At 62.1% G+C, this 56,937-nt stretch carries 52 protein-coding genes and 1 tRNA gene (2 of these 53 cut by a window edge); 24 read left to right on the plus strand and 29 right to left on the minus strand.

Translation table 11 applies throughout. The annotated features are described in order from the left end of the window. The 3 genes from GST84_01135 to GST84_01145 all read right to left on the minus strand — a co-directional run. Positions 1 to 403, minus strand: the 5' portion of a protein-coding gene (locus tag GST84_01135; GenBank protein ID XGB11035.1) for a CBS domain-containing protein. 35 nt of this gene lie to the left of the window's left edge; only the first 403 of its 438 coding nucleotides appear in the window; the start codon lies at positions 401 to 403; the stop codon falls past the left edge of the window. 168 nt (positions 404 to 571) lie between these two features. Next, on the minus strand, positions 572 to 2,302 hold the full coding sequence (locus GST84_01140) for a dipeptidase (GenBank protein ID XGB11036.1): 1,731 nt from the start codon (positions 2,300 to 2,302) through the stop codon (positions 572 to 574). Between the two features lie 162 nt (positions 2,303 to 2,464). Next, positions 2,465 to 2,541, minus strand: a tRNA-Arg gene (locus GST84_01145). Positions 2,542 to 2,571: 30 nt separating this feature from the next. Here GST84_01145 and GST84_01150 point away from each other — a divergent pair. From GST84_01150 to GST84_01165, 4 genes are all read left to right on the plus strand, one after another. Next, positions 2,572 to 2,841: an arylsulfotransferase gene (locus tag GST84_01150; GenBank protein ID XGB15690.1), complete on the plus strand. Its 270-nt coding sequence runs from the start codon at positions 2,572 to 2,574 to the stop codon at positions 2,839 to 2,841. Between the two features lie 167 nt (positions 2,842 to 3,008). Next, positions 3,009 to 4,451, plus strand: a complete 1,443-nt coding sequence (gabD, locus tag GST84_01155) for an NADP-dependent succinate-semialdehyde dehydrogenase (protein XGB11037.1) — start codon at positions 3,009 to 3,011, stop codon at positions 4,449 to 4,451. A 182-nt stretch (positions 4,452 to 4,633) separates the two neighbouring features. Further along, positions 4,634 to 5,911 carry a 5-aminovalerate aminotransferase DavT gene (locus GST84_01160; GenBank protein ID XGB11038.1) on the plus strand — a complete coding sequence of 426 codons (1,278 nt, stop codon included), beginning with the start codon at positions 4,634 to 4,636 and terminating at the stop codon, positions 5,909 to 5,911. A 138-nt stretch (positions 5,912 to 6,049) separates the two neighbouring features. Then, complete coding sequence (locus GST84_01165; GenBank protein XGB11039.1) at positions 6,050 to 7,309, plus strand: HDOD domain-containing protein; 1,260 nt, start codon at positions 6,050 to 6,052, stop codon at positions 7,307 to 7,309. Between the two features lie 102 nt (positions 7,310 to 7,411). On the opposite strand, the gene GST84_01170 is transcribed toward GST84_01165, so the two are convergent. Continuing rightward, complete coding sequence (locus tag GST84_01170) at positions 7,412 to 8,440, minus strand: diguanylate cyclase (GenBank protein ID XGB11040.1); 1,029 nt, start codon at positions 8,438 to 8,440, stop codon at positions 7,412 to 7,414. 99 nt (positions 8,441 to 8,539) lie between these two features. After that, positions 8,540 to 9,724 (minus strand): acyl-CoA desaturase, encoded by a 1,185-nt coding sequence (locus GST84_01175; protein ID XGB11041.1) that lies wholly within the window; start codon positions 9,722 to 9,724, stop codon positions 8,540 to 8,542. Positions 9,725 to 9,870: 146 nt separating this feature from the next. Between GST84_01175 and GST84_01180 the strand changes: the two genes are divergently transcribed. Next, complete coding sequence (locus GST84_01180; protein ID XGB11042.1) at positions 9,871 to 11,766, plus strand: EAL domain-containing protein; 1,896 nt, start codon at positions 9,871 to 9,873, stop codon at positions 11,764 to 11,766. A gap of 284 nt (positions 11,767 to 12,050) precedes the next feature. Here GST84_01180 and metI read toward each other — a convergent pair whose 3' ends face one another. The 9 genes from metI to tcyJ form a co-directional block, all read right to left on the minus strand. Continuing rightward, positions 12,051 to 12,701 (minus strand): methionine ABC transporter permease MetI, encoded by a 651-nt coding sequence (gene metI / locus GST84_01185; GenBank protein ID XGB11043.1) that lies wholly within the window; start codon positions 12,699 to 12,701, stop codon positions 12,051 to 12,053. Continuing rightward, complete coding sequence (locus tag GST84_01190) at positions 12,691 to 13,800, minus strand: ATP-binding cassette domain-containing protein (GenBank protein ID XGB11044.1); 1,110 nt, start codon at positions 13,798 to 13,800, stop codon at positions 12,691 to 12,693. The genes metI and GST84_01190 overlap by 11 nt, the downstream gene beginning before the upstream one ends. 1 nt (position 13,801) lies before the next feature. Next, on the minus strand, positions 13,802 to 14,602 hold the full coding sequence (locus GST84_01195; GenBank protein ID XGB11045.1) for a MetQ/NlpA family ABC transporter substrate-binding protein: 801 nt from the start codon (positions 14,600 to 14,602) through the stop codon (positions 13,802 to 13,804). Beyond that, a complete protein-coding gene (locus GST84_01200) occupies positions 14,595 to 15,980 on the minus strand; it encodes an NtaA/DmoA family FMN-dependent monooxygenase (GenBank protein ID XGB11046.1) in 1,386 nt (461 codons plus the stop codon). The genes GST84_01195 and GST84_01200 overlap by 8 nt, the downstream gene beginning before the upstream one ends. Beyond that, positions 15,980 to 17,161, minus strand: coding sequence for an SfnB family sulfur acquisition oxidoreductase (locus GST84_01205; protein ID XGB11047.1), 1,182 nt, complete (start codon positions 17,159 to 17,161; stop codon positions 15,980 to 15,982). Before GST84_01205 ends, GST84_01200 begins: the two co-directional genes overlap by 1 nt. Positions 17,162 to 17,302: 141 nt before the next feature. Further along, positions 17,303 to 18,544, minus strand: coding sequence for an SfnB family sulfur acquisition oxidoreductase (locus tag GST84_01210; GenBank protein ID XGB11048.1), 1,242 nt, complete (start codon positions 18,542 to 18,544; stop codon positions 17,303 to 17,305). 317 nt (positions 18,545 to 18,861) lie between these two features. After that, positions 18,862 to 19,620: an L-cystine ABC transporter ATP-binding protein YecC gene (yecC, locus tag GST84_01215; protein XGB11049.1), complete on the minus strand. Its 759-nt coding sequence runs from the start codon at positions 19,618 to 19,620 to the stop codon at positions 18,862 to 18,864. Positions 19,621 to 19,622: 2 nt separating this feature from the next. Beyond that, the gene (tcyL, locus tag GST84_01220; GenBank protein ID XGB11050.1) at positions 19,623 to 20,291 is read right to left on the minus strand and encodes a cystine ABC transporter permease; all 669 of its coding nucleotides are present in this window, start codon (positions 20,289 to 20,291) and stop codon (positions 19,623 to 19,625) included. After that, complete coding sequence (tcyJ, locus tag GST84_01225; GenBank protein ID XGB11051.1) at positions 20,288 to 21,082, minus strand: cystine ABC transporter substrate-binding protein; 795 nt, start codon at positions 21,080 to 21,082, stop codon at positions 20,288 to 20,290. Before tcyJ ends, tcyL begins: the two co-directional genes overlap by 4 nt. 307 nt (positions 21,083 to 21,389) lie before the next feature. Between tcyJ and GST84_01230 the strand changes: the two genes are divergently transcribed. The 10 genes from GST84_01230 (at position 21,390) to GST84_01275 (ending at position 32,148) form a co-directional block, all read left to right on the plus strand. Then, positions 21,390 to 22,322, plus strand: a complete 933-nt coding sequence (locus tag GST84_01230) for a serine acetyltransferase (protein XGB11052.1) — start codon at positions 21,390 to 21,392, stop codon at positions 22,320 to 22,322. 271 nt (positions 22,323 to 22,593) lie between these two features. Beyond that, complete coding sequence (locus GST84_01235) at positions 22,594 to 24,597, plus strand: BCCT family transporter (GenBank protein ID XGB11053.1); 2,004 nt, start codon at positions 22,594 to 22,596, stop codon at positions 24,595 to 24,597. 484 nt (positions 24,598 to 25,081) lie between these two features. Then, entirely contained in the window at positions 25,082 to 26,413 is a 1,332-nt protein-coding gene (locus GST84_01240; GenBank protein ID XGB11054.1) for an outer membrane porin, OprD family, read from the plus strand. Between the two features lie 165 nt (positions 26,414 to 26,578). Next, positions 26,579 to 27,217: a peroxiredoxin gene (locus GST84_01245; protein XGB11055.1), complete on the plus strand. Its 639-nt coding sequence runs from the start codon at positions 26,579 to 26,581 to the stop codon at positions 27,215 to 27,217. 219 nt (positions 27,218 to 27,436) lie between these two features. After that, positions 27,437 to 28,030, plus strand: coding sequence for an NADPH-dependent FMN reductase (gene ssuE / locus GST84_01250; GenBank protein XGB11056.1), 594 nt, complete (start codon positions 27,437 to 27,439; stop codon positions 28,028 to 28,030). 84 nt (positions 28,031 to 28,114) lie between these two features. Next, a complete protein-coding gene (locus GST84_01255; protein ID XGB11057.1) occupies positions 28,115 to 29,080 on the plus strand; it encodes an aliphatic sulfonate ABC transporter substrate-binding protein in 966 nt (321 codons plus the stop codon). A 59-nt stretch (positions 29,081 to 29,139) separates the two neighbouring features. Further along, a complete protein-coding gene (gene ssuD, locus GST84_01260; protein ID XGB11058.1) occupies positions 29,140 to 30,288 on the plus strand; it encodes an FMNH2-dependent alkanesulfonate monooxygenase in 1,149 nt (382 codons plus the stop codon). Between the two features lie 10 nt (positions 30,289 to 30,298). Continuing rightward, on the plus strand, positions 30,299 to 31,096 hold the full coding sequence (ssuC, locus tag GST84_01265; protein XGB11059.1) for an aliphatic sulfonate ABC transporter permease SsuC: 798 nt from the start codon (positions 30,299 to 30,301) through the stop codon (positions 31,094 to 31,096). Beyond that, entirely contained in the window at positions 31,093 to 31,905 is an 813-nt protein-coding gene (gene ssuB / locus GST84_01270; protein XGB11060.1) for an aliphatic sulfonates ABC transporter ATP-binding protein, read from the plus strand. The genes ssuC and ssuB overlap by 4 nt, the downstream gene beginning before the upstream one ends. Before the next feature lie 27 nt (positions 31,906 to 31,932). Continuing rightward, entirely contained in the window at positions 31,933 to 32,148 is a 216-nt protein-coding gene (locus tag GST84_01275; protein XGB11061.1) for a transporter, read from the plus strand. Positions 32,149 to 32,289: 141 nt separating this feature from the next. On the opposite strand, the gene GST84_01280 is transcribed toward GST84_01275, so the two are convergent. The 4 genes from GST84_01280 to GST84_01295 form a co-directional block, all read right to left on the minus strand. Further along, on the minus strand, positions 32,290 to 32,922 hold the full coding sequence (locus GST84_01280; GenBank protein XGB11062.1) for a TetR family transcriptional regulator: 633 nt from the start codon (positions 32,920 to 32,922) through the stop codon (positions 32,290 to 32,292). Then, positions 32,922 to 34,514, minus strand: coding sequence for a glutamate--cysteine ligase (locus GST84_01285; protein ID XGB11063.1), 1,593 nt, complete (start codon positions 34,512 to 34,514; stop codon positions 32,922 to 32,924). The genes GST84_01280 and GST84_01285 overlap by 1 nt, the downstream gene beginning before the upstream one ends. Before the next feature lie 138 nt (positions 34,515 to 34,652). Further along, positions 34,653 to 35,036: a hotdog fold thioesterase gene (locus GST84_01290; protein XGB11064.1), complete on the minus strand. Its 384-nt coding sequence runs from the start codon at positions 35,034 to 35,036 to the stop codon at positions 34,653 to 34,655. After that, positions 35,036 to 37,360, minus strand: a complete 2,325-nt coding sequence (locus GST84_01295; GenBank protein ID XGB11065.1) for a S1 RNA-binding domain-containing protein — start codon at positions 37,358 to 37,360, stop codon at positions 35,036 to 35,038. The genes GST84_01290 and GST84_01295 overlap by 1 nt, the downstream gene beginning before the upstream one ends. A 217-nt stretch (positions 37,361 to 37,577) precedes the next feature. Between GST84_01295 and ompR the strand changes: the two genes are divergently transcribed. Continuing rightward, positions 37,578 to 38,318 (plus strand): two-component system response regulator OmpR, encoded by a 741-nt coding sequence (gene ompR, locus GST84_01300; GenBank protein XGB11066.1) that lies wholly within the window; start codon positions 37,578 to 37,580, stop codon positions 38,316 to 38,318. 13 nt (positions 38,319 to 38,331) lie between these two features. Continuing rightward, positions 38,332 to 39,645 carry a HAMP domain-containing protein gene (locus GST84_01305; protein XGB11067.1) on the plus strand — a complete coding sequence of 438 codons (1,314 nt, stop codon included), beginning with the start codon at positions 38,332 to 38,334 and terminating at the stop codon, positions 39,643 to 39,645. A gap of 90 nt (positions 39,646 to 39,735) precedes the next feature. On the opposite strand, the gene rimK is transcribed toward GST84_01305, so the two are convergent. Both rimK and GST84_01315 read right to left on the minus strand, forming a co-directional pair. Next, positions 39,736 to 40,641: a 30S ribosomal protein S6--L-glutamate ligase gene (gene rimK, locus GST84_01310; protein XGB11068.1), complete on the minus strand. Its 906-nt coding sequence runs from the start codon at positions 40,639 to 40,641 to the stop codon at positions 39,736 to 39,738. Continuing rightward, positions 40,638 to 41,120, minus strand: coding sequence for an ATP-dependent zinc protease (locus tag GST84_01315; GenBank protein XGB11069.1), 483 nt, complete (start codon positions 41,118 to 41,120; stop codon positions 40,638 to 40,640). Before GST84_01315 ends, rimK begins: the two co-directional genes overlap by 4 nt. Before the next feature lie 109 nt (positions 41,121 to 41,229). On the opposite strand from GST84_01315, the gene GST84_01320 reads away from it, so the two are divergent. Then, a complete protein-coding gene (locus tag GST84_01320) occupies positions 41,230 to 41,631 on the plus strand; it encodes an RNA-binding protein (protein XGB15691.1) in 402 nt (133 codons plus the stop codon). A 27-nt stretch (positions 41,632 to 41,658) separates the two neighbouring features. On the opposite strand, the gene GST84_01325 is transcribed toward GST84_01320, so the two are convergent. Continuing rightward, a complete protein-coding gene (locus tag GST84_01325; GenBank protein XGB11070.1) occupies positions 41,659 to 42,453 on the minus strand; it encodes a phosphatase PAP2 family protein in 795 nt (264 codons plus the stop codon). A gap of 119 nt (positions 42,454 to 42,572) precedes the next feature. On the opposite strand from GST84_01325, the gene GST84_01330 reads away from it, so the two are divergent. The 3 genes from GST84_01330 (at position 42,573) to GST84_01340 (ending at position 45,788) form a co-directional block, all read left to right on the plus strand. Next, positions 42,573 to 43,472, plus strand: coding sequence for an Hsp33 family molecular chaperone HslO (locus GST84_01330; protein XGB11071.1), 900 nt, complete (start codon positions 42,573 to 42,575; stop codon positions 43,470 to 43,472). Positions 43,473 to 43,651: 179 nt separating this feature from the next. Continuing rightward, the gene (locus GST84_01335; GenBank protein ID XGB11072.1) at positions 43,652 to 45,193 is read left to right on the plus strand and encodes a phosphoenolpyruvate carboxykinase; all 1,542 of its coding nucleotides are present in this window, start codon (positions 43,652 to 43,654) and stop codon (positions 45,191 to 45,193) included. A 154-nt stretch (positions 45,194 to 45,347) separates the two neighbouring features. After that, a complete protein-coding gene (locus tag GST84_01340) occupies positions 45,348 to 45,788 on the plus strand; it encodes an acyl-CoA thioesterase (GenBank protein XGB11073.1) in 441 nt (146 codons plus the stop codon). A 52-nt stretch (positions 45,789 to 45,840) separates the two neighbouring features. Here GST84_01340 and GST84_01345 read toward each other — a convergent pair whose 3' ends face one another. The 3 genes from GST84_01345 to fdhD all read right to left on the minus strand — a co-directional run bounded on the left by GST84_01345 (position 45,841) and on the right by fdhD (position 49,698). Beyond that, a complete protein-coding gene (locus GST84_01345; GenBank protein ID XGB11074.1) occupies positions 45,841 to 46,320 on the minus strand; it encodes a hypothetical protein in 480 nt (159 codons plus the stop codon). A gap of 196 nt (positions 46,321 to 46,516) precedes the next feature. Next, positions 46,517 to 48,862 carry an FdhF/YdeP family oxidoreductase gene (locus GST84_01350; protein XGB11075.1) on the minus strand — a complete coding sequence of 782 codons (2,346 nt, stop codon included), beginning with the start codon at positions 48,860 to 48,862 and terminating at the stop codon, positions 46,517 to 46,519. 5 nt (positions 48,863 to 48,867) lie between these two features. Beyond that, positions 48,868 to 49,698, minus strand: coding sequence for a formate dehydrogenase accessory sulfurtransferase FdhD (fdhD, locus tag GST84_01355; protein ID XGB11076.1), 831 nt, complete (start codon positions 49,696 to 49,698; stop codon positions 48,868 to 48,870). A 175-nt stretch (positions 49,699 to 49,873) separates the two neighbouring features. Here fdhD and lysM point away from each other — a divergent pair, with 175 nt between their 5' ends. Continuing rightward, positions 49,874 to 50,314, plus strand: a complete 441-nt coding sequence (gene lysM, locus GST84_01360; GenBank protein ID XGB11077.1) for a peptidoglycan-binding protein LysM — start codon at positions 49,874 to 49,876, stop codon at positions 50,312 to 50,314. Between the two features lie 98 nt (positions 50,315 to 50,412). On the opposite strand, the gene GST84_01365 is transcribed toward lysM, so the two are convergent. Continuing rightward, entirely contained in the window at positions 50,413 to 51,075 is a 663-nt protein-coding gene (locus GST84_01365; protein XGB11078.1) for a GMP/IMP nucleotidase, read from the minus strand. A 64-nt stretch (positions 51,076 to 51,139) separates the two neighbouring features. On the opposite strand from GST84_01365, the gene nudE reads away from it, so the two are divergent. Both nudE and cysQ read left to right on the plus strand, forming a co-directional pair. Continuing rightward, positions 51,140 to 51,706: an ADP compounds hydrolase NudE gene (gene nudE, locus GST84_01370; protein XGB11079.1), complete on the plus strand. Its 567-nt coding sequence runs from the start codon at positions 51,140 to 51,142 to the stop codon at positions 51,704 to 51,706. After that, positions 51,703 to 52,521, plus strand: a complete 819-nt coding sequence (gene cysQ, locus GST84_01375) for a 3'(2'),5'-bisphosphate nucleotidase CysQ (GenBank protein XGB11080.1) — start codon at positions 51,703 to 51,705, stop codon at positions 52,519 to 52,521. The genes nudE and cysQ overlap by 4 nt, the downstream gene beginning before the upstream one ends. A 160-nt stretch (positions 52,522 to 52,681) precedes the next feature. On the opposite strand, the gene GST84_01380 is transcribed toward cysQ, so the two are convergent. The 4 genes in view from GST84_01380 to rfbC are tightly spaced (at most 42 nt apart) and all read right to left on the minus strand, a layout consistent with a single transcriptional unit that may run on beyond the window. Next, positions 52,682 to 53,137 (minus strand): thioesterase, encoded by a 456-nt coding sequence (locus GST84_01380; protein ID XGB11081.1) that lies wholly within the window; start codon positions 53,135 to 53,137, stop codon positions 52,682 to 52,684. Further along, positions 53,137 to 54,543 (minus strand): response regulator, encoded by a 1,407-nt coding sequence (locus GST84_01385; GenBank protein ID XGB11082.1) that lies wholly within the window; start codon positions 54,541 to 54,543, stop codon positions 53,137 to 53,139. The genes GST84_01380 and GST84_01385 overlap by 1 nt, the downstream gene beginning before the upstream one ends. Next, positions 54,540 to 56,354 carry a GHKL domain-containing protein gene (locus GST84_01390; protein XGB15692.1) on the minus strand — a complete coding sequence of 605 codons (1,815 nt, stop codon included), beginning with the start codon at positions 56,352 to 56,354 and terminating at the stop codon, positions 54,540 to 54,542. Before GST84_01390 ends, GST84_01385 begins: the two co-directional genes overlap by 4 nt. 42 nt (positions 56,355 to 56,396) lie before the next feature. After that, positions 56,397 to 56,937, minus strand: partial view of a dTDP-4-dehydrorhamnose 3,5-epimerase gene (gene rfbC / locus GST84_01395; protein ID XGB11083.1) — the 3' portion only. Its footprint extends 5 nt past the window's final position; the window shows 541 of its 546 coding nt (coding positions 6-546); its start codon lies off the right edge, out of view; it ends in the stop codon at positions 56,397 to 56,399.

Here is a 56,937-nt window from a genome sequence, read left to right on the forward strand (position 1 = left end):
TCAGGCTGGCCTGTTCGGCGATGGTTTCCTTGACCAGGTCACCGATCGAGAGCAGGCCGAGCAATCTGCCGTTGTCGACCACCGGCAGGTGACGCAGGTGGCGGTCGGTCATCAGGTTCATGCAGAAGTCGAGCTTTTGCTTGGGTTCCACGGTGACCACCGGTGCACTCATGATTTCGCGTACCGGGGTGGCGGCGGAAGAGCGGCCCTTGAGGACCAGTTTGCGCGCATAGTCCCGTTCACTGACGATACCCACTACCTGGCTGCCCTCGACTACAGGCAGCGCACCGATGTTTTTCTCCGCCAGCAGTTTCAGGGCGTCGAGCACCGAGTCATCCGGGCCGATGGTGTAGACGGTCTGGTGCTGGGACTTGGTCTTGAGGATTTGTTCGACGGTCTTCATACGGGCCTCTGCGGATAAAAAAGCACTGTCTCGGAGTAACTAAAGCATCCGGTACGGCGCTCTGCACGGCAATGCAGGAAACGGCATGGAGCCGATTGAAAAACGTCATTGCTGTTCGCTTGCAGCGGCCTTTTCGCGGCTAAAGCCGCGAAGAGGCCGTAATGCCCATCAAAGCTTCGGCATCTGCCCGATCCGCGCCACCATCTCGCTCACTATCTGCAGGTCCAACATGAACTGTTCCACGGTCTTGAACTCGTTGTCGTTGTGCCCGGTGTACTTCACGTCTGGCATCGCCAGGCCAAATTGCACACCGTTGGGAAGATCGTGCACCGAAGTCGCGCCGGCCGAGGTACCGAACTCATGCTTCATACCCAGGTTCTCGGTGGCCACGGCGAGCAGAGCCTGGACCCATTCGCCTTCAGGGTTACGGTACATCGGTTCGTCCAGGCTGTAATCGAACGCCACCGAGGTGTTGCTTTCCCGGGTCCATTTGCCCAGTTTCTCTGCCAGTTCGTCCTTGATCGTGGCGATCGGCTTCCCCTTGGGAATGCGCAGGTTTACCGCCAGCTTCAAGCCTTTGTCATCCACTCCGACAAAGGTCAGCGAAGTGGTCAGCGGGCCCATGAACGGGTCCTTGAAGGCCACGCCGAGTTTGTTGCCCAGGTAGTCCAGGCCCCAGTTGTCGGCGGCATAGCGGGCAGCGTCGGTAAAGTGGTTGTGCTTGAGCGACACCTGCTGGCCGAGACCATTGATGAAGTCGAGCATACGCGCCACCGGGTTGATGCCGGATTCCGGCTCCGAAGAGTGTGCGGAAACACCGGTCACGGTGAGCAAGACTTGCTTGCCGTCGGCCTTGGCGTCGATGCTGAAGTCGCTTCCATGCTGCTTCACATATCTGGCGCCGGCTTGCTGCAGGTGCTTGGCCAGCTGTGCCGGGTTGTCAGAAATCAGGGTCGCAACCGAAGTTGTCGGGATCTGGTTGGTCGCCAGGCCACCGGTCAGGTTGACGATCTCGGCACCCTTGCCGCTGGCCGGGCGCTTGTTGAAGCTGGCCATGATCGTGCCGTAGCCTTTCTCGGCAATTACTACCGGGTAGCCGCCGTCGAGGGCCAGGTTGTAGTCGGGCGTAGGGTTGCGCTCGAAGTAATAGGGAATGGCATCACCGCTGGTTTCTTCGGTGGTGTCGATCAGCAGCTTGAACTGCCGGGCGAGCGGCAGGTTTTCGTCCTTGGCCACTTTCAGCGCGTACATCGCCACCACGATGCCGTTCTTGTCGTCTTCGGTGCCGCGGCCGTACATGCGGTCACCCACCAGGGTGACCTTGAACGGGTCCAGGCGCGTACCATCGGCCAGCTTCCAGTTGTCCGGGTTGACCGGCACTACGTCAGCGTGGGCATGGATGCCGATCACTTCCTTCCCGCTGCCAAGCGAGATCTCGTACACCCGGTTGTCGATGTTGCGGAAGGCCAGGCCGAAGCTATCGGCCAATGCCTTGATCCTGTCGGCGATCTTGAGGAATTCAGGGTTTTCGTACTGCGGCGTACCCTCGACATTGAAGGTGGGGATGGCTACCAGTTCACGCAGGGTTTCGGTAGCGGCCTTGCCATACTTGATGCGGGTATACAGGCCGAGCAGGCGGTTGATCTCGTCTTGTTGCCCGGCGGCCAATGGCTTGTTGGCCAGGTAGGCGTCGACGGTTGCCTCGAGGTTGTCGGCCTTGCCCAGGTCGCTGCCTTTGAGCTTGCCGAGGAATTGCTTGAAGTCGCTTGGGTCGCTGCCGTCGAAGGCTTTGACGATAGCTGCGGACTGCTGCTGGGTGAGGTTGGCCTGGGCAGACTGGGTGAACAGGCTGATGCTGGCCAGCAACAGGGTGGTGGCGGTGAGTTTTTTCAACTGCATGGTTGTGCGCATTCCTTCGCCAATCATTGTTATGGGTTACCCGTTCAGAGAACGGGAAGACGCCCACGCTAACATCAATGACCCGTGGCACGGGAGTACCAGAAAGGTGACATGGCGCACAAACGAAAAAGCCCCGGGCTCAGGCCCAGGGCTTTCTTGATATGGCGCACTCGGCGGGATTCGAACCCACGACCCCTGCCTTCGGAGGGCAGTACTCTATCCAGCTGAGCTACGAGTGCAACGCGCACGCATGATACCCATCTGTGTCGTTGACGTCCATCGCCTTGATCTGTAGCTGTTTTTACCGTGTTGGCTGTGCAGATACCTGGGGCCGGATACACGACAATACCGATCGAACTGTCGGCCGGGGTAATACCGGCCGTAACTGGATCCACGTCAATTCCGTCGATTACTCTGCCGATGACGACAGCATCATCGTTTCAGCCCGACGTCAGGGCGTGTGGAAACTGACCGTGACCAGCAGTGAAACGAATTTTGGCTTCGCCCCGAGTCCGGCCGCAGCATCGTCTACCCTTTAGCGGCCATTCTGCGGGTGATTTCAGATGGGCTGTTCAACCATTCGTTCTTTTTTTCGAACAGCCTATTGTCCAACACCCCAGCAGCCGCTTAGCATTCGTTTGAGATTTCAAACGCTCGATGCCCTGCCTTGGGCGCTTTTCAACAATCAACAATTCGGGAAGCCGACATGCAGCTCAAAGACGCTCAGTTGTTCCGCCAGCAAGCCTATATCAATGGTGAGTGGCTGGATGCGGACAACGGCCAGACCATCAAGGTGACCAACCCGGCCACCGGCGAAGTCATCGGTACCGTGCCGAAGATGGGCACCGCGGAAACCCGCCGCGCCATCGAAGCCGCTGACAAGGCCCTGCCGGCCTGGCGTGCCCTGACTGCGAAAGAGCGTTCGGCCAAGCTGCGTCGCTGGTTCGAACTGATGATCGAGAACCAGGACGACCTGGCTCGCCTGATGACCACCGAACAGGGCAAGCCGCTGGCCGAAGCCAAGGGCGAAATCGCCTACGCTGCCTCGTTCATCGAGTGGTTCGCCGAAGAAGCCAAGCGCATCTACGGTGACACCATCCCGGGCCACCAGCCAGACAAGCGCCTGATTGTCATCAAGCAGCCAATCGGCGTTACCGCGGCCATCACCCCGTGGAACTTCCCGGCCGCCATGATCACCCGTAAAGCCGGCCCGGCCCTGGCCGCTGGCTGCACCATGGTTCTCAAGCCTGCTTCGCAAACCCCATACTCCGCTCTGGCCCTGGTTGAGCTGGCCCACCGTGCCGGCATCCCGGCAGGCGTGCTGAGCGTGGTTACCGGCAGCGCCGGCGAAGTTGGCGGCGAACTGACCGGCAACTCCCTGGTACGCAAGCTGTCCTTCACCGGCTCGACCGAAATCGGTCGCCAGCTGATGGAAGAATGCGCCAAGGACATCAAGAAGGTTTCCCTGGAGCTGGGTGGCAACGCCCCGTTCATCGTGTTCGACGACGCCGACCTGGACAAGGCGGTCGAGGGCGCGATCATCTCCAAGTACCGCAACAACGGCCAGACTTGCGTTTGCGCCAACCGTATCTACGTGCAGGACGGCGTCTACGACGCGTTCGCCCAGAAGCTGGCCGCTGCAGTTGCCAAGCTGAAGATCGGTAACGGCCTGGAAGACGGCACCACCACTGGCCCGCTGATCGACGGCAAGGCTGTCGCCAAGGTCCAGGAGCACATCGAGGACGCCGTCAGCAAAGGCGCCAAAGTGCTGTCCGGTGGCAAGCTGATCGAAGGCAACTTCTTCGAACCGACCATCCTGGTAGACGTACCGAAGAGCGCTGCTGTCGCCAAGGAAGAGACTTTCGGCCCACTGGCGCCGCTGTTCCGCTTCAAAGACGAAGCCGAAGTCATCGCCATGTCCAACGACACCGAGTTCGGCCTGGCCTCGTACTTCTACGCCCGTGACATGAGCCGTGTGTTCCGTGTCGCCGAAGCCCTGGAATACGGCATGGTGGGTATCAACACCGGCCTGATCTCCAACGAAGTGGCGCCGTTCGGTGGTATCAAGGCCTCGGGCCTGGGCCGCGAAGGTTCCAAGTACGGTATCGAGGACTACCTCGAAATCAAATACCTGTGCATCAGCGTCTGATCGCACGGTAAAGGCTTTACCTCTGCCAGCGGGGCGCGAGAGCGACGTCTCGCTGGCCTTTTTTACATTGCAGTACCTGGTGGCCAGGGCGCTCACGACAGTCGATCAACGAATACTGTTCGCGAGCACTCCCAGCCACCCCCGAATAAAAGCGCCATTCCTGTCGGCGCAATGAGGGCATTATGAGCAAAACCAACGAATCCTTGATGCAACGTCGTGTAGCTGCCGTCCCACGTGGCGTCGGCCAGATCCACCCGATCTTCGTCGACACCGCGAAGAACTCGACCGTGATCGACGTTGAAGGCCGCGAACTGATCGACTTCGCCGGCGGCATCGCAGTACTGAACACCGGCCACCTGCACCCGAAAGTGGTTGCAGCCGTGCAAGAGCAGCTGACCAAGGTCAGCCACACCTGCTTCCAGGTGCTGGCTTACGAACCCTACGTAGAGCTGTGCGAAAAGATCAACAAGCTGGTCCCAGGCGACTTCGACAAGAAGACCCTGCTGGTCACCACCGGCTCCGAGGCCGTTGAAAACGCCGTCAAGATCGCCCGTGCTGCCACTGGCCGCGCTGGCGTCATCGCCTTCACCGGCGGTTATCACGGCCGTACCATGATGACCCTGGGCCTGACCGGCAAGGTCGTGCCGTACTCCGCTGGCATGGGCCTGATGCCAGGCGGCATCTTCCGCGCCCTGTTCCCGAGCGAACTGCACGGTATCAGCGTTGACGACGCCATTGCCTCGGTCGAGCGCATCTTCAAGAACGACGCCGAGCCGCGCGACATCGCCGCGATCATCCTCGAGCCAGTACAAGGCGAAGGCGGTTTCCTGCCAGCGCCGAAAGAGCTGATGAAACGCCTGCGCGCCCTGTGCGACCAGCACGGCATCCTGCTGATCGCCGACGAAGTACAAACTGGCGCTGGCCGTACCGGTACCTTCTTCGCCATGGAACAGATGGGCGTTGCGCCTGATCTGACCACCTTTGCCAAGTCCATCGCTGGCGGCTTCCCGCTGGCCGGTGTGTGCGGCAAGGCCGAGTACATGGATGCCATCGCTCCAGGCGGCCTGGGCGGCACCTACGCCGGCTCGCCGATCGCTTGCGCCGCGGCCCTGGCCGTGATCGAAGTGTTCGAAGAAGAAAAACTGCTGGACCGCAGCAAGGCTGTGGGTGAGCGCCTGACCGCCGGCCTGCGCGAAATCCAGAAGAAGTACCCGATCATCGGCGACGTCCGTGGTCTGGGCTCGATGATCGCCGTCGAAGTCTTCGAGAAAGGCACTCACACCCCGAACGCTGCTGCTGTTGGCCAGGTTGTCGCCAAGGCCCGCGAAAAGGGTCTGATCCTGCTGTCTTGCGGTACCTACGGCAACGTCCTGCGTATCCTTGTTCCGCTGACCGCCGAAGACGCGCTGCTGGACAAAGGCCTGGCCATCATCGAAGAGTGCTTCGCTGAAATCGCCTGATGTGACGTGCTCCAGAAAAAACCCGCCCAGGCGGGTTTTTTTTATGCCCAGAAAAGCCATGTAGCGCTATGGTTGTCGGAGGACTCGCTTTGGAAGCTGCGACGGACTGTGTGTCAGGGTATTCAGGAGTAGTTGGCGATGAGTGCTGCAGCCCCCACCCCACCAAGCGTACTGATTGTCGAAGGCGATCCTTGGGTACGGGATTTACTCAGCGAGATGCTGCTCAGCGTACGTTGTGATGCCCGCCTGCAGGTATGCACTGACGGCTCGCAGGCACTCAGTGCCTTATCCAACAAGCCTGACCTGATCATCGCCGCCCGTGAGCTGGCCGGTGTCGATGGCCTCGACCTGCTGCGCAAGGTGCGCGCCAAAGGGCCAGGGGTACCGTTCATTCTCATGAGTAACCGCAATGACAGCGCCAGTGTGCGTGAAGCGCTGCCCCTGCACCCCACTGCTTACCTGAGCAAGCCGTTGAATCTGGATAACCTGCGCAAACGCCTGGAAGAGTTGCTGCTGGCCGTTGGCGAGGAGATTGCCTGCCCGGTACCGGCATTGCAGGCGGGTGCCAGCCTGCCGGCCTACCTTGAACAGCGCCGCGCTAGCGCCGATGGTGGGCCGCTGCTGGCAGATGTGCAGCTGGCGATCAAACGGGCGCTCAATCCCCAAGGCCTGAACCTCAGGGCGCTCGAAGAGGAGGTGTGTAACGACCCGCAAGTCACGGCGGTACTGATTGCTGCCGCCAATAGTGCGGCATTGCACCGTGAAGCCCCGGTGCAGACGTTGCTGCAGGCCCTGAACAAGCTTGGCAGTACCCAAAGCATGAACCTGATCCTGGGCATGACCCTCAAGCGCAGCGCACGCCTCAGCGACCCCCTGTTGGCAGAGCACGCAGCCCGTTACTGGGACCTGTCACTGCACACTGCCGAATATGGCCGCACCTTGGCGCGCATGCTCGAACTGGACGAGGGGCGTTGTTATTGCGCGGGCTTGCTGCATTGCCTGGGCGACCTGGCGGTGTTGCGCTGCCTGCAGGAGTGGCGGCTGGCCGGGGGAGACCTGAACGAGCGCAATGTGCAGCAATCGCTGGAGGAGTTTGGTGCGGCATTCGGCTCGGCGCTGCGTACTCGCTGGCGTCTGCCGCTGGCACTGCGCGAGTTGATCGCTGCGATCTACCAGTTGGGTGGTGGAGTTTACTCGCTGGAGATCCTGGCCATGAACCTGGCTGGGCAGTTGTCGCGGCTGCCGGCTGAGCAGGGGCTGGAGAAGGTGGCCAGCGGCAAGACGGCGCGCCTGCTCAAGCTTGGCCTGCCGGAGCTTAGGCGGTTGCGCAAAGTGGAGAGCCCGGAAGTAAAGCCACAGGAAGAACCGCCGGTGGCTGGGGCCGAGGTTTCCAGCTGAGATTCGGGGGCCGCATTGCGACCCTTCGCGGGCTTGCCCGCTCCCACAGGTGTGGCGCCGGGCCCGCGAATACCGGCCAAAGCCGGTGCCCCTGCCGCCTGATCAGCCGCGGACTATCTGATTCTTGCCCTGCCGCTTGGCCCTGTACATTGCCGCATCTGCCCGCGCATAGAGGCTGTCCAGCGTCACATCCTCATCGGTCAGCCCGGTCAGCCCCTGACTCACAGTCACCCCGTACGTCTGCTGCCCATGGCTAAAGCTCAAGAGCTGAATCTGCCGCTGCAAGCGCTCGGCAATCTGCTCCGCGACCTGAGCGTTGCAGCCCGGAAACACCGCAGCAAATTCTTCGCCGCCAATGCGCCCGAACAGGTCGCCCCGGCGTAGCACGGCCTTGCCGCTGTCGGCGATGTGTTGCAGCACCTGGTCGCCTTCCTGGTGGCCATAGCTGTCGTTGATGCGTTTGAAGTCGTCGATATCCAGCAGCAGGAAAGCCAGCGGTGTACCGTCCTCGCGAGCACTGTCGAAGGCTTGCTGAGCACATTCGAAGAAGTGCCTGCGGTTACTGCTCTGGGTCAGCACGTCGGTGGTGGCCAGGCGCTGCAGTTCGCCTTCAAGCTGCTTCTTCTCGGTGATGTCTTCGGCGATACCGACAATGATTACCCGATCACTATCGTGCTGCTGGTTGATGTAGCACTTGTCGCTCAGCCAGCGTATTTGTCCGTCGGCATTGAGGATGCGGTACTCGCGGTCTTCCACCGCACCCTTGAGCAGGACCTGGGCCAGGCTACGTTCGGCGAATTCGAGGTCGTCGGGGTAGATGCTGTCACGCCATTCGTTGTAGTCAGCCAGCACCAGGCTGACCGGGCGGCCGAAGATGCGCTCGTAGGCTGGGCTGACGTACAGCACCTGACGGGTTCCCCAGTCGAAGGCCCAAAGCACTGCATTGACGCTGTCGAGCAACGAGCTGAACAGCTGATCGCGCTCACTCAGGCGGGCAACCTCGCCTTGGGCGTGGAGTAACGCCAGCAAGGTCTGGGCGGCTTCGGGAGGTGGGGTACCCGGAAATATCGTTGGAATGTTCTTGGCCATGTGCACGGAGCAGGTCTCAACGTGAAGGCGTGCGGCCAGCATCCGGCCCGCCACGCAGGCGATATTCCAGATTCGAGTGGAGAGGTCGGGGCTAAGTTCCGAACGGCACGCCCCGCTGAGAGGCGTGCCGATCAACGGCGGTCAGGCGCCGGTCGGGCGTAGCGAGTAAGTCTTGAGTTGTGCTGCGAAGTCGCGCAGTGCCTGGATGCCGCTGGTTTCAGCCTCGTGTACCCAGTCTTTCATGGCCGCCAGCATGTCGTGGCCGTTGGCGCTGGTGCGCGCCCAGATCTGCTGCAGGGCCAGGCGCTTTTCATAGATGGTTTTCAGTGCCTGGCTGTGCGCGAGCATGGACTCGATGCGCACGTGGTGGCGATCTTCCAGCAGGCTGGTTTCGCGCGAGAGCAGCCGTTTGGCACGGCGGAAGCGGTGACGCACCGAGGCGTCGACGCGGGCCAGTTCCTGTTTCACCAGCGGGCCGATCACCAGCTTGCGGTACTGGGCCATGATCTGGAAGCGGTTGTTCAAGATGGCCATGGCGGTGTCCATGTCCAGGCTGGCCTTGCCGGCCACCCGATGGGCGATGGGCGCTACGCGCTGCACCTTGGCCAGACGCAGCAGGCAGAACAGGCGGATCCACGCCCAGCCCATGTCGAACTCCCAGCGCTTGACCGAGAGCTTGGCCGAGTTGGGGTAGGTGTGATGGTTATTGTGCAGTTCTTCACCGCCGATGACGATGCCCCATGGCACCAGGTTTGTGGCCGCGTCGCGGCATTCGAAGTTGCGATAGCCCAGGGCATGGCCCAGGCCGTTGACCACACCGGCGGCCCAGAACGGAATCCACATCATCTGCACCGCCCAGATGGTGATGCCTATGGTGCCGAACAGCAGCAGGTCGATCACCGCCATCAGTGCGATACCGCCCAGTTTGTAACGCGAGTACAGGTTGCGCTCGATCCAGTCATCCGGGCAGTTCTTGCCATAGATGCGCAGGGTTTCGGGGTTGCGCGCCTCTTCACGGTACAGCTCGGCACCTTTGCGCAGCACTGTGCCCAGGCCCTTGTACACCGGGCTGTGCGGGTCGTCGGGGGTTTCGCACTTGGCGTGGTGCTTGCGGTGGACGGCGGTCCACTCGCGGGTGTTCTGCGCCGTGGTCAGCCACAGCCAGAAGCGGAAGAAGTGCTTGAGCGCGCCGTTGAGCTCCAGGGCCCGGTGCGCGGAGTAGCGATGCAGGTAGACCGTGACGCTGACAATGGTCACGTGGGTCATCAACAGAGTGATGCCGACCAGTTGCCAGGCCGACAGGTCGAGCAGGCCGTTATACCACATAGGTGCAAATACCCTCGAAATGCAGGGGGAAGGGCTGATTATCCCTTGGCGGGGAAATAAAACCAGTCAACCGTTGAGATAGGAGGTCACGACATGTTTCAGCCTTTATAATGCCCACTCCTTTTTGATGGCCTTTCCCACCCGACATGTCTGTTTCCGTTCGCGACGCCTTGCGCATGGCTGCGCTGTATGTGGTGCTCTCGATCCTCTGGCTTGCGCTGGCGGAGATGATGCTGCACAGCATGACTGACGACCCCTTGGCACTGACCGTGGGGCGGCAGATCAATGTGGTGGTCTGGGTGCTGCTCAGTGCCGTGCTGATCTATGTGTCGCGCGTGCGCCTGCTCAACTTCATCGGCCATGGCGCACGTTTGCGTTGTGAAGACCGTGAACGGCTGCGCATGGCTGCCGCGGTGTTCGACAGTACCCTCGAAGGTGTGCTGGTGACCGACCGCCAGGGCCTTATCGTGCACGTCAATCGTGCCTTCATGCGCATCACCGGCTACCAGCAGGATGAGGTTATCGGCCAGCGCCCGAACAAGTTCAAGTCCGGCCACCATGGCCTGGCCTTCTACCAGGAGGTTTTCGCCACCCTGGCCGAGAAGGGCGAGTGGAGCGGTGAAATCTGGAACCGGCGCAAAAGCGGTGAAATCTACCCGCAGTGGCAGACCATTTGCGCCATTCGCGATGACGAAGGTGAGCTCAGTCATTACGTGGCGGTGTTCAGTGATATCAGCGCCATCAAGCATTCGGAACAGGAACTTGCCTACCTGGCCCACCACGACCCGTTGACCGGCCTGCCCAACCGCCTGCTGTTTACCGACCGGGTAGAGCAGGCATTGGCGGCGGCGCAGGCCAACAAGCGCGGTTGCGCCTTGTTGCTGCTGGACCTGGATCATTTCCAGAGCATAAACGACGGCCTGGGCCATACCATTGGCGACCAGTTGTTGAAGCTGGTGGGCGAGCGTCTGGGCGAGGTGTTGGGTAACGGTATGACCCTGGCGCGCCTGGGCGGCGACGAGTTCGGCGTGCTGGCCGAGAACTGCCAACAGGTCGGCCAGGCGGGCAAGCTGGCGCAGTGCATCATCGAGCGCATGCGTGAGCCGTTTCAGTTCGAGGGCAATCGCCTGTTCATCAGCGCCAGTGTCGGAATCAGCCTGTACCCCAGCGATGCCTTGGGTGCCGAGCAGTTACTGCGCAATGCCGACTCGGCGTTGTACAAGGCCAAAAGCAACGGGCGGGCCTGCTATGCCCTGTACACCGAAGAGCTGACCGCCCATGCACAGCATCGGGTCGAGACCGCCGCTGAATTGCGTCGGGCCCTGGAGCAGGATGAACTGAGGGTGTACTTCCAGCCGGTACACGACCTGGCATCAGGCCGACAGGTCGGGGTCGAGACGCTGGTGCGCTGGCAGCACCCCAGGCGCGGCCTGGTACCGCCGGGTGAGTTCATCCCGATTGCCGAGCGCACCGGCCTGATTGCCGAGATCGATACCTGGGTGCTGCGCCAGGCCTGCCGGCAAATGGTGCAGTGGCAGGCTGAAGGCCGGCAGCTGGCATTTGTGGGGGTGAACATCTCCAGCCGGCTGTTTGGCCAGCACGAACTTTATCAACAGGTAGCCGAAGTGCTGCACGACACCGGCCTGGCCCCGGCCTTGCTGGAGCTTGAAGTGACCGAAAGCGCGGTGATGGAAGACCCTGAGGTGGCGCTTGAGCAACTGCACCGTTTGCGCGAGCTGGGGGTGACCTTGGCCATCGACGACTTTGGCACCGGGTATTCATCACTGCTGCGGCTCAAGCGTTTGCCGGTGCAGAAGTTGAAAATCGACCAAGGGTTTGTAGCTGGGTTGCCAGTGGATGAGGATGACATCGCAATTGTGCGGGTGATCATTGCCTTGGCCCGCAGCATGGGTATGCAGGTGCATGCCGAGGGCATCGAGCAGGCGGAACAGGCCACCTTCCTGTTGCAGGAGGAGTGCCAGCTGGGGCAAGGGTACTGGTTCGGGCGGCCGGTGCCGGCTGAGGATCTGCGCTGGGATTGAGGGTATGTATGGCGCGAGTCGTGCAGCGCCTTTGAGACCGAGCGCCGCCCGCGCGGCACATCGCGAGCTGCGCTCGCTCTTACGTTTGTTGCGGGCCAATCATTCCTGCGGGATTTGCGCGCGCCCCACCCCTTGGCGCATGCCGCGATATCGTGTCGTACAAACAAGGCGGTCGCGCGCGCCTGTCACAGGCATAACTGGCCCGAAACAAACGTAGGAGCGAGCGCAGCTCGCGATGCGCCGCGCGGGCGGCGCTGGATTTACGCCCCAATAAATTTCCCAGGTCATGCGCATCGCTTGTTCAAACCCTTCGCCAGGCGGTCCCCGCCCAACTGGATCAACGCCACTAACGCTACCAGCATGGCGATCACGGTCAGCATGATCTGGCTGTCGAAACGCTGGTAGCCATACCGATAGGCGATATCCCCCAGCCCGCCGGCACCAATCGCCCCGGCCATCGCCGACGAGTTGATCAAGGTCACCAAGGTAATGGTGAAGCCCCCGACGATCCCCGGCAGCGCCTCGGGCAACAGTACATGCCAGACGATGTGCCAGCGCCGGCAGCCCATGGCCTGTGCGGCTTCCACCAGGCCATGGTCGACTTCACGCAGGCTCACCTCGGCAATCCGCGCAAAGAACGGTGTGGCGGCAATGGTCAGCGGCACCACTGCCGCCCACACGCCATAAGTGGTACCCACCACCAGGCGGGTGAAAGGAATCAGCGCAACCATCAGGATCAGAAACGGAATCGAGCGGAACAGGTTGACGAAGGCGCCCAGCACCCGGTTCAGCAGCGGCGCCTCGAAGATCCCACCCTTGTCGCTGGTGACCAGCAGTACCGCCATGGGTACACCCACCAGCAGGGCGATCAGTGACGAAACCCCAACCATCAGCAGCGTATCAAGCAAGCCTTCCAGCAGGCGATCAAACCACATGGCCCAATACCTCCACGTTTTCGGCCCAACGGCGGGCACGTTCCAGCAATTGATGGGTGTCGTGCGGCGAGTGTTGCACCGAGAGGATGAGTTGCCCCAAGGCATGTTCGCCGATGGTTTCCACGCCGCCCTGCAGCAGACGCACACGCCCGCCCAGGTCGTTGAACAGGGCAGACAGCTCTGGCTCGCCAAGCACGGTCAGTTTCAGCACCACGGCGCTGTTGCGGCCCGCCGCGCTGGCCTGGAGGCTGGCTTGCAGTGCGGCAGGTAGCTTGGCCTGCAAAGGGGCGAGCAGGGTGCGGGTGACCTCGTGACGGGGTGAACCAAACACCCGCCAGACCTCGCCCTGCTCGACCACTGCGCCGCGTTCCAGCACCACTACCCGGTGGCAGATGTCGCGAATCACTGCCATTTCGTGGGTGATCAGCACGATGGTCAGGCCCAGGCGCTGGTTGATATCGCGCAGCAGCTCCAGGATCGAGGCGGTGGTTTCCGGGTCCAGCGCCGAGGTGGCCTCGTCGCACAGCAGGATCTCGGGGGTGTGCACCAGTGCCCGGGCAATGCCCACGCGCTGTTTCTGCCCGCCGGACAGTTGCGCCGGGTACACGTGATGTTTTTCCTGCAGGCCGACCAGTTCCAGCAACTCGCGCACCTTGTGCTGGCGTTCGGCTTTTGCCACGCCGGCGACTTTCAACGGCAACTCGACGTTCTGCCACACGGTCTTGGCCGACATCAGGTTGAAGTGCTGGAAGATCATGCCGATGCGCCGGCGCAGGGCCACAAGCTGGTCCTCATCGAAAGGCGCGATATCCACCTGGTCGATCAATACGCGGCCCTGGCTGGGTTGCTCCAGGCGATTGATGGTGCGCAGCAGTGATGACTTACCGGCGCCGCTGCGGCCGATGATGCCGAAGATCTCGCCATGGCGGATGTTCAAGTCGATGCCTTGCAAGGCCGGTTGCGCCTGGCCCGGGTAGGTCTTGCCCAGGCCGATGAAGCGCACGTGGGCTTCATTGATCTCGGGGCGCAGGGCCTGTTCCCTGGCCAATGGCGGCAGTGCTTGGGGTGTGGGCGCTCTGAGCGCGCTGGCCTGGCTCATGTCAGCCTTCCCAGCCGGCTTGGTAGAGCTTGCCGTGAGCTTTGTTCAACGCAGCGCGCACCACTGGCGAATGCTGGTAGATGTCGACGAACTTGGCCAGGCGTGGGTCGTCCTTGCTTTGCGGGCGAATGACGAACTGGATCACGTATTCCTTGTTTTCCAGCCCGTCGAACAGCAATGCCGAGGTGGCATCGAAAGTGTTGGCCAAGCGGATGTAGGCCGGGTAACCCTGCACCAGGTCGGTGTCGTCGTAGGCACGTACCAGTTGCACCGCTTCGACCTGAAGGATCTTCAGCCTTTTCGGGTTGGCGACGATGTCGTCCTCGGTGGCCTTGTAGCCAACGCCTGGCTTCAGGGTGATCAACCCGGCCTTGGCCAGCAGCAGCAGACCACGGCCGCTGTTGATCGGGTCGTTGGCGATGGCCACGCTGGCGCCTTCGGGCAGCTCAGCAAAGCTTTTGTACTTTTTCGAGTACAGGCCAACGTTGTTGATGATGCCCGGGGCGTAAGGCACGAGGTTGAAGCCTGCAGCAGCCTTGGCGTTTTCCAGGAACGGGATATGCTGGAAGTAGTTCACGTCGATGTCGCCGCTGTTGAGGCTGACATTGGGCGCAATCCAGTCGCTGAACTCGACCAGCTTCACTTCCAGGCCTCGCTTGTGGGCTTCTTCCACCGCGGCTTCCAGCGGAATGGCAAAGGCCGAGGTGGTGCCGATCTTCAACGGCTCGGCAGCAAGGGCACCGGCGCACAGGCCGAGGGAGATGGCAATGGCCGCGACGGGCCGGAACAGTTTCTCAAGCATGGTGCAGCGCTCCAGTCGAGGCAGGGATAAAGCGGTAAGCCGAGCCAGGGTGGTCGGCGGGTAAGTGCGGGTGGTCGGTATGGAACAGTTTTTCGCGCAGGGTGCCTTCGGTGTAGGCCGTCTTGTAGCGGCCACGCTGCTGAAGTTGCGGGATGACCAGCTCGATGAAGTCCTCGAAGCTCTCCGGGGTGACGGTGCGGGTCAGGTTGAAACCGTCCAGGCCGGTTTCATCGATCCACGCGATCAACTGCTTGGCCACCTGTTCAGGCGCGCCGACCAGGGTTACGTAGCGGCCGCCCAGGGCGTGCTGCTGCAACAGGCGCCGGCGGGTCCAGGCGCTGTCTTGCAACTGGCGCGTGGCTGACTGGATGGCGTTGCCCTGGCTGAAGGCAATGGGTTGGTCCAGTTCATAGGCGGCGAAGTCGATGCCCGTGGACGCGGCGAAGTGCGCGACCCCCGCTTCGGCGCTGGCGTGGCGCAGGTACTCGGCATGTTTGGCCTGGGCCAGTTGCTCGGTGGCCGCGACGATCACCGTGATGCCCATGAACACCTTGACCGCCTGCGGGTAGCGGCCGGCGGCCTGGGCGGCCGCGCGAACCTTGTCGACCTGGGCGCGGGTGGCTGCCTTGTCCTGGCCACTGATGAACACGCATTCGGCATGGTTGCCGGCGAAGGCCAGGCCACGCGGCGAGCTGCCGGCCTGGAACAGCACCGGGGTGCGCTGCGGTGAGGGCTCGCACAGGTGGTAGCCTTCGACCTTGTAGAACTCGCCCTGGTGCTGAACCTTGCGCACCTTGTCGGGCGTGGCATAGACGCGATGCTGGCGGTCGGCGACCACTGCGTCATCGGCCCAGCTGCCTTCCAGCAGCTTGTACAACACCTGCAGGTATTCATCGGCCTGGTCGTAGCGGCGATCATGCGCCGGTTGCTGCGCCAGCCCCATGGCCCGGGCGGCGCTGTCGAGGTAGCCGGTAACGATGTTCCAGCCCACCCGGCCATTGCTCAGGTGGTCGAGTGTGGAAAGTCGTCGGGCGAACAGGTACGGCGCCTCGTAGGTGAGGTTGGCGGTAAGGCCAAAACCCAGGTGACGAGTGACCGCAGCCATGGCGGAGACCAGCAGCAGCGGGTCGTTGACCGGCAACTGGATCGACTCCTTGAGGGTGACGTCCAGTGACTGGCCATAGATGTCGTAGGTACCGACGATGTCGGCAATGAAAAGCCCGTCGAACAGACCGCGCTCCAGCAGGCGTGCCAGGTTGGTCCAGTAGTCCAGGGTCTTGTACTGGGTTGAAGTGTCCCGTGGGTGGGTCCACAGGCCGTGGTTGATGTGCCCGATGCAGTTCATGTTGAAGGCATTGAGCAGAATCTGCTTGGCCATCAGATGGTCCCCCGGCGCGGCGGGTTGGCATCGTTGAGGTAGTAGTTGCCGATGGCGTGGTACTTCCAGCGCACCGGGTCGTGCAGGGTGTGCACGCGAGCGTTGCGCCAGTGGCGGTCGAGGTTGTGTTCGGCCAATGTTGCCTGGCTGCCGCCCAGTTCGAACAGGGTGGTACCGGCTGCGAGGGAAATTTCGGTGCTGATGGCACGTGCTTCGGCCACGGCAATGGAGGCGGCGGCAACGTTGTCGGCAGTGCTGTCGTCGCGGGCGCGGTCGAGGTATTCGCCGGCGCGCTCCAGCAGGGCTTCGGCCGCATGCAAGCGGATCGCCAGATGGCCGAAGCTTTTCAGCGTCAGCGGGTCATCCGTGGCGTTGTCCAGGCCGGAGTCGACCCACGGACGGCTGCGGGTGCGCACGAAGTGCAGGGCATCTTCATAGGCGGCGCGGGCAATGCCAGTATCGATGGCGGCATGGAGGATCTGCGCCAGCGGGCCGACCGGGGTGGGGCGCTCGAAGGCGCTCTGGAACGGCACCACGTCGGCTGCGCTGACGTACACGTTGTCGAACACCACCGAACCGCTGCCGGTGGTGCGCTGGCCGAAGCCGCTCCAGTCGTCGATCACCTGCAGGCCCTGGCTGTCGGCCGGGACGAAGGCCAACTGTTGTATGCCTTGTTCATCCACGACCGAGGTTGGAATGCGCTGGGCATAGATGGCGCCTGTGGAATAGAACTTGCGCCCGTTGATGCGGAAACCGTCGCCGTCACGGCTCAGGCGGGTGGTGCGCTCGTGGGCGGTCTTGGTGCCCAGCTCGGCCAGGGCATTGCCGAAACGGCGGCCGGCCAGTACCTCGGCGTACAGGCGCTGCTTCTGTTCGGGGCTGCCGTTTATCCGCAGCACTTCCAGACCGTAGAAATGATTCTGCGGAATCTGCCCGAGCGAACCGTCGGCCTGTGCGATACGGGCGATGACCTTGACCAGGGTGACGTTGGACACGCCGGCACCGCCGAAGGCTTTGGGCACGCTGATGGCCCACAGGCCGGAGCGGGTGAACAGCTCGAGTTCGGCGAGCGGCAAGCGGCGCTCGCGGTCGCGCAAGGCGCTGTCGCGGCGCAGTTGCTGGGCGATGTCTTCGGCGACGGCCAGAGCTTGGGCGTCGCTAGTGATGATAGCGATTGTCATGGGGTTCTCCGGGGGCCACTTTGCGGCCCTTCGCGGGCTTGCCCGCTCCCACAGGTGTAGTGATGCCAGTTCAGGCGGTGGCAATCCTGTGGGAGCGGGCAAGCCCGCGAAGGGCTGCGCAGCAGCCCCAAAGGCAGCAAATCAGATCCAGGAATGCCGTGCAGGCAGGGTGCCGTTAAGGTGGTAAGCGCCGACCGCGTGGTACTTCCAGCGCACCGGGTCGTGCAGGGTGTGCACCCGGGCATTTCGCCAGTGGCGGTCGAGGTTGAACTCGGCAAGGGTGGCGCGGCTGCCGGCCAGCTCGAACAGCTTCTCGCTGGCCTGCAGGGCAATTTCGGTAGTCAGCACCTTGGCCTCGGCCACTGCAATCGAGGCCCGTGCCGCGCTGGCTGCGTCGATAGGCGCAGCATTGACTTCGTCGAGTACCCGAGCAGCTTTGCGCAGCAGCGCTTCGGCGGCGTGCAGCTCGAGTTTCAGGCGGCCGATGTCGGCAATTACATAAGGGTCGTCACTGGCACGGTCGACGTTGGCTTCAATCCACGGCCGGGACTTTTCGCGCACGAACGTGATCGCATCATCGATAGCCGCTTCGGCGATGCCGGCGTCGATCGCCGCCTGGATCAGCTGCGAAGCGGCGCCCTGAATGTTGGGGATATCGCGCTGGCGCCAGTTGTCGATCACCAGTTCCGCGTCAACCGGCACCTGGTCCAGCAGCACGGTACCACTGGCGGTGGTGCGCTGGCCGAACCCGGACCAGTCATCGACAATACGCAACCCCGGGCTTCCCCGGCGCACGAATGCCAAGCGCTGGCGGCCTTCGTCGTCGAGGGCCTTTACCGTCACCCAATGGGCGAACAAGGCACCGGTGGAGTAGAACTTCTCGCCGCTTAAGCTATAGCTGTCGCCGGCGGGCGTGATTCGGGCCTTGAGGGTAAGGGTGTCTTTGGTGCCGCGCTCAGGCCCGGCGTTGCCGATGCGCCAGCCGTCGAGCACGCTGCGGAAGATCAGCGCTTGTTGCGCCTCGCTGGCCGTCAGGCGCAGCAGTTGCAGCATGCCGAACTGGTTCTGCGGGATCTGCCCCAGGGCGGGGTCGGCGGCGCTGATCAGGCGGAACACCTCGGCGACGGTTTCGAACGACACGTCGGGGCCACCGTAGGCCTTGGGTACGCTGATGCTGCCCAGACCGCTGCGGGTAAACAGTTCGATTTCGGCCCAGGGCAGTTTGCGTTGCTGGTCGCGACGGGCCGCTTGCTCACGGGCGACCTCGGCCAGTTCGCGGGCCGCTTGCAGGGCTTCGGCGTCGTTGCGCAGTACCTTGGCCGGCAGCAGCGGGGGCGAGCTGTCCAGATCGCTATGGGATTGGGTGTTGGCTTGGCTGGGCATCAGTGCCGCTCCTTGGCTGCACTCAATGCCCTGGCGTTACGCACTGGGGTGATTGTGATCCTGACCATTCCTGACCTCACAAAATAGTTATGTCGCTACAGCTGATCGCGACAGACGTGTGCTGGTCCGGTGGTCCGGTTTATATACCCTAATGATTTATAAAAATTTTATGAACTAACTTTTTGGAATATTTATAGAAGGGGGGATTTATTACGGGCGTGCCGGCCTCTTCGCGGGTAAACCCGCTCCTACAGATGCCTCAAGATCTGTGCATTCACTGTAGGAGCGGGTTTACCCGCGAAAGGGCCGGAACAGGTTTACTCGGAGGCCGCAGTCCCGAGGAACTTGCGCAGGAACTGCCGCGTGCGCTCTTCCTTCGGCGCTGCAAACAGCGCCTTGGCCTCGCCCTGCTCCACGATCACGCCCTTGTCGAAGAAGATCACCCGGTTCGCCACATCGCGGGCAAAGCTCATCTCGTGGGTGACGATGATCATGGTGCGCTTTTCTTCGGCCAGGCCGCGGATGGTCGCCAACACTTCACCGACCAGCTCCGGGTCCAGCGCCGAGGTCGGCTCGTCGAACAGGATTACCTCCGGTTCCATGGCCAGGGCGCGGGCGATGGCCACCCGTTGCTGCTGGCCGCCGGATAGGCGCCGTGGGTAGGCGTCTTCCTTGCCCGCCAGGCCGACTTTGGCCAGCAGGCGCCGGCCAAGCTCGATGGCCTGCTCGCGAGGCGTTTTCTTGACGACCACCGGCCCCTCGATCACGTTCTCCAGGGCGGTGCGGTGGGGGAACAGGTTGAAGTTCTGGAACACGAACCCGGCCTGCTGGCGCAAACGGCGAATCGCACTCTGCTGCCCGCCCAAAGGGCGGTTGGCATCGATGCTGATGGCGCCGATCTGGATCTGCCCGGCATCGGGGGTTTCCAGCAGGTTCAGGCAGCGCAGGAACGTGGTTTTGCCCGAACCACTGGGGCCGATGATGGCCACTACTTCACCGGGCTGCACGGTCAGGTCGATACCGTTGAGCACGGTCTGGCCCTTGAACCGCTTGGTCAGGCCTTTGACTTCAATCATGCTCAATGCTCCTGGTCATGCTGGTTGACCCGCGCTTCCATGCGGTTCTGGAAGTGCGCAAGGATGCTGCACAGCACCCAGTAGATGACCGCGACCGCCACGTACATGGTGAACACTTCGAACGTGCGCGCAGTAATCAACTGGGCTTGGCGGAACAGCTCGGGCACCTGGATGGTGGCGGCCAAGGCGGTGTCCTTTACCAGCGAGATGAAGCTGTTGCCCAACGGAGGCAACGCGGTGCGCAAGGCCTGCGGCAGGATCGCCCGGCGCATGGCTTGCACGCGGGTCATGCCGATGCTGGCGGCTGCTTCCCACTGGCCGCGGTCGATCGAGGAAATGGCTGCGCGCAGGATCTCGCAGATGTAGGCCGCCATGTTCAGCGACAGGCCGATCAGCGAAGCGGGGATCGGGTCGAGCTCGATGCCGATTTGCGGCATGCCGAAATAGATGACGAACAGCTGCACCAGCAGCGGCGTGCCGCGGAAGAACGACACGTAGACCCGCGCCAGCCAGTTCAGCGGCAGGATCTTCGACAGCCGCATCAGCGCCAGGGCAAAGCCCAGCACCAGACCGAAGAACATGCCGCCGACACTGAGCAGCACTGTATAACCCGCGCCCTTCAGCAGGAAGGGCGCGGAGTCGACAACGAGTTGCAGGCTTTCAGCGATCATTTGGTGACATCGGCACCGAAGTACTTCTCGGACAGCTTGGCCAGCGTGCCATCAGCTTTGAGCTTGTCGATGGCCTTGTTGATGGCTGCCAACAGTTCCGGCTCACCCTTGCGCATGGCCACGCCGCTTTCCAGGCGCGAGAAGGCATCGCCGGCAAGTTCGGTGTCCTTGGCTTTTTGCGCGTATTCCAGCGCGGCCAGGCGGTCGATCAGAATGGCGTCGATACGGCCGTTGCGCAAGTCGGCGAACTTGCTTGGGTCGTCCTCATAGGTGCGCACATCGGCTTGCGGCACGTCCTTTTTCACCCACTGCTCGTAATTGGTGCCAAGGCCTACGCCGACCTTTTTACCGGCCAGGTCCTGTGCGCCCTTGATGTTCAGCTGCTCGGCTTTCTTCTTCAGGATCAGTGCCTGGATGCCGGAGACAGTGTAGGGCTCTGAGAAGTCGTACTTTTTCTTGCGCTCTTCGGAAATGGTCACCTGATTGACCACTACATCCAGGCGCTTGGATTCCAGCGCGGCGAGGATGCCGTCCCACTTGGTCGGCTGGATCTTGGCCTTGACCCCCAGCTCCTTGGCCAGCAGCTCGGACAGTTCCACTTCGAAGCCGGTCAGTTTGCCGTTTTCGTCCTGGAAGCTGAATGGCGGGTAGGTGCCCTCTAGACCGACGTTGATGACGCCTTTTTCCTGGATGGTCTTCAATTGCTCGCCGGCGAACGCCTGGCTGAGCAGGCCGGCACCCAGCAGGAGGGCCAGGCTGGCGTTGAGTAGCGGTTTGGCGAATTTCGACATTTCAGAGCCCCGCGCTTGTTGTCTAGGTAGTGAGGTGGCGACTATAGGGTTGGCTGATTAGGCCGGGAAATACTAAAAAATAACTTTAATATTCCTTTTTTGATTTGCGCCAGGTGCTGGCTGCTTTGAGGGTAGGCGACGATACCCACTCCGTCATCGCGGCTTATGCCTGACTTAGTGCAGGATGGAATAAAGCGTTGTTTTTTCCAAGCCTCGGATTTGCCGTAAAGTGGATTGCAGCAGGCAGGTTCGGCCTTTTCGCGGGCCTGGCAACAAAATCAGATGGCCTATACGGCAGGAGAATCCCGTGAGCGAACAACCTTCATCCGCGCATTGGCAGTTGCAGAGCATTGTCACTGGCCTGCGCGGCGCCCGTGAGCAATGGCGCACCCGTAATGGCCGCAGCATCGGTGAGCAGGGCGGGCGCGAGCTGCCGTCGCGCGAAGCGATGCGACAGATTCTGGAACAACTTTGCGGCGCGCTGTTCCCCATGCGGCTGGGACCAGTCGACCTGCGCGAAGAAAGTGAAGACTTCTACGTCGGCCATACCCTGGATGCCGCGCTGACCGCCTTGCTGGCCCAGGCTCGTCTTGAACTTCGCTATGCGGCACGACAGAGCAAGGCTGAGCTGGCTGGCGTCGACGCCCGTGCGCTGAGCCTGATCCAGGGCTTTGCCGCTGCGCTGCCGGAACTGCGCGTACTGCTCGACACCGATGTACTGGCCGCCTACCACGGCGACCCGGCTGCGCGCAGCGTCGATGAAGTGCTGCTGTGCTACCCGGGCATCCTGGCGATCATCCACCACCGGCTGGCGCACCACCTGTACCAAGCCGGCCTGCCGTTGCTGGCGCGGATCAGTTCGGAGCTGGCGCATTCGGCCACCGGCATCGACATCCACCCGGGGGCGCAGATCGGCCCGAGCTTCTTCATTGATCACGGCACTGGTGTGGTCATTGGTGAAACCGCGATCATCGGCGAGCGCGTGCGCATCTACCAGGCGGTGACTCTGGGTGCCAAGCGTTTCCCCAGCGATGAGTCGGGGACTCTGCACAAAGGCCTGCCGCGTCACCCGATCGTCGAGGACGATGTGGTGATCTATGCAGGGGCCACGGTGCTGGGGCGTATCACCATCGGCAAGGGTTCGACCATTGGCGGTAATGTGTGGCTGACTCGCAGTGTGCCGGCTGAAAGCAACATTACTCAGGCCAACCTGCAGCTGGATTGCCAGGACAAGAACTGATCCCGCATTGAAATTGCCTGTGCCGGCCTCTTCGCGGACAAGCCCGCGCCTACACGGAACGTACCAAATGTAGATGCGGGTTTACCCCGCGAAGAGACCGGAACAGGACGACCCAATCAGCGCCCCAATTCGCATTGAAATCCGATCCATGTTTAACTTGAACGCTTGTTCAATGAAAAAACGCTGGTCCGCTGCCGGTGTTCAACAGGAGGATTCCTTTGCTGAACCCGTTCATTCCGAACCTCACGTCATTCGACGAGGTGCACGCCCGATGAGTGCACCGAACCCTTCCCTTTCCAATGGCAAGATCCGCATGAACCCCCCGGTGTTCTACTTTGCGGCAAGTTTCATCCTCATCTTTGGCCTGGTAGTCATCTCCAATCCGCAAGCCGCAGGTGACTGGTTGCTGGCGGCGCAGAACTGGGCGGCCAACACGGTCGGCTGGTATTACATGCTGGCGATGACGCTGTACCTGGTCTTCGTGGTGGTCACCGCCTTGTCTGGCTACGGCAAGATCAAACTCGGTGCCGACCACGACGAACCCGAGTTCAGCTACCTGTCGTGGGCCGGCATGCTGTTCGCCGCCGGCATCAGCATCACGCTGTTCTTCTTCTGTGTCTCCGAACCGCTCACCCACATGCTGCAACCGCCCCAAGGCGAAGCAGGCACGGTCGAGGCCGGGCGCCAGGCGATGCAGATCTTGTTCCTGCACTGGGGCCTGCATGGCTGGGGCGTGTTCGCCTTCGTCGGCATGGCATTGGCCTATTTCGCCTACCGGCACAACCTGCCACTGGCCCTGCGTTCGGCGCTGTACCCGTTGATTGGCAAGCGCATCAACGGCCCGATCGGCTATGCGGTGGACGGCTTCGGCATCATCGCCACGGTGTTCGGCCTGGGTGCCGACATGGGCTTTGGGGTGCTGCATCTGAACGCCGGTCTGGACTACCTGTTCGGCATCAGCCACAGCCAGTGGGTGCAGGTGATCCTCATCACCCTGATGATGGGCGCGGCTGTGGCCGTCGCCGTGGCCGGGGTGGAGAAGGGCGTGCGGGTGATGAGCGATATCAACCTGTTCCTGGCCTGTGCGCTGCTGCTGTTCGTGCTGTTTGCCGGTCCTACCCAGCACCTGTTCAACACGCTGATCCAGAACCTGGGCGACTACCTGGGGGCGTTGCCGCGCAAAAGCTTCGACGTGTATGCCTATGGTGAAAACCGTGGCTGGCTGGGCGGCTGGACCGTGTTCTACTGGGCCTGGTGGATTGCCTGGGCGCCGTTCGTGGGCCTGTTCATCGCCCGCATTTCCCGGGGCCGCACCATTCGCGAGTTCGTCTTTGGCGTGTTGCTGATCCCGCTGGGCTTCACCCTGGCGTGGATGTCTATCTTCGGCAACAGCGCCCTGGACCAGGTGATCAACCACGGCATGACCGCGCTGGGCCAATCGGCGCTGGATAACCCGTCGATGAGCCTGTACCTGCTGCTGGAAACCTACCCCTGGAGCAAGGCGGTAATCGCCACCACGGTGTTCATCAGCTTCGTGTTCTTCGTCACCTCGGCCGACTCGGGTACCGTGGTGCTGTCGACCTTGTCGGCCAAGGGTGGGGGAGCTGATGAGGATGGGCCGAACTGGCTGCGTATCTTCTGGGGGGCGATGACTGCGCTGATCACTAGTGCGCTGTTGTTCGCTGGCAGCATCGATTCGCTGAAGTCGGCAGTGGTACTGACTTCGCTGCCGTTCTCGCTGATTCTGCTGTGCATGATGTGGGGGCTGCACAAGGCGTTCTACCTGGAGTCGCAACGGCAGATCGCGCAGATGCACTCGCTGGCCCCGTTCGCCCAGTCACGCCGGGGGCGTGGCGGCTGGCGCCATCGCCTGAGTCAGGCGGTGCACTTCCCGTCGCGTGATGAGGTGTACCGCTTCATGGATGATGTGGTGCGCCCGGCGATTGCCGATGTGCGTGAAGTGTTCGAGCAGAAAGGCCTGGTACTGATCACCCAGGACGACCCTAGCCATGACAACGTCAGCCTGAAGATTGGCCATGGCGAGGAACAGCCGTTCATTTACCAGGTGCAGATGCGTGGCTATTTCACGCCATCATTCGCCTTGGGGGGGCTGGGTACGCAGGAGTTGAAGAACCGTCGCTATTACCGGGCGGAGGTGCACCTGAGCGAAGGCAGCCAGAACTATGACCTGGTGGGCTATAGCAAAGAGCAGATCATCAACGACATCCTCGACCAGTACGAGCGGCACATGCAGTACCTGCATTTGGTCCGCTAGACCGACGGGGCCGCTCTGCGGCCCATTCACAGCACAAGGCTGCACATGCAGGTCCATGCTGCAGGGCTGTCGTGCGTCGCGGTCAACCCATCCCGCATTCCACGTCGCAATGCCGCTGGCCTACAGGGGATCGCCTCCGTAGGTCAGCCACTCCCGCGCTAATCAAGAACGAAACTCATTAGGCTATAAGCAAACGTTTGCTTATAGCTAAAAGCTATTATTCGTTGCGATTCTATAGTGACCGGAAGTAAAAATTTCTAACATATTCCTTAAAAATCTTACAAATTCATAAAACGGTCATTTTGGTTTTATAGGATTGTCATTATCCTGTAGCGCAGGTGGCGTCTTAGACCAAAGTCGCGAAACGTTTAGAAACGATTGACTTAATGGTCACGCTTTGGGACTAAATCGCCCATCCCGGTGAGCGGGGCATCAGACCCCTCCGCCAGAGATACACAAAAATTAGAACGTAGAGGAGCAAAACATGTACAAATCCAGCCTAGCTCTGGCCGTGGCACTGGGGGTTCTCGCCCAGCAAGCAGGCGCTGCCGGTTTCGTTGAGGACAGCAAGCTGTCGCTCAGCTCGCGCACCATGTACTTCAACAATGACAACCGTGACGGCGGGGCTGACAACCGCGAATCGGGTCAGGGCTTCAAGCTCGACTACCTGTCCGGTTTCACTGAAGGCACCGTTGGTTTCGGTGTAGACGTCCAGGCCCTGTGGGGTATTCATCTGGATGGCGGCCGCGGCAAACACCCTGACAACAGCTCCTTCTTCCCAAGTGACACCGACCGCTCGGCTGTAAGCCAGTGGGCCCGCGTGGGTGGTAACGCCAAGGCGCGTTTCTCGAAGACCGAAGTTCACTATGGTAGCGCTCTGGCGCCGAACCTGCCGATTCTGGTCTCCAACGATGGCCGCCTCCTGCCGCAGACCTTCGAGGGTGGCACTATCCAGTCGAAGGAAATCGACAACCTGACCATCAACGCCGGTCAACTGACCCATGCCATGGGCCGTGCTTCGAGCAACCGTACCGGCCTTTCGGTCAACGGCGCCACTGCCGATAGCAACAAGTTCATCTACGGCGGTCTGGACTACAAGCTCACCCCTGACTTGACGCTGCAGTACTACTACTCGAACCTGAAGGACTTCTACAAACAGCACTTCCTGGGTGCGACCCACGTTTTCAAGATTGCTGATGATCAGTCCTTCAAAACCGACCTGCGCTACTTCGATAGCAGCAGCGATGGCAAGAACGGCGGACCAGGAGCGTATAACTTCAATAACAACGGCGGTTACGAGAAAAATGACGGCAAGGTCGATAACAAGACCTGGTCCGCAATGTTTACGTACACCTTGGGTGGTCATTCGCTGATGTTGGGCCATCAACAAGTCAGCGACGACGGTGGCTTTGTCTGGCTGAACCAGGGCTCGGTCCGCGATGGCAACAACCGTCCGGAAGGCGCCGGCGGCTCCAGCTTCTACCTGTTCACCGACAGCATGATCAACCAGTTCGCCAAGGCTGGTGAAAACACCACCTTCGGTCAGTACGCCTACGACTTCGCTCGCCTGGGCGTGCCGGGCCTGAAAGCGTCGGTTTCCTACCTGAAAGGTGAAGATGGCAAAAACGCCGTTGGCGGCGGCCACTTCAGCGAGTGGGAACGTGACGCCCGTGTCGACTACGTTATCCAGGACGGCACCTTCAAGGGCCTGGGCGCCAGCCTGCGTCACGGCGTCTACCGTGGCACCGGCACCAGCTCGCTGGCTGACCAGGACCAGACCCGCCTGATCTTCAACTACACTTACAACTTCCTGTAAGCCGTAGCTGAACAAGAAGCCTCGCCTGATGCGAGGCTTTTTTATGTCTGCAGATTTTTATGATTTTTGGTTATAAATAAATTGTTATTTATTCCTTTTGTTCTTGGTCGATTGCAGGCACATTGAATCCCTAAGGTACAGAACCCAGCCCAGGAGCCGCAGCCCATGAGCCTCAAACTCGGCGATATCGCCCCCGATTTCGAACAGGATTCCAGCGAAGGCAAGATCCGCTTCCACGAGTGGCTGGGCAACAGCTGGGGGGTGTTGTTCTCCCACCCGGCCGACTTCACCCCGGTGTGCACCACCGAGTTGGGCCTGACCGCCAAGCTCAAGGACGAATTTGCCAAGCGCGGGGTCAAGGCCATCGCCCTGTCGGTGGACCCGGTCGACTCGCATCACAAGTGGATCGATGACATCAACGAAACACAGAATACCGTGGTCAACTTCCCGATCATCGCCGATGCCGACCGCAAAGTGTCCGACCTGTACGACCTGATCCACCCGAACGCCAGCGACACCCTGACCGTGCGCTCGCTGTTCATCATCGACCCGAACAAGAAGGTGCGCCTGACCATCACCTATCCGGCCAGTACCGGGCGCAACTTCAATGAAATTTTGCGGGTGATCGACTCGCTGCAACTGACCGACAACCACAAGGTCGCCACACCAGGTAACTGGCAGGACGGCGACGAGGTGGTGATCGTGCCTTCGCTCAAGGATGAGGAGGAGATCAAGCAGCGCTTCCCCAAAGGTTACCGGGCGGTCAAACCCTATCTGCGCCTGACCCCTCAGCCCAATCGTTAATGGATTCCTCGTTGCATTGCTCTTAGCCAAGCAGGGATTTTCGGGCCGTTTCGACGGCCCTTTTTTATGCTTGTAAAAAACCTGTGGGAGCGGGCGCGCCCGCGAATAAGCCCTCGTGAATAAAGACAATAATGGAATAAGCAAATGAATAAATATGATTTCTAGATATATGAAGCGGCTGTTAATGTTACCTCCAACAGAACACAAGGAAGCGCAGCAATGCTGGTCGTCTCAATCGGTGGTAGCCCAAGTCTCCGTTCACGTTCCGGCGTGCTGCTCGAGCGTTCGCGCCAGTGGCTGCAGGACCGTGGCGTTGAAGTGGTGACCTTCCACGTGCGTGACTTCCCCGCCGAAGACCTGTTGCATGCCCGTTTCGATAGCCCCCAAGTGCAACACTTCCAGCAGTTGGTGGCCCAGGCGGATGGCCTGATCGTTTCTACCCCTGTCTACAAAGCATCGTTTGCCGGTGCACTGAAGACATTGCTCGACCTGCTGCCCGAACGCGCACTGACCCACAAGATCGTGTTGCCAATCGCCACTGGCGGCAGCATCGCCCACATGCTGGCGGTGGATTACGCATTGAAGCCGGTGCTGTCGGCACTCAAGGCACAAGAGACCCTGCAAGGGATCTTTGCCGACGATAGCCAGGTGGCTTACGCAGAAGGTACAAAGCCCGCCCAATTGGTACAGGTGCTGGAAGAGCGCCTGCAGGACTCGCTGGAAACCTTCCACGCGGCCTTGGCCCGTCGGCCGAACCCCGTGGCGCCCGGCGTACTGAATGAACGTCTGATCAGCGCTCGCTGGAGCATCTAACGGCATTACCCGCTTCACCACCTTACTCGCCCGTTAACGAGGCAAGCAGGTGCAACCCGAACCCCATTCGCACAGGAGAGCGCCATGCGCACAGTCTTCTTGCGTCGTGGTCTGGTCGCCCTGTTTGCGGCGGCTGTGTCCTTCGGCGCCATTACCCAAGCCCAGGCCGAGAGCCTGCGTATCGGTTACCAGAAATACGGCACCTTGGTGCTGCTCAAGGCCAAGGGCACGCTGGAGAAGCGCCTGGCCGAGCAGGGAGTACAGGTGCAATGGACCGAATTTCCCGGCGGCCCGCAGTTGCTTGAAGGGCTGAACGTCGGCTCCATCGATTTCGGCGTAACCGGTGAGACCCCGCCTGTGTTCGCTCAGGCCGCTGGCGCCGACCTGCTCTATGTCGCCTACGAGCCGCCAGCGCCGCACAGCGAAGCAATCCTGCTGCCCAAGGGCTCGTCGATCCAGTCGGTGAAGGACCTCAAGGGCAAAAAGGTCGTCCTCAACAAAGGCTCCAACGTGCACTACCTGCTGGTCCGCGCCCTGGAAGACGCCGGCCTCAAGTACAGCGACATCCAGCCTGTCTACCTTCCTCCTGCCGACGCCCGCGCCGCCTTCGAGCGCGGCAGCGTGGATGCCTGGGTGATCTGGGACCCGTACCAGGCCGCCGCCGAGCAGCAGCTGCAAGCGCGCACCCTGCGTGACGGCAAGGGCCTGGTCGACAACCACCAGTTCTACCTCGCCACCCGCAACTATGCGACACAGCATCCAGCGGTGATCAACACCGTGATCGAGGAAGTGCGCGCTGTGGGTGAATGGTCCCAGGCCAACCCGCAGGAGGTGACCGAGCAGGTTGCCCCGCTGCTCGGCCTGCCTGCCGACATCACCCTCACCTCAGTCAAACGCCAAGGCTACGGCGCTGCGCCGCTGACCCCAGAGGTGGTGGCCGCGCAACAGAGGATCGCTGACACCTTCCAGGCGCTCAAGCTGACACCCAAGCCGCTGAGCATCAAGGACGTGATCTGGACACCCCCGGCCAAGGTCGCTAGCGCGCCTTGATTGACTGCCTGTGCCGGGGCGTCGCTCCGGCTAGAGCCACCCTTGAGGAGACGACTCCAATGAGCCTTAACATTTTCTGGTTCCTCCCAACCCACGGTGACGGCAAGTACCTGGGCACTTCCGAAGGCGCACGTGCGGTCGACCACGGTTACCTGCAGCAGATCGCGCAGGCCGCCGATCGCCTTGGTTTTGGTGGGGTGCTGATCCCGACCGGGCGCTCCTGCGAGGACTCCTGGCTGGTGGCCGCGTCGCTGATCCCCGTGACCCAGCGCCTGAAGTTCCTGGTAGCCCTGCGCCCGGGCATCATTTCGCCGACCGTGGCAGCACGCCAGGCAGCCACCCTTGATCGCTTGTCCAATGGCCGTGCGCTATTCAACCTGGTGACCGGTGGTGACCCGGACGAGCTGGCGGGTGACGGCCTGCACCTGAACCACCAGGCGCGCTACGAAGCTTCGGTCGAGTTCACCCGTATCTGGCGCAAGGTGCTGGAAGGCGAAAACGTCGATTACGACGGTAAGCACATCCAGGTAAAGGGCGCCAAGCTGCTCTACCCGCCGATTCAGCAACCACGCCCACCGCTGTATTTCGGCGGCTCGTCCGAGGCCGCTCAGGAATTGGCGGCCGAACAGGTCGAGCTGTACCTGACCTGGGGCGAGCCACCGGCAGCCGTTGCCGAGAAGATCGCACAGGTGCGCGAAAAAGCGGCTGCTCAAGGGCGCAAAGTACGCTTCGGTATCCGCCTGCATGTGATCGTGCGGGAAACCAACGAAGAGGCTTGGGCCGCCGCCGAGCGCCTGATCTCGCACCTGGACGATGACACCATCTCCCGCGCCCAGGCCTCGCTGGCGCGTTTCGATTCGGTGGGCCAGCAACGCATGGCTGCCCTGCACGGCGGCAACCGCGACAACCTGGAGGTCAGCCCCAACCTGTGGGCAGGTGTTGGCCTGGTACGTGGCGGGGCGGGCACCGCACTGGTGGGCGATGGCCCCACCGTGGCAGCACGGGTTAAGGAATATGCCGACTTGGGTATCGATACCTTCATCTTCTCGGGTTATCCACACCTGGAAGAGTCTTATCGCGTGGCTGAACTGCTGTTCCCGCACCTCGATGTGCAACGCCCTGAGCAACCGCAGGCCGGCGGCTACGTAAGCCCGTTCGGCGAGATGGTGGCAAACGACATCCTGCCCAAATCTGTGTCGCAGAGCTGAGGGCCTGGCCATGAGTCGTGCAACTTCCTCCAACCTGACCCAGCGCCTGGCGCCGTGGGCGCTGCCGGTGCTGCTGTTGGCAATATGGCAGTTGGCCGTCAGCGCTGGCTGGCTGTCGACGCGTATCCTGCCGGCACCTAGCGCAGTGGTAAGCGCTGGCGTCGAGCTGGTGCGCAGCGGCGAAATCTGGACCCACCTGGCCATCAGCGGTTGGCGTGCAGGCCTGGGCTTTGTCATCGGCGGCAGCATCGGCCTGGTACTGGGCTTCATCACCGGCTTGTCGAATTGGGGTGAACGCCTGCTCGACAGCTCGGTACAGATGATCCGCAACGTGCCGCACCTTGCGCTCATACCGCTGGTGATTCTGTGGTTCGGTATCGACGAGTCGGCAAAGATCTTTCTGGTCGCGCTGGGCACGTTGTTCCCGATCTACCTGAACACCTACCACGGCATTCGCAACGTTGACCCAGCGTTGGTGGAAATGGCGCGCAGTTACGGCTTGTCCGGCTTCGGCCTGTTCCGCCAGGTGATCCTGCCGGGGGCGCTGCCTTCGATCCTGGTGGGCGTGCGTTTCGCCTTGGGCTTCATGTGGCTGACGCTGATTGTTGCCGAAACCATTTCGGCCAACGCTGGCATCGGTTACCTGGCAATGAATGCTCGCGAATTTCTTCAAACCGACGTGGTAGTGCTGGCCATCGTCCTGTATGCCGTACTCGGCAAGCTTGCCGACCTTGCGGCTCGGGGCCTGGAGCGCGTGTGGTTGCGCTGGCACCCGGCCTATCAAGTTGCCAGGAAGGAGGGCGCATGACCGTGCTCAAGGAACAGCCACCACGCCTGCTGCGTGGCACCCCGCTGGCCTCCAAGGGCCTGCGCAAGACTTTTGGTCAACGCGAAGTTCTGAAGGGTATCGACCTGCACATTCCGGCCGGCCAGTTCGTGGCCATTGTCGGCCGCAGCGGCTGCGGCAAGAGCACTTTGCTGCGGCTGCTGGCCGGGCTCGACCAGCCCACCGCCGGGCAACTACTGGCTGGTGCCGCGCCGCTGGAAGAGGCCCGTGAAGAAACCCGCCTGATGTTCCAGGACGCGCGGCTGCTGCCGTGGAAGAAGGTGATCGACAACGTTGGCCTCGGGCTGTCTGGTGACTGGCGACAGCGTGCGCTGGAGGCCTTGGATGCGGTTGGCCTGGCCGACCGCGCCAACGAATGGCCGGCAGCGCTCTCGGGAGGCCAGAAGCAGCGCGTGGCTTTGGCCCGAGCCTTGATTCACCAGCCCCGTCTGCTGCTGCTGGACGAGCCACTGGGGGCGCTGGATGCATTGACCCGCATCGAGATGCAGCAACTGATCGAACGCCTGTGGCGTCAGCACGGCTTCACTGTGCTGCTGGTCACCCACGACGTCAGCGAGGCGGTTGCCGTGGCTGACCGGGTGATCCTGATTGAGGACGGCGAGGTCGGGCTCGACCTCACTGTTGACCTGGCACGGCCCCGGGCGCGTGGTTCGCACCGTCTGGCCGCGCTGGAAAGCGAAGTGCTCAACCGTGTTCTGTCCATCCCGGGCACTGCGCCCGAGCCGGATCCTGTAGCCCCTCTGCCCACGCAACTGCGCTGGGCGCACTGAATCCCAAAAGCCAAAAGGAAGCAAACCATGACTATCAAAGCCATCAATGTTCGCAACCAGTTCAAAGGTACTGTGAAAGAAATCCTCGAAGGCCCGGTACTGTCGGAAATCGACGTGCAGACGGCTTCGGGTATCGTCACTTCGGTGATTACCACCCGTTCCGTGCGTGAGCTGGAGCTGCAGGTGGGCAGCGAAGTGATTGCCTTCGTAAAGTCGACTGAAGTGTCTATTGCCAAGCTGTGATGCTGCTGCTCGATAATGGGGCTGCTTTGCAGCCTTCGCGGGCACGCCCGCTCCCACAGGTACTTCGCAAGCTCCAGGGTATGCGCGGGCTCTGTGGGAGCGGGCGTGCCCGCGAAGGGCCGCCAAGCGGCCCCAGATTTCTCAGCTGGAACGCTTGGCCAGAAACGGCGGCAGATACAACCCCAGATACGCCTCGAATACACGCTTGCCTTCCTCGGCCATGCGCGGGGTGATCGCCTCGTGCAACTGCACCGACCGTGCATACACCCGGTCGCTCAATTCCATGCCCAGGGCAAACACATCCACATCCAGTGGCATCACCGGCAGGTGAAAATGCTGGTCGAACAACTTGTGCATCAAGTTGCCCAGTTCCATGTCGTGCTGCCGGTCGGCCTGCACCACCTCGCTCAGGCCATGCTGCGCCAGGATCAACTGCCGCGCTGCCGCATCCTCGTTATAGATATCAAGCATGCGTTCTTCGATCAGCCGTGACAGCTCGTGCCAGGTGCTGAACGCGCTGCTGTCGATCGGTGCGCTCAGGGCTTCGCGAAACGCCCGGTGTACATCCGCAGTAAGCGCCTCCAGCAAGGCCGGCACACTGGCGAAGAAGTGATACACCGACGACGGTGGAATCTGCGCCCGCTCGGCCACGCTGTAGATAGAAAGCGCCGCCACCCCTTGCTCGGCCAACAGCTCACGCGCAGCCGCCAGGATCGCCTCGATCCTGGCCTGGCTGCTGGCACGCGGTTTGCGCGGGGTGGTGGTGCGGTTCATCAACTGCTGATTGCCAGGATGCTGGCCTGGTAGGCACCGACGAACAGGTCGAAGTCGCCGACTTCTTCCTGTTCCAGCTCGGACTGCCTGGCGAGCGACTCGCGGGCCAGCGTCTCGAATGCCTGCTGTTTTTCGTTGCTCAGTGGTTGTTCGCGGAAAGTCTCGGCGTGTACACGGCTCTGGCGCAGCGAGAACTGGACGAAGCTCTCGTCATGCTCGGTCATGCGTGCCAGCACCTGGGCCGATGGGGTCAGTGAGGTGTCGTCGACCTTGGCCTGCTGGGCATCCAGGGCCTTGGCGTGCTCATCAGAGCCCTGCGCCTGATCGAGCAGGTTGGCCAACTCGCGGATACGCTCGATCAGCTCGCTGGCCCAGTCCTTCAGGCTGATCGGCTGGCCATTGCGGTGCAACTCCAGGCCCGGACGACGACCTTCCTTGACCACAGTCAGGAAGTTGCTGGTGCACTGGCCGCATTCGCCGTTGTCCAGTTGCGGGCTGTCTTCCAGCGCGCAGAACAGCAGGAATGCGTCGAGGAAGCGCGCCTCGGTCAGGTCGATACCAACCGGCAGGAACGGATTGATGTCCAGGCAACGCACTTCCACATACTGCACACCGCGCGAAGTCAGGGCCTGGATCGGCCGTTCGCCGGAGTAGGTGACCCGCTTGGGGCGAATGTTCGAGTAGTACTCGTTTTCGATCTGCAGAATATTGGTGTTCAGCTGAACCCACTCGCCATCCACATGCGTGCCGACTTCAACGTACGGCGGGTAGGGCGTGCCAACGGCCTTGCGCAGGCTGTCGGTGTAGCTGGCCAGGTTGTTGTAGCAGGGCGTAAGACCGGCCTGGGCGTTGCTCTGGTAACCCAGGTCGCTCATGCGCAGGCTGGTGGCGTAGGGCAGGAACAGGGTTTCGGCATCCAGCTCTTCAAGCTGGTGCGGGCGGCCACGCAGGAAGCCTTTGTCCAGTGCCGGCGAGGCGCCGAACAGGTACATCAGCAGCCAGCTGTAGCGGCGGAAGTTACGAATCAGCGCGATGTAGGCCGACGACTGGTAGTCGCGGTCATTTTCCGTACTGCCTTCGTCTTCGCGCAGCAATGGCCAAAGCGCTTCGGGCAGCGAGAAGTTGTAATGGATACCGGCAATACACTGCATGGTACGGCCGTAACGCAGGGCCAGGCCCTTGCGGTAGACGTGTTTGAGCTTGCCGATGTTCGAGCTGCCGTACTCAGCGATCGGGATGTCCTCCTCGGCCGGCAGCGTGCACGGCATCGACGGGCTCCACAGGTATTCGTCGCCCAGCTTGCTGTAGACGAAACGGTGGGTCTCTTCGAGGCTTTCGAGCACCTTGGCCGGGTCGGCCAGCGCTGGGGTGATGAACTCCAGCAGCGACTCGGAATAATCGGTGGTGATCTGCTCGTTGGTCAGCGCCGATCCCAGTGCTTCCGGATGCGGGGTCTGGGCCAGGCGACCTTCGTCGGTCACGCGCAGGCATTCGCGCTCAATACCGTGCAGGCACTGCTTGAGCAGGGGGAGATTGGCGCCGAGCAGGCTCAGGCGGCGGTTGAGGAGGTCGCTCAAGATGTATTCCTTCACGCGTCAGTCGCCCCAATATGGGGGTAGAGATAACGGTCTACAAGGGTAGGAAGAAAGGAACTGGCGTTGTCGCCTCGTTTACGCGGTTCCAGCAGTGCCAGCGCACTGCTGAAAATACCGCAGATACTGCTTGGTGAGCTAGAGAACCGCGAAGGTTCCTTGCGCTTTGGCCACCAGCTTGTCGCCCTGGACTACGTCGGCGTCGACCACCAGCGTGCGCCGCCCGGCGTGCAGCACGCGGGCGGTACACAGCACTTCGCCGTCGCTGACGGCACGCATGTAGTTGATCTTGCACTCGATGGTGACGCTTTGCTGGTCAAAGCCATGGCTGGCCGAGCAGGCCAGGCCCATGGCGATATCCACCAGGCTGAAAATCGCCCCGCCGTGCAGCTTCTGGCCACGGTTGCGCAAATGTGGCTCGAGCGCCAGGGCTACCTCGGCAACACCGGTGTCCAGGTGTTGCAGGCGGCAGCCCAGAAGCTGGCTGAAGGCGCTTTCGACGTATTCACGTGGTACGTCCATTACTTCTTCTTCAACTGCTTTGCGTTGGCGAACAGGGCTGCCATGGCGTTGTTGGCCGGGGCGGCAGTGGCGGTTTCGCGCTGACGCGGTGCCTGCTGCTGGCGATTGCCGCCATTGCCACGGTTGCCACCGCGGTTGCCTTCGACCTTCTCGCCCGGGGTGTCGCTCATGCGCATGGACAGGCCGACGCGCTTGCGCGGGATGTCCACTTCCATGACCTTCACCTTGACCACATCGCCGGCCTTGACCGCTTCACGCGGGTCTTTGACGAACTTCTCCGACAGCGCCGAGATATGCACCAGGCCGTCCTGGTGCACACCGATGTCGACGAAGGCACCGAAGTTGGTAACGTTGGTCACCACGCCTTCGAGGATCATGCCCGGTTCCAGGTCCTTGAGGTCTTCGACGCCGTCCTGGAAGGTGGCGGTCTTGAATTCCGGACGTGGGTCGCGGCCGGGCTTGTCCAGCTCTTGCAGAATGTCGGTGACGGTTGGCAGGCCGAAGGTCTCGTCGGTGAACTTTTTCGGGTCCAGGCGCTTGAGGAAGCTGCTGTCACCAATCAGCGAGCGGATGTCGCGGTCGGTATCGGCGGCAATGCGCTGCACCAGCGGGTAAGCCTCAGGGTGCACCGCAGAGGCGTCCAGCGGGTTGTCGCCGTTCATCACGCGCAGGAAGCCGGCGGCCTGCTCGAAGGTTTTCTCACCCAGGCGGCTGACCTTTTTCAGCGCTGCACGGGTGGCAAACGGACCATTGGCATCGCGGTGGGCGACGATGTTCTGTGCCAGCGTGGCATTGAGGCCGGAGATGCGTGTCAGCAGCGCCACCGAAGCGGTGTTCACGTCCACGCCCACGGCGTTCACACAGTCCTCGACTACCGCGTCCAGGCCACGTGCCAGTTTCAGCTGGGAGACGTCGTGCTGGTACTGGCCGACACCAATGGATTTCGGGTCGATCTTCACCAGTTCGGCCAGCGGATCCTGCAGGCGACGGGCGATCGACACGGCGCCGCGTATCGACACGTCCAGGTCCGGGAACTCGCGGGCGGCCAGTTCCGATGCCGAGTACACCGAAGCACCGGCTTCGGAGACCATGATCTTGGTGATTTTCAGGGCTGGATATTTCTTGACCAGCTCGGCCACCAGCTTGTCGCTTTCGCGGCTGGCGGTGCCGTTGCCGATGGCGATCAGTTCCACCGAGTGTTTGGCGCACAGTGCGGCCATGATGGAAATGGTGCGGTCCCAGTCGTTCTTCGGCGCGTGCGGGTAGACCGTGGTGTGGTCCAGCAGCTTGCCGGTTGCGTCGACCACGGCGATCTTGCAGCCGGTGCGCAGGCCCGGGTCGAAGCCCAGGGTGGCGCGCGGGCCGGCCGGTGCGGCCAGCAACAGGTCGTGCAGGTTGTGGGCGAACACGTTGATCGCCTCGCCTTCGGCATTGTCGCGCAGCTCGCCGAACAGATCGGTTTCCAGGTGGGTGTACAGCTTGACCTTCCAGGTCCAGCGCACCACTTCACCCAGCCACTTGTCGGCCGGTCGGCTGCGGTTTTCGATACCGACGTGGTTGCCGATCATCAGCTCGCACGGGTGCAGGGTGCCGGGCAGTTCTTCGCCTACCTTCAGCGAGACGCTCAACACGCCTTCGTTGCGCCCGCGGAAGATCGCCAGGGCACGGTGCGACGGCGCAGTACGCAGCAGCTCGTCATGAGCGAAGTAGTCGCGGAACTTGGCACCTTCTTCTTCCTTGCCAGCCACGACGCGGGCGCTGAGCACGGCCTCCTGCTTGAGGTAGCTGCGCAGCTTGTCGAGCAGGGCGGCGTCTTCGGCAAAGCGCTCCATCAGGATGTACTTGGCGCCTTCCAGCGCGGCCTTGACGTCGGCCACGCCCTTTTCGGCGTTGACGAAGCGTGCGGCTTCGCTTTCCGGGGCCAGGGTCGGGTCGTTGAACAGGCCATCGGCCAGTTCGCCAAGGCCGGCTTCCAGGGCGATCTGGCCCTTGGTGCGGCGCTTCTGCTTGTACGGCAGGTACAGGTCTTCGAGGCGGGTCTTGGTGTCGGCCAGCTTGATCTCGCGGGCCAGTTCCGGGGTCAGCTTGCCCTGTTCCTCGATGCTGGAAAGGATGCTGGCGCGGCGCTCGTCGAGTTCGCGCAGGTAACGCAGGCGCTCTTCCAGGTGGCGCAACTGAGTGTCGTCAAGGCTACCGGTCACTTCCTTGCGATAGCGGGCGATGAAGGGCACGGTCGAGCCTTCGTCCAACAGGCTCACGGCCGCCTCGACCTGCTGCGGGCGTACGCCCAGTTCCTCGGCGATACGGCTGTTGATGCTGTCCATGTAAACCACCTGACATTTGTGAATACGGGGGTCGCCTGTGGGCCTTTTGCCCGGCGGCGCTGGATGAAAGCCGCGCATTATACCCATCGCAAACGGCTTGCGGTGATGGCGCCCGGCCAGCCGGAACTGGCGCCGGGGGAAAAATCTGCTAACAATGCTCACGCAACGTGCAGCAATGGCTACGCCATAATGCGCGGCGATATCAGAGGAGTTATTCATGACCGGCACGCCAAACACCGCTGAAGGTGACAAGATTCTCATCGTCGACGACGATCCGGGGCTGAGCAGCCTGCTGGAACGTTTCTTCACCAGCAAGGGCTACCGTGCCCGTGCAGTGCCCAACACCGAGCAGATGGACCGCCTGCTGCAGCGCGAGGTGTTCAACCTGGTGGTGCTCGACCTGATGTTGCCAGGTGAGGACGGCCTGTCCGCGTGCAAGCGCCTGCGCCAGCAGAACAACCAGATCCCGATCATCATGCTGACCGCCAAGGGCGACGAGCTCAGCCGCATCAAGGGCCTGGAGCTGGGCGCCGACGACTACCTGGGCAAACCGTTCAACCCGGACGAACTGATGGCCCGGGTCAAGGCTGTGCTGCGCCGCCAGGCGCCGAGCGTGCCGGGAGCGCCGGGCAGCGAAGACGAGTCGGTCACCTTCGGTGACTATGAGCTGTCGCTGGCCACTCGCGAGCTCAAGCGTGGCGACGAAGTGCACATGCTTACCACTGGTGAGTTCGCTGTGCTCAAGGCCCTGGTGATGCACGCCCGCGAGCCGTTGACCCGCGACAAACTGATGAACCTGGCGCGCGGCCGCGAATGGGATGCGCTGGAGCGCTCCATCGACGTGCAGATTTCGCGCCTGCGTCGCATGATCGAGCCGGACCCGTCCAAGCCGCGTTACATCCAGACCGTCTGGGGCGTGGGCTACGTGTTCGTACCGGACGGAAACGCCGGAAAATGATGCCTGGACGTCGATGAAAACACCGCTCTGGTTTCCGCAAAGTTTCTTCGCCCGCACCCTGTGGCTGGTGTTGATCGTCGTTCTGTTCTCCAAGGCGCTGACCCTGGTCTACCTGCTGATGAACGAGGACGTGCTGGTCGACCGTCAGTACAGCCATGGTGTAGCGCTGACCTTACGTGCCTATTGGGCCGCTGACGAAGAAAACCGCGACAAGATCGCCGAGGCGGCAGGCCTTATCCGGGTGACCGGCTCGGGTGTGCCCGAAGGTGAGCAGCATTGGCCTTACAGTGAAATCTACCAACGGCAGATGCAGGCCGAGTTGGGTGAAGACACCGAGGTGCGGTTGCGCATTCATGCGCCTCCGGCGTTGTGGGTCAATGCGCCAAGCCTTGGCCCAGGTTGGCTGAAGGTGCCGCTGTACCCGCACCCATTGCGCGGGCAGAAGATCTGGAACGTGCTGGGCTGGTTCCTGGCCATTGGTTTGTTGTCCACCGCCTCGGCGTGGATTTTTGTGCGCCAGTTGAACCAGCCGCTCAAGCGCCTGGTGTTCGCCGCCCGCCAGCTTGGCCAGGGGCGCAGTGTGCGCCTGCCGATCAGCGATACTCCCAGCGAGATGACCGAGGTGTACAAGGCGTTCAACCAGATGGCCGAGGATGTCGAGCAGGCCGGGCGTGAGCGCGAGCTGATGCTGGCCGGGGTTTCCCACGACTTGCGCACACCACTGACGCGGCTGCGCCTGTCGCTGTCGTTGCTGAACAGCGACAACGAGCTGAGCGATGACATGGTTCGCGATATCGAGGACATGGACGCGATCCTCGACCAGTTCCTGGCCTTCATCCGCGATGGCCGTGACGAGCCGGTGGAAGAGGTCGACCTTGCTGATCTGGTGCGTGAGGTGGTGGCTCCGTACAACCAGCCAGAAGAGCGCGTGCGCCTGTGCCTGGAGCCGATTCCACCGTTCCCGCTGCGCCGGGTTTCGCTCAAGCGCATGCTGGGCAACCTGATCGGCAACGCCCTGCACCATGCTGGCAAGGGGGTCGAGGTGGCTGCCTATGTGTCGGGTGACGAGAGTGCGCCGTATGTGGTGCTCAGCGTGCTGGACCGCGGCACCGGTATCGACGAGTCGGAACTGGAAACCATCTTCAACCCGTTCATTCGTGGTGACCGGGCGCGGGGTGGCAAGGGCACCGGGCTGGGGCTGGCGATCGTCAAGCGGATTGCTGCGCAACATGGCGGGAATGTGGAGTTGCGCAACAGGTCTGGCGGCGGGATCGAGGCGCGGGTCAGGTTGCCGCTGGGGCTGCTGCTGCCGCGTAATGCTGTGTAAGGCTCACCGGCCTCTTCGCGACTAAAGCCCTACAGGGTTTGTGCAGTACCTGTGGGGCTTCAGCCGCGAAGAGGCCGGTATAGGCTTGAATCAGCCTTTGCCCTTGGTCCGGGTCTGATTGGGCCCGCCATTCTTCTCCAGGTGCTCGATGATCATCCCGGCGACGTTCTTGCCGGTGGTGACTTCAATGCCCTCCAGCCCCGGCGACGAGTTTACCTCCATCACCAACGGCCCGTGGTTGGAACGCAGGATATCCACACCCGCCACGCTCAAGCCCATCACCTTGGCCGCCCGAATGGCGGTGATGCGCTCTTCAGGGGTGATTTTTATCAGGCTGGCGACGCCACCCCGATGCAGGTTGGAGCGGAACTCGCCCGGCTTTGCCTGACGCTTCATTGAGGCAATTACCTTATCGCCTACCACGAAGCATCGAATATCTGCGCCACCGGCTTCCTTGATGTACTCCTGAACCATGATGTCCTGCTTGAGGCCCATGAACGCTTCGATCACCGACTCGGCCGCCTGGGGGGTTTCGCACAACACCACGCCAATGCCCTGGGTGCCTTCCAGTACCTTGATCACCAGCGGGGCACCGTTGACCATCTGGATCAGGTCGGGGATGTCGTCCGGCGAGTGGGCGAAACCAGTGATCGGCAGGCCGATGCCGCGCCGCGACAACAGCTGCAACGAGCGCAGCTTGTCGCGCGAGCGGGCAATGGCGACCGACTCGTTGAGCGGGTATACGCCCATCATTTCGAACTGGCGCAGCACCGCGCAGCCATAGAACGTAACCGAAGCACCTATGCGCGGGATCACTGCATCGAAGCCTTCCAGCGGCTTGCCACGGTAGTGGATCTGCGGCTTGTGGCTGGCAATGTTCATGTAGGCCCGCAGGGTATCGATCACCACCATTTCGTGGCCACGCTGGGTACCGGCTTCGACCAGGCGGCGGGTGGAATACAGACGCGGATTGCGCGACAGCACAGCGATCTTCATGCAGCACCTGTGACAGGGGAAAGGGTGGCCGGGAAGGCCGGTTTGTCTTGTACGTACTTCAGGCCGGGGTTGACCACCAGCTGGCCGTGTATCAAGGCCTTGGAGCCAAGCAACAGGCGGTAGCGCATGCTCTTGCGGCAGGCCAGGGTGAACTCCACCTCCCACACACCATCACCCAGCGCCAATGACGTGCGGATGACGTAGCGAGTCTGGGCGTGGCCGTTGGAGCTCTTGATGGTCTTCATGGTCACCAGCGGTGCCTCGCACCGGCGGTGACGCAACTGCACCACCGAGCCCAGGTGCGCAGTGAAGCGAACCCAGGGCTGGCCGTCGCGCTCGAAGGGTTCCACCTCGGTGGCATGCAGGCTCGACGTGCTGGCACCGGTGTCGATCTTGGCGCGCAGCCCGGCCACGCCGAGGTCAGGCAAGGCGACCCACTCGCGCAGGCCGATCACAGTCAAATGGTCAAATGTCTTCACGAAGCGCACCCTGCGAATGAGGTGGTGAACTTTAAGCACGGCGGGGACTTTTTGCATCCGTATGTGAAGGTAGTACAGTTCGATGAAAGACAGAATCCGAGGTAACGGGATGGCACAAAAAGCCGAAGACGACGACAAGGTTCGCCTGGACAAATGGCTGTGGGCGGCGCGCTTCTACAAGACCCGAGCGCTGGCCAAGGCGGCGATCGAGAGTGGCAAGGTGCATTGCCGGGGCGAGCGTTGCAAGCCAGGCAAGGAGCCGCGGGTGGGCGACGAGTTCGTACTGCGTACCGGGTTCGATGAGCGCACCGTGGTGGTGAAGGCGCTGTCGATGGTGCGTCGTGGTGCCCCGGAGGCGCAGACGTTGTACGAGGAAACCGAAGAAAGTGTGCGTCGCCGTGAACAGGCCGCTGAGATGCGTAAGGCCGGGGCCATGGGTGTGACCACCGATGGCCGGCCGACCAAGAAGCAGCGTCGGCAGATCCACCAGCTGCATGGAAGTTACGATTGAATGGGGCTGCCGTGCAGCCCCAGGCACCTAACGGAGCACCGCCATTCGCCCGACCAGCGGTAGCGTGGACAGCAGCTTGAACAACGGCGCTGTCCAGCGCATCAACGCCTCGCTGCCTTTGGCCGCCAGCGGCGTGTAGTAGCTCCAGCCCAGCGCCAGCACCGCCATCAGCAAGCCGCCGATGTAGTCGTCCTGCCCCCAGTGGGCACCTGCTACCAGGCGCGGCAGCATGAACAGCAGCGCCAACCCCCAGACAACCAGGTACTGCAAAAGGCCGCGGCTGAACACGCTCATGAACAGCGCCCAGATCAGCAGCACCGAGGCGTGATCACCCGGGAAACTCTTGCTGGAACGGTCCTTGAGTTCCCAGGCAGCCTCCAGGTTCGGGTAATAGTCACTCAGGTGCACGACGTCGTCGAAGATCATCGATGGGCTCTTGTGTTGCCACCCGGCTGCATCCACCCACTTGGAAAACAGCGCGCGAATCACCACTAAGAGGAGTAGCGTGACCAGAAAGCCGAAAAATGCCTGGCGAACCTGAGCGGCCTTGAACACCCAGTCACCACGAATGAGCACAGCCAGCAGGATCAGGCCGACGACGATGTCGAACGGGCGCAGGCTGCCGATGGTCCAGATGTAGCGCCAGGTGGTGTTATCGGCCAGCGGCGCGTTCAGGCTGCGGAATAGCCATTCGTCGAAAGTCAGGCACAGGATCTGGCCAATGGGCCATAACCAGAAACACAGTAGAGCGATGGGAAGCAGCGTACAGGCTGCCAGCGGCCCCCAGGACCACCTTGCTTGGAACAGTGGTCGATTGTCCATAAAATACCTCTATTGCAAACAGAAATCGGAGCGCCGTGTGAGCGCTCTGTCATGGGCTCTCGCAGGTTCGCGATAACCCTTGTAACCATTTTGTCATCATTTTCAGATAGCCAAAACCTATGAGCGAATTGCCTGATACCGATTTCACCCAACGTTTCATCTTCGACGAGCGCGATGTGCGCGGCGAGTGGGTGTCTCTCGATGACAGCTACGCCGCAGTGTTGGCGCGTCATGAGTACCCCCAGCCGGTCAAGGTGCTGCTCGGTGAGTTGATGGCCGCCACCGCCTTGCTGGTGGGGGCGATGAAGTTCGATGGCCTGCTGATTCTGCAGGCGCGTTCGGCTGGGCCGATTCCGCTGCTGATGGTGGAGTGTTCCAGCGACCGCGAAATCCGCGGCATGGCCCGCTATGAAGCGGACCAAATTCCGGCCGGTGCCACCCTGTCGCAGCTGATGCCCGACGGCCACCTGACCCTGACCATCGACCCGGTCAAGGGCCAGCGCTACCAGGGGACCGTCGACCTCGATGGCGCCAACCTGTCGGAATGTTTCACCAACTACTTCGTTCAGTCACAGCAGCTCAATACCCGTTTCTGGCTCAATGCCGAAGGCGGCAAGGCACGTGGGCTATTGCTGCAGCAACTGCCGCGTGATCGCCAGCCGGATGATGAAGAGCGCGAAGACAGCTGGCAGCACGTAGTGGCCCTGGCCAAGACGCTCAAGCCCGAAGAGTGGACAGAGGGCAACGAAACCCTGCTGCACCGCCTGTACCACGAAGATGCCGTGCGCCTGTTCGATATCCAGCCGCTGCGCTTCAATTGCAGTTGTTCGCGGGAACGCTCCGGCAATGCGCTGGTCAGTCTGGGCGAGCACGACGCCAAGGCGCTGGTCGAAGAGTGTGGCGGGACGGTAGAGATCGATTGCCAGTTCTGCAACGAGCGCTACTTCTTCGATGCCAGCGACGTGGCGCAACTGTTTGCGGGTGGCGGCACTGACGTGGCCTCAGAAACTCGTCACTGAAACGTTAAAGCACAGGACAATCTCCTGCCGAATTGCGCAAAAGCGCAGTTCTGACAGGAGGGGCCTACTTTTTTTGGGCGTTTCTGGCATAATCCGGCCACTTTTTTCGCTGTAGTAGTTTTTTCAAGACAACTACAAAACGTTTGGAGCACTCGGCCTCGGGCCGGATGGGGTATCTCATGACGCAAGCCAACAACACCGTGTACACCGACCTGAGCGTCGATGAGCTGGTAAAAGAAGCGCTGCAACGCGGTGAAGGCGTACTAGCCGATACTGGCGCACTGGTCGTGGAGACTGGTCACCGTACTGGCCGTTCGCCGGCTGACCGTTTCATCGTCGAAGAACCTTCCACCCAAGACGCCATTTCCTGGGGCCCGATCAACCGCAAGTTCCCGGCTGACAAGTTCGATGCCCTGTGGGCTCGCGTCGAGGCGTTCAACAACGCACAGGATCACTTCGTTTCCTATGTTCACGTAGGGGCTGCAGCCGAGCACTACCTGCCGGTGAAGATGACCACCCAGACTGCCTGGCAGAACCTGTTCGGTCGTTGCCTGTTCATCAACCCGGAGCAGTTCAACCCGGCTGGCCGCGACCAGTGGCAGATCCTCAACGTCGCCAACTTCGTGTGCGAACCAGAGCGTGACGGCACCAACTCCGATGGTTGCGTGATCATCAACTTCGCCCAGAAGAAAGTGCTGATCGCTGGCATGCGCTACGCCGGTGAAATGAAGAAAGCCATGTTCTCGGTGCAAAACTTCCTGCTGCCGGCTGCCGACGTACTGCCTATGCACTGCGCGGCCAACATCGGCGAAGAAGGCGATGTGACCTTGTTCTTCGGCCTGTCCGGCACTGGCAAGACCACCCTTTCAGCTGACGAAAGCCGTTACCTGATCGGTGACGACGAGCACGGTTGGGGCGAAGGCGTTGTCTTCAACATGGAAGGCGGCTGCTACGCCAAGTGCATCGACCTGTCCGAGAAGAACGAACCGGTCATCTGGAAAGCCATCAAGCACGGCGCAGTACTGGAAAACGTCGTTCTCGACGCCAACAAGCACGCTGACTACACCGATGTCAGCCTGACCCAGAACAGCCGTGCGGCCTACCCGCTGGAGCACGTTGCCAAGCGTTCGGAAGCGAACCTGGGCGGCGAGCCTAACGCAGTGATCTTCCTCACCTGCGACCTGACAGGTGTTCTGCCACCGGTGTCGATCCTGAACAACGAGCAGGCGGCCTACCACTTCCTGTCCGGTTACACCGCGCTGGTCGGTTCCACTGAAATGGGCTCGGGCGGCGGCATCAAGTCGACCTTCTCCACCTGCTTCGGCGCACCGTTCTTCCCGCGTCCGGCTGGCGAGTACGCCGAGCTGCTGATCAAGCGCATCAACGGTTTCAACTCCAAGGTCTACCTGGTCAACACCGGCTGGACTGGTGGTGGCTACGGCGTTGGCAAGCGCTTCAGCATCCCCACCACCCGTGCCGTGATCGCTGCGATCCAGAGCGGTGCACTGGTCGGTGCCGAAACCGAGCACCTGGACATCATCAACCTGGACGTGCCGAAGGCCGTTCCGGGCGTTGAAACCGAACTGCTCAACCCGCGCACCAACTGGGCTGACAAAGCGGCCTACGACGAGGCTGCCAAAGGCCTGGCCAAGCTGTTCATCGAAAACTTCAAGAAGTTCGAAGTTTCCGACGCCATCAAAGCCGCTGGCCCGCAGCTGTAAGCTGAGCTCAGCCGCAACGAGAAAGCCGCCCCAGAGGGCGGCTTTTTTGTAGTTTGCAGGAGCGGTTTGCCCACGAAGGGGCCCGCATAAGCAGCGAAAGTCAGGTTTTTCTGTTTCACTGTCAGCATCCATTGCGAAGACAAGAGTCAGCCAGATGACCGAAGCCCCTCAGCGCACTGCCTTCTCCCACTTCCACCCGATCCTCACCCGCCCCCAGGACAACGACCTGAACGGCCACATCGCCGGTGCAACGGTGCACGGCTTCTTCGAAACCGCGATACAGGCGTTTCTCGTCGAGCAGGCCGAACTGGATCTGCGACACGGTGAACTGGCCGCCTTCGTGGTCAGTTCGGCTGCGGATTTTTACGCGCTGCCGGGCTTCCCGGACTTGTTGGAGGTGGGGCTGGGAGTGACGCGCCTGGCGGGCAGCACGGTTGAGTACCGGCTGGCGCTGTACCGTCCGGGCGAGCCGGACGCGTGCGCGGCAGGCACGGTGGTGCAGGTGTTCATCGAGCGCGCCAGCGGCCGGCCTGTGGCGTTGCCAGAGGCGCTGCAGGTGATCCTGTCTGGCCTTATGCTGGAGCGACAGGCATAAAAAACCCCGCTGGCAGGGGCGGGGTTTGTTGCCGGGGCAGGGCCCTCAGGCGTTAGTCGCGCCAGTGGCGCTTGTGCTTGCGGTGGCCATAGTGGCGGCCACGGTCCCAGTGGCGACGGTCGTCGTAGTCGCGACGGTAGCGGCGATTCTCGTGGCGCTCGTCGTCGTCGGCCTTGTTGCCCATGTAGTTACCCAGTGCACCACCGGCGCCACCGCCGGCTGCTGCGCCAATGTAGCTACCAGTGGTGCCGCCGACAGAGCGGCCGACCACGTTACCGCCAGCGGCGCCCAATGCGCCACCGATGGCTGCTTCACCGCGCTGGTGCTTGTCGGCACCTACCGCACTGCCGGCTGCGCCGCCCAGGCCTGCGCCGATCGCGCCACCTGTGCTACCGCCAATGGACTGGCCCACGACAGAACCCAGTACCCCACCCAGTGCGCCGCCAATGCCGGCCTCGGTGGTGCCGCCTGCCATGGCAACGCCGCTGAGCAAGCTGAAAGACAACAACAGAATCGAGGAGTACTTCTTCATCGAGAGAGCCTCATAGGGATGACGAGGCGAATTTGAGGCTAAGAGGCGTGGCTGGCAACGGAAATCCGACGAGTAACACGAGTTGTACACAATTCTCTAACTAGCTGTATTTACTATGAAACTTTATCGTTTTCAGGCTGTCTGAGACCCTTATGACAAAGCCCTGAACCGCCACGGAACAGGGCTTTTTTCATTTTTACAGGATGCGCCCGTCGTCGCGCGCGCGCTCCAGCTTGATGGCAATGAACTTCGATGTTGGCGTATGGCTACCAACGCCAATGCTCTCTAGCGGCACCAGCGGGTTCACCTCCGGGTAATACGCCGCCGCCTGCCCGGCAGGGATGTCGAAGGCCAGCAGGGTAAAGCCTTGCACCCGGCGCACATGCTCATCCCCCCACAACGAAACGATGTCGACCTTCTGTCCCGGCTGGAAGCCCAGGCGGATGATGTCGGCTTCGTTGGCGAACAGCACCTCGCGCTGGCCGCGCACGCCGCGGTAGCGGTCGTCCAGGCCGTAGATAGTGGTGTTGTACTGATCGTGCGAGCGCATCGACTGCATGATCAGGTCTGGCAACTGGCCGCTGGCGCGTACGCGTTCGTCAAGCAGCGTGTCGGGCAGCAGGTTGGCCTTGAAGTTGGCGCGGCCGGTGCTGGTTTCCCATTCGCGGCTGGCCGCGCTGTTGCCCAGATAGAAGCCCCCCGGGTGACGCAGGCGCTGATTAAAGCCGCTGAAACCGGCAATGGTATCGCCGATCAGGTCGCGGATACGGTCGTAGTCGGCCACCAGCCAGTGCCAGTCCACCGGTTGTTTGCCCAGCGTGGCGGCGGCAATGCCGGCGATCACCGCAGGCTCCGAGCGCATTTGCGTCGACAGCGGCTTGAGTTGGCCGTTGGAGGCGTGGACCATGCTGAACGAGTCTTCCACCGTGACTGCCTGCGGCCCGTCGGCCTGCAGGTCGATGTCGGTGCGGCCCAGGCACGGCAGGATCAGTGCCTGCTTGCCATGGACCAGGTGGCTACGGTTGAGCTTGGTGCTGATGTGCACGGTCAGCTCGCAGTTGCGCAGCGCCTGGGCGGTACGCTCAGTGTCGGGTGTGGCCTGGGCGAAGTTGCCGCCCAGACCGATGAAAACCTTGGCCCGGCCATCGAGCATCGCGTGAATGGCTTCGACGGTATTGTGGCCATTGCGCCGCGGCACGGGGAAACCAAAGCGCTTTTCGATGGCATCCAGCAGCGCCTCTGGCGGGCGCTCGTTGATGCCCATGGTGCGGTCGCCCTGCACGTTGCTGTGGCCGCGCACCGGGCACAGGCCGGCCCCGGGCGCGCCGATGTTGCCGCGCAGCATCTGCAGGTTGACGATTTCCTGAATGGTCGGCACCGAATGACGGTGTTGGGTGATGCCCATCGCCCAGCACATGATCACCCGCTTGCCCCGGCAGTACATGCGTGCGGCCAGTTCGATGTCGGCCAAGGTGAGGCCGGACTGTGCCTGGATGTGCGACCACGGCGTGGCGTCCACCACGGCCAGGTACTCGTCGACACCATGGCCATGTTCGGCGATGAAGGCGTGATCGAACACGGCCGGTTCGCCGTTGGCCTGGGCTTCACGTTCCCATTGCAGGACGAACTTGGCCATGCCGCGCAGCATCGCCATGTCGCCACCCAGGGCTGGGCGGAAGAAAGCGGTGTTGGTCGGGCGGTCACTGTTGGTCAGCATTTCCAGTGGGTTCTGGGGGTGCTGGAAGCGCTCCAGACCACGCTCCTTGAGCGGGTTGATGCACACCACCTGGGCGCCACGTTTTACCGCATCGCGCAATGGGTCGAGCATGCGCGGGTGGTTGGTGCCGGGGTTCTGGCCCCAGACAAAAATGGAGTCGGCGTGCTCGAAGTCGTCGAAGGTGACAGTGCCCTTGCCGACCCCGACGCTTTGCCCCAATGCCACGCCGCTGGCCTCATGGCACATGTTCGAGCAGTCAGGGAAGTTGTTGGTGCCGTAGGCGCGTACGAACAGTTGGTACAGGTATGCCGCTTCGTTGCTGGCACGTCCCGAGGTATAGAACTCGGCCTGGTCAGGGTTGGCCAGCTTGTTCAGCTCGCGGGCGATCAGGGCGAAGGCGGCATCCCAGCTGATCGGCAGGTAACGGTCGCTTGATGCGTCGTAGACCATCGGTTCGGTCAGGCGCCCTTGGTACTCCAGCCAATAGTCGCTCTGCTGCAGCAGCGAGGTGACACTGTAACGGGCAAAAAAGGCAGCATCGACACGGCGCTTGGTAGCTTCCCAGTTCACCGCCTTGGCGCCGTTCTCGCAGAACTTGACCATGCCGCTTTCTGGCGAATCACCCCAGGCGCAGCCGGGGCAGTCGAAACCACCGTTCTGGTTGGTCTTGAGCAGGGCGCGAATGTTTTTCAGCGCGTTATCGCTGCCGACCCAGGCCTTGGCCACGCTACGCAGCGCGCCCCAACCGCCGGCGGGGCCGTGGTAGGGCTTGTAGCGAGGGGGGGAGGCTGGGGCGTTGTCCGGAAGAGGTTGGTACGAGGTCACGACTGTTACGACTCCGCCGCTGGGCTGTAGACCCGCGGTGCGCTGTGCTTGGGCAAGTGGATAAGGTTGAGGTTGTGTTTGCGCGCCCATTGCAGGGCAAGGCCGGTGGGCGCTGACAGGCTGACCAGGGTCTGGATGCCGGCACGCAGCACCTTCTGGATCAGCTCCAGGCTGCAGCGGCTGGTGACAATTGCCAGGCCGCCTTGGCTGTCGATGCGCTGTCGCAGCAGGGCACCGATCAGTTTGTCTAGGGCGTTGTGCCGGCCGATGTCTTCGCGGCCGAGCAGCAGTTCGCCTTGGCGGTCCATGAACAGTGCTGCATGCACGGCGCCGCAATGCTGGCCCAGTGGCTGGAAGGCGTCGATGCGCTCGCGCAGGCCGACCAGCCACTGGGCCGGGGGCAGGGGCGCACCCGGCAACACGGCCAGATCTGGCAGCGCCTGCTCCAGGGCTTCGACCCCGCACAGGCCGCAACCACTGGTGCCGGCCAGTTGGCGGCGCTGGTTTTTCAGGTTCCAGAACGCCCGGCTGGAAATTTCCAGGTCGGCGTACATTGCCGAGCCGCTGCCGGAGAGCTTGAGGTCGTAGATTTCTGCGGTGCCTTCGACAATGCCGCTGCCGACGCTGAAACCGACGGCGAAGTCTTCCAGATCGGTAGGGCTGACCAGCATCACCGCCTGGTTGAGGCCGTTATAGACAATGGCCAGGGCCACTTCCTCGGCCAGCGGGGTGCTGTCGCGTTTGGCGTCGCTCAGCTGGACGTAATCGTAGGTGTTGCTGGCGGCGGGCATGGACAAGGGCGATGAGGCCGCGCAGACCGGAGGCTTGCTGTTCATCGGGGTGCTGAATACCGGCGGCTTTCTGATAGCACAAGCCTAGGCGTGCGGGCCGGCGGCGTCTAATCGCTAGGGTCTATGCCTTGATAGACCGCGTCGATTGGTCGCACAGGGCGAGAGTGGTAAAGCTGGCCTAGACTCCTGTGTCCGAGGTTTCGTCAACAAGGAGAGCGCAATGAGCCTGTTCAGTTTCGTGAAGGAAGCCGGCGAGAAGTTGATCGACCTGCTGACCCCTGGCAACGCCAATGCCGAAGAGCAGCTTAAGAAACACGTGGAAGCTGTCGGCCTGGGCAACCCGAACATTAGCGCCACTGTAGAAGGAGACAAGATCATCCTCAAGGGTGAAGTGGCCAGCCAGGAAGAGAAGGAGAAGATCATTCTGGCGGCGGGCAACATCAGTGGCGTGGCCAGTGTCGAGGACCAGATCACCGTGACCGGGCCGATAGTCCAGGTGGCAAGGTTCGTTACTGTGAAATCGGGCGACACACTTTCAGCCATTGCCATGGTCGTGTATGGCAATGCCGGCCAGTACAACAAGATTTTCGAGGCTAACAAGCCGATGCTCAAGCACCCGGACAAGATCTATCCGGGGCAGGTGCTGCGTATTCCTGACTGATCGCTAAAGTCTGTACAGGCCTCTTCGCGGGCGCGCCCGCTCCCACAGCTACAGCGCCAGCAGTGAATGTGGGAGCGGGCCTGCCCGCGAATGGGGCCTCACAGGCCTTCCAGTAACGCCCGGTAATCCTCGACCGCTGCAAACTCTTCGGTATCTCGTGGTTGTGCCTGGCTATCGGGCTGGCGCACCGCCAGCAAGTGCCCCACACCAAAGCGCCGTGCACTGCGCAGAATCGCCAGCGTGTCGTCGATGAACAGGCTGCGCTCCGGCTCGAAGCCGATATCCGCCTGCAAGGCATCCCAGAACTGCGGGCTTTCCTTCGGGTAGCCATAGTCGTGCGAGCTGATCAGCCGCTCGAAGTACGGTGCCAGCTCCACCCGTTCCAGCTTCAGCGACAGCGAGTCTCGGTGGGCATTGGTGATCATCACGACACGCTTGCCGGCCTGGCGAATCGCCGCCAGAAAGGTATCGGCATCCGGGCGCAGGGCAATCAGGTCGGCAATTTCCCGCTTCAGCTCGCGAATGGGCAGGCGCAACTCGCGGCTCCAGAAGTCCAGGCAGTACCAGTTCAATGTGCCGGCATTGCGTTCGAACAGCGGTTGCAGCTCCATTTCCGCCATGGCCCGGCTTACACCGTGCAGCTCGGCATAGCGCTGAGGCAGGTGGTCCAGCCAGAAGCGGTTGTCGTAATGCAGGTCGAGCAGGGTGCCATCCATGTCCAGCAGGACGGTATCGATGGCAGACCAGGGAAGAACAGGCATGGGAAACTCTCGATCAGTCGGCAAGCCACGGTATAGTAACCCGTTCACGCCAAGGAGCCGCCCCATGCGCCAGAAACCCACCGTACTCAGCCGCGAAATTGTCGCCAGCAGCCGCTTGTTCCGCGTCGAAGCCGTACAGTTGCGCTTCAGCAATGGCGCCGAGCGCACCTATGAGCGTCTGGTGGGCCGGGGTAACGGCTACGGCGCGGTGATGATCGTGGCCATGCTCGATGCCGAGCACGCTGTGCTGGTGGAGGAATACTGCGGTGGCACTGATGAATACGAGCTGTCTTTGCCCAAGGGCCTGATCGAGCCGGGCGAAGACGTGCTGGCGGCAGCTGACCGGGAGCTCAAGGAAGAAGCCGGTTTTGGCGCACGCCAGCTGGAGCACCTGACGGAACTGTCGCTGTCGCCGGGCTACATGAGCCAGAAGATTCAGGTGGTGCTGGCCAGCGACCTGTACGAAGAGCGCCTGGAAGGCGATGAGCCCGAGCCGATGCGGGTCGACAAGGTCAACCTGCGTGAGTTGTCGGCCTTGGCCATGCATCCGCAGTTCACCGAGGGTCGCGCCTTGGCGGCGCTTTACCTGGCGCGTGACCTGCTGATTCAGCGGGGGCTGCTGGAGCTATGAACGACCTGCAACTGATGCACGAAGTGGTCAAGCTGGCGCTGACGGCAGGCGAGGCAATCCTGCCATTCTGGCGCGCCGATGTCGCGGTGACCAGCAAGGCCGACGATTCGCCGGTTACCGCCGCCGACCTGGCGGCACACCGGGTAATTGCCGATGGCCTGCTGGCGCTGGCGCCACAGATTCCGGTGCTGTCCGAAGAGGACTGCAATATTCCGCTGGCCGAGCGCCAACGCTGGAGCCGCTGGTGGCTGGTCGACCCGCTGGATGGCACCAAGGAGTTCATTGCTGGCAGTGAGGAATTCACAGTCAACATCGCCCTGGTCGAGAACGGCGAAGTGGTGTTTGGCGTAGTGTCGATGCCGACCAATGGGCGCTGCTACTTCGGTGGGCGCGGCCTGGGTGCCTGGCGTGCTGATGCTGGCGAGGCCGCCCAACCGATCCAGGTACGCATCGCACCACCGGAGGGCGAGCGTTTTACCGTGGTTGCCAGCCGTCGGCACTCCAGCGCGGAACAGGAAGCGCTGTTGTCCGGGCTTGGGGCTGCGGTGGGAGAGCTGGAGCTGGCAAATATCGGCAGCTCGTTGAAGTTCTGCCTGTTGGCCGAGGGCAGCGCCGATTGTTATCCGCGCCTGGCGCCGACTTCGCAGTGGGATACTGCAGCGGCGCAGGGCGTGGTGGAAGGGGCCTGCGGCGAGGTGATCGGGCTGGATGGCTTGCCATTCCGGTATCCGCCGCGCGAGTCGTTGCTTAACCCGTATTTCCTGGCATTGCCCGCCAATGCTGCATGGCGCCAGGCCTTCCTGAACCTGATTTGACGGAGTCTCAGCCTACCCTGTGGGAGCGGGCGAGCCCGGGAAGCATGCACCGCGGTGCGGGGCACCGGCTTCGCCGGTGTTCGCGGGCCTGCCCGCTCCAACAGGTTTTGCGCCAGCCTTTGGGGTTTGTGCAGCGCGGTTGCTTTCAGCGGCTGCTGGGCTAGCGGTGCAAGACGTACTGGCCGCTGAACCTCACCGCCGGCTCGTCACTGCCGTCATTGCTCACCGTGGTCTCCAACGTCAACCGTGCCCGCCCACGCCGCTGGTACAGGGCCAGGAATCGCTCCCAGGTCTTTTCGTCGGGCGCTGCACAACGCGCCACTGCCGTACCGGTCACTGGCAACGGGTAGCTGATCTGCCCTTCCTGGATAACGATGTGCCCGTCATCGATCCCCAGCTCACGCAGGCGCAGGTGCAGCCAGCCCCAACCCACCAGCACTGCTGCGCAGTACAGGCTGCCACCGAACATGGTGCTTTTGTGGTTGACGTTGGCCGCCAGCGGCAGTTGCAGGCGCAGGGTGTGCTGCTGCCAATCGATCACTTCCAGGCCCATTTCGCGGGTCAGGGGGATGTCGCTGTGCAGTACGGACTGCAGGTACTGACTAACGGTGCTCATTAACGGTTGTCCTCTTGATCATCATGCCCGCCGCTACCGCCGTCGAAGTTCAAGCCGTGCTTGCGCAGCTTGTCATGCAGGGTTTTGCGGGGGATACCCAGTGCTTCGGCCAGGCTCCGCATGGAGCTGTGTGGCTGGGCCAGTTCGGCAGCGATCAGCGAACGTTCGAACTGCTCGACCTGCTCGCTGAGGTTGCCGCTCAGCATGGGAGCTGCCGGTGCTGCTGCCGAGGGTGCCTGGCCATCCAGTGCCAGTTCCAGGCCAAGGGCGAAACGCTCGGCGGCGTTCTGTAGCTCGCGGACGTTACCTGGCCAGTCATGACGCAGCAGCAGGGCGCGTTGCGCTGGCTGCAGCGCATGCGGCGACAGGCCGTGGCGTTGGCTGGCAGCATCGGCGAAATGCTGGAACAACACCAAAATGTCGTCCCCGCGTTCGCGCAGTGGCGGAATACGCAGCGGCGCCACGTTCAGGCGGTAATACAGGTCCGCGCGGAATCGCCCTTGGTCGGCAGACTGACGCAGGTCTTCCTTGGTGGCGGCTATGATGCGGATATCCAGCGGGATCAACTGGTTGCCGCCCAGGCGTTCGACAACCCGCTCCTGCAGCATGCGCAGCAACTTCACTTGCACATCCAGGCTCATGCTCTCGATTTCGTCGAGGAACAGCGTGCCGCCGTTGGCAAATTCGAACTTGCCGATACGGCGCTTCTGCGCGCCGGTAAACGCACCGGGCTCGTGGCCGAACAGCTCGCTCTCGACCACCGACTCGGCCAGCGCGCCGGCGTTGATCGCCACGAACGGCCCTTCGCTGCGACTGGACAGGTCGTGAAGGGCGCGAGCCACCACCTCTTTGCCAGCGCCGGTCTCACCCAGAATCAACACATCGGCACGGGTGCCGGCCAAGGCGCCGATCTGCTCGCGCAGGCGCAGCATGGCCGGTGAATGGCCGACCAGGCGGGTTGCCAGTTGCTGGCGGTCGCTCAGTGCCAGACGCAGGCTACGGTTGTCCAGCACCAGCCGGCGCAAGGCCAGGGCGCGGCGTACGCTGTCGAGCAGGGCGTCTGTGGCAAAGGGTTTTTCCAGGAAGTCATAAGCCCCGGCGCGCATCGCCTGCACCGCCAGCGGCACATCGCCATGGCCGGTAATCAGCAGCACCGGCAGCTCGCTGTCACGGCCGTGCAGTTGTTCCAGCAACTGCAGGCCATCGATGCCCGGCATGCGGATGTCGCTGACCACCACGCCTGGCCAGTCGGCCTCGATACGCTCGGCCAGGCCTTGAGCTTCGGCCAGGGCGACTACCTTGAGCCCGGCCAGGTCCAGGGTCTGGCTCAAGGCTTGGCGCAGGTGGGGGTCATCGTCCACCAGGATGACCTGGGCTCGGCTGTCGAACAGTGTCTCGGTGGTCATGCCGAGGGGTCCTCCGAATTGGGCAAAGTAGCGCCAGACGCGGCCACACGCAGCTGGAGGGTCAGCATTGCGCCACCTTCCGGGTGGTTGGCCAGCAGCAGTTCACCGCCCAGGGCGCGCATCAGGCTTTCACAGATGGCCAGGCCCAGGCCCAGGCCCTGTGTACGGGTCTTGGTGGTGAAGAACGGCTCCTTGGCATGCTCCAGAGCCTGGCGGCTGAAACCGGGGCCATTGTCACGGATGTACAGGTAGACGCAGTCATCACGCTGCTCGGCACTTAGCCACAGGCGGCGCGGATTGGCTTTTTCGGTCAGGGCGTCGAGGGCATTGGCCAGCAGGTTGCCTAGCACTTGGCGCAAGCGGGTCTCGCCGGCCTGTACCCACAAGGTGGCTTCCGGCAGGTCGCGTATCAGCTCTACGGCCATCGCCCGGCGGCGCTTGGCCAGCAGCGCCAGGGCATCGTCCAGGGCCGGCTGCAGAGCCACGCTCTCTGGGGCATGGCGGTCACGACGGGCGAAGGCACGCAAGTGGGCAATGATCGAGGCCATGCGCCCTGTCAGTTCGCCGATCAGCTTGAGGTTGCCGCGGGCGTCTTCGGTACGTTGGTGGTCGAGCAGGATCTCGGCGTTCTCCGCGTAGCTGCGGATGGCGGCCAGAGGCTGGTTCAGCTCATGGCTGATACTGGCCGACATGGTGCCGAGCACCGACAGCTTGCCGGCCTGCACCAGTTCGTCCTGCGCACGCACAGCCTCCTGCTGAGCGTTTTCGCGCTCCAGCACGGCATTTTTCAGGCGGGTGTTCAGGCCTTCAAGGTCGGCGGTACGTTCGGCCACGCGCTTTTCCAGTTCCTGGCGGCCACGGGCTTCGAAGTCGATGCGGTCGATGTAATGGCGCCGCCGTTGCATCACCAGACCGGCCAGCAGCATCAGTACCAACAGCGTACCGGCACCGATGGCCATTACCGTCTGCACCGAGCGATCAACCAGCGTGCGCGGGGCGAGGATGCTGACTTGCCAGCCGGTTTCCTTGATGTCGCGGGTCTGTGTGATCCAGGCCTGCGGGTTGAGAACCAGTGGCTGTGGGGCCTGGGTCGGATAGGGCTGGATGGCGATGATGGCCTGGCGCTCGGCGTCGGTCAGCGTGCGGGTAGCACGGAAGCGCCAGTCGGGCCGCGAAGTCAGGATGACCACGCCATTGTGATCGGTCAGCAACAGCTGCTCGGGTGTACGGCCCCACAGGGTTTCGGTGTGGTCGAGATCGACCTTGACCACCAGCACACCGACGATCCGCTCGCGGTCCCGCACGGCCGCGGCAAAGAAGTAGCCGCGCTTGGCCGAGGTGGTGCCCTGGCCGAAGAAGCGGCCCAGATGGCCGGCCATGGCTTCGTTGAAGTAGGGGCGGAAGGCGAAGTTTCGCCCGACGAAGGTGTCGTGCTTGTCCCAGTTCGAGGCGGCCAAAGTGTTGCCGCTGACGTCCATCAGGTACATCACCTCGGCACCGGTCTGTTGCACGATGTCCTTGAGCAGGCGGTTGGCGTTGGTCACCGCTTCCAGGCGGAACGGGTCGGCCAGCACGCCACGCAGCGCCGGTAGGTCGCCGAGAATTTGCGGCAAGGTCTCGTAGCGGTGCAGGGTGCCGAGCAGGTTGGCGACATACAGGTCGAGTGTCTGGCGGTTCTGCGAGGCCAGCTCATCCTGGTAATAGCGCTCGGCCAAGTGATGCAGGGGCCACAGCAATGGAGCCAGGCTCAGCGCCAGCAGGGCCAGGCTGCGCCAGCGGGGACGGCGTGGGGGCGTGGGTTTTGCAATCATCACGTAAATGCGCCAGAAAAGTCTGACGCAATTATGCGCTAGTTAAGGCAGCAGTTCCGCCTCTGCCAATGTCAGGCCCACCTTGTCCTTGTCCGATAACAGCGGTGGCTGCTGCAGCCCCCAGTCGATGTCCAGCTGGGGGTCGTCCCAGCGGATACAGCGGTCAGCACCCGGGTTGTAGTAGTCGGTGGTCTTGTAGAGGAACTCGGCCGATTCACTCATCACCGCAAAACCGTGGGCGAAGCCAGGTGGAATCCACAGCTGGCGATGGTTGTCGGCCGACAGGTGCACCGCGACCCATTTGCCGAATGTTGGCGAGCTTTTGCGCACGTCCACGGCGATATCGCGGATTTCCCCGTGCACCACGCGCACCAGCTTGCCCTGGGTGTTTGCCACCTGGTAGTGCAGCCCACGGAGCACGCCCTTGATGGAGCGCGAGTGGTTGTCCTGAACGAACTCCACGTTCACGCCGGTTTGCTGTGAGAACTCACGGGCATTGAATGCCTCGAAGAAGAAACCACGGCTGTCAGCGAACACCTTTGGCTCGATGATCAGTACTTCAGGTATTGCTGTAGGGATGATG

It is taken from the genome of Pseudomonas putida (genome assembly GCA_041879295.1).
Taxonomy (GTDB): domain Bacteria; phylum Pseudomonadota; class Gammaproteobacteria; order Pseudomonadales; family Pseudomonadaceae; genus Aquipseudomonas; species Aquipseudomonas putida_Y.

Bases quoted from the DNA above. Each gene is read 5' to 3' on its own strand.
- GST84_01140 (XGB11036.1), bottom strand. From the start codon at position 2,302: ATGCAGTTGAAAAAACTCACCGCCACCACCCTGTTGCTGGCCAGCATC.
- gabD (XGB11037.1), top strand. From the start codon at position 3,009: ATGCAGCTCAAAGACGCTCAGTTGTTCCGCCAGCAAGCCTATATCAAT.
- GST84_01160 (XGB11038.1), top strand. From the start codon at position 4,634: ATGAGCAAAACCAACGAATCCTTGATGCAACGTCGTGTAGCTGCCGTC.
- GST84_01165 (XGB11039.1), top strand. From the start codon at position 6,050: ATGAGTGCTGCAGCCCCCACCCCACCAAGCGTACTGATTGTCGAAGGC.
- GST84_01170 (XGB11040.1), bottom strand. From the start codon at position 8,440: ATGCTGGCCGCACGCCTTCACGTTGAGACCTGCTCCGTGCACATGGCC.
- GST84_01175 (XGB11041.1), bottom strand. From the start codon at position 9,724: ATGTGGTATAACGGCCTGCTCGACCTGTCGGCCTGGCAACTGGTCGGC.
- GST84_01180 (XGB11042.1), top strand. From the start codon at position 9,871: ATGTCTGTTTCCGTTCGCGACGCCTTGCGCATGGCTGCGCTGTATGTG.
- metI (XGB11043.1), bottom strand. From the start codon at position 12,701: ATGTGGTTTGATCGCCTGCTGGAAGGCTTGCTTGATACGCTGCTGATG.
- GST84_01190 (XGB11044.1), bottom strand. From the start codon at position 13,800: ATGAGCCAGGCCAGCGCGCTCAGAGCGCCCACACCCCAAGCACTGCCG.
- GST84_01195 (XGB11045.1), bottom strand. From the start codon at position 14,602: ATGCTTGAGAAACTGTTCCGGCCCGTCGCGGCCATTGCCATCTCCCTC.
- GST84_01200 (XGB11046.1), bottom strand. From the start codon at position 15,980: ATGGCCAAGCAGATTCTGCTCAATGCCTTCAACATGAACTGCATCGGG.
- GST84_01205 (XGB11047.1), bottom strand. From the start codon at position 17,161: ATGACAATCGCTATCATCACTAGCGACGCCCAAGCTCTGGCCGTCGCC.
- GST84_01210 (XGB11048.1), bottom strand. From the start codon at position 18,544: ATGCCCAGCCAAGCCAACACCCAATCCCATAGCGATCTGGACAGCTCG.
- yecC (XGB11049.1), bottom strand. From the start codon at position 19,620: ATGATTGAAGTCAAAGGCCTGACCAAGCGGTTCAAGGGCCAGACCGTG.
- tcyL (XGB11050.1), bottom strand. From the start codon at position 20,291: ATGATCGCTGAAAGCCTGCAACTCGTTGTCGACTCCGCGCCCTTCCTG.
- tcyJ (XGB11051.1), bottom strand. From the start codon at position 21,082: ATGTCGAAATTCGCCAAACCGCTACTCAACGCCAGCCTGGCCCTCCTG.
- GST84_01235 (XGB11053.1), top strand. From the start codon at position 22,594: ATGAGTGCACCGAACCCTTCCCTTTCCAATGGCAAGATCCGCATGAAC.
- GST84_01240 (XGB11054.1), top strand. From the start codon at position 25,082: ATGTACAAATCCAGCCTAGCTCTGGCCGTGGCACTGGGGGTTCTCGCC.
- GST84_01245 (XGB11055.1), top strand. From the start codon at position 26,579: ATGAGCCTCAAACTCGGCGATATCGCCCCCGATTTCGAACAGGATTCC.
- ssuE (XGB11056.1), top strand. From the start codon at position 27,437: ATGCTGGTCGTCTCAATCGGTGGTAGCCCAAGTCTCCGTTCACGTTCC.
- GST84_01255 (XGB11057.1), top strand. From the start codon at position 28,115: ATGCGCACAGTCTTCTTGCGTCGTGGTCTGGTCGCCCTGTTTGCGGCG.
- ssuD (XGB11058.1), top strand. From the start codon at position 29,140: ATGAGCCTTAACATTTTCTGGTTCCTCCCAACCCACGGTGACGGCAAG.
- ssuC (XGB11059.1), top strand. From the start codon at position 30,299: ATGAGTCGTGCAACTTCCTCCAACCTGACCCAGCGCCTGGCGCCGTGG.
- ssuB (XGB11060.1), top strand. From the start codon at position 31,093: ATGACCGTGCTCAAGGAACAGCCACCACGCCTGCTGCGTGGCACCCCG.
- GST84_01275 (XGB11061.1), top strand. From the start codon at position 31,933: ATGACTATCAAAGCCATCAATGTTCGCAACCAGTTCAAAGGTACTGTG.
- GST84_01280 (XGB11062.1), bottom strand. From the start codon at position 32,922: ATGAACCGCACCACCACCCCGCGCAAACCGCGTGCCAGCAGCCAGGCC.
- GST84_01290 (XGB11064.1), bottom strand. From the start codon at position 35,036: ATGGACGTACCACGTGAATACGTCGAAAGCGCCTTCAGCCAGCTTCTG.
- GST84_01295 (XGB11065.1), bottom strand. From the start codon at position 37,360: ATGGACAGCATCAACAGCCGTATCGCCGAGGAACTGGGCGTACGCCCG.
- ompR (XGB11066.1), top strand. From the start codon at position 37,578: ATGACCGGCACGCCAAACACCGCTGAAGGTGACAAGATTCTCATCGTC.
- GST84_01305 (XGB11067.1), top strand. From the start codon at position 38,332: ATGAAAACACCGCTCTGGTTTCCGCAAAGTTTCTTCGCCCGCACCCTG.
- rimK (XGB11068.1), bottom strand. From the start codon at position 40,641: ATGAAGATCGCTGTGCTGTCGCGCAATCCGCGTCTGTATTCCACCCGC.
- GST84_01320 (XGB15691.1), top strand. From the start codon at position 41,230: ATGGCACAAAAAGCCGAAGACGACGACAAGGTTCGCCTGGACAAATGG.
- GST84_01325 (XGB11070.1), bottom strand. From the start codon at position 42,453: ATGGACAATCGACCACTGTTCCAAGCAAGGTGGTCCTGGGGGCCGCTG.
- GST84_01330 (XGB11071.1), top strand. From the start codon at position 42,573: ATGAGCGAATTGCCTGATACCGATTTCACCCAACGTTTCATCTTCGAC.
- GST84_01335 (XGB11072.1), top strand. From the start codon at position 43,652: ATGACGCAAGCCAACAACACCGTGTACACCGACCTGAGCGTCGATGAG.
- GST84_01340 (XGB11073.1), top strand. From the start codon at position 45,348: ATGACCGAAGCCCCTCAGCGCACTGCCTTCTCCCACTTCCACCCGATC.
- GST84_01345 (XGB11074.1), bottom strand. From the start codon at position 46,320: ATGAAGAAGTACTCCTCGATTCTGTTGTTGTCTTTCAGCTTGCTCAGC.
- fdhD (XGB11076.1), bottom strand. From the start codon at position 49,698: ATGAACAGCAAGCCTCCGGTCTGCGCGGCCTCATCGCCCTTGTCCATG.
- lysM (XGB11077.1), top strand. From the start codon at position 49,874: ATGAGCCTGTTCAGTTTCGTGAAGGAAGCCGGCGAGAAGTTGATCGAC.
- GST84_01365 (XGB11078.1), bottom strand. From the start codon at position 51,075: ATGCCTGTTCTTCCCTGGTCTGCCATCGATACCGTCCTGCTGGACATG.
- nudE (XGB11079.1), top strand. From the start codon at position 51,140: ATGCGCCAGAAACCCACCGTACTCAGCCGCGAAATTGTCGCCAGCAGC.
- cysQ (XGB11080.1), top strand. From the start codon at position 51,703: ATGAACGACCTGCAACTGATGCACGAAGTGGTCAAGCTGGCGCTGACG.
- GST84_01380 (XGB11081.1), bottom strand. From the start codon at position 53,137: ATGAGCACCGTTAGTCAGTACCTGCAGTCCGTACTGCACAGCGACATC.
- GST84_01385 (XGB11082.1), bottom strand. From the start codon at position 54,543: ATGACCACCGAGACACTGTTCGACAGCCGAGCCCAGGTCATCCTGGTG.
- GST84_01390 (XGB15692.1), bottom strand. From the start codon at position 56,354: ATGATTGCAAAACCCACGCCCCCACGCCGTCCCCGCTGGCGCAGCCTG.